The following is a 41,634-nucleotide window of genomic DNA, read 5'->3' as shown; positions in this document are numbered from 1 at the left end:
ACCCTGGAGATGGTCACCGACGAGGAACGCGACTACATGTGGGCCGAGTACGCCAAGGACCCCCGCATGCGCGCCAACATCGGCATCCGCCGCCGCCTCGCCCCCCTGCTCGACAACGACCGCAACCAGATCGAGCTCTTCACCGCCCTGCTGCTGTCCCTGCCCGGCTCCCCGATCCTCTACTACGGCGACGAGATCGGCATGGGCGACAACATCTGGCTCGGCGACCGCGACGCCGTCCGCACCCCGATGCAGTGGACACCTGATCGCAACGCAGGTTTTTCCTCGTGTGACCCCGGCCGGCTGTTCCTGCCGACCATCATGGACCCGGTCTACGGGTACCAGGTCACCAACGTGGAGGCGTCGATGGCGTCGCCGTCCTCGCTGCTGCACTGGACCCGCCGCATGATCGAGATCCGCAAGCAGAACCTCGCCTTCGGCCTCGGCTCCTACCGGGAGCTGCCGTCGTCGAACCCGGCCGTGATCGCGTTCCTGCGCGAGTACGAGGACGACCTCGTGCTGTGCGTGAACAACTTCTCCCGGTTCGCGCAGCCGACGGAGCTGGACCTGAGCGCGTTCAGCGGACGCCACCCGGTCGAGCTGTTCGGCGGGGTGCGCTTCCCGGCCATCGGTGAGCTGCCGTACCTGCTGACCCTCGCCGGGCACGGCTTCTACTGGTTCCGGCTGCGCAAGGACGCCGCGTAGGGCGTGAGCCCGACCCCGGGTGGGGCGGTTTCTCCCGCCCCTCCCGGGGCACGCATCAGTAACACCCCGACCACCCCCGGGGAAAGGACGCGACGTATGTCGGAAGCCGTCACCCGTACCGTCACCAGCAGTCCCGGCCTCCTGGCGTCCCTGGATCCACTGCTGCGCGAGTGGCTGCCGCGGCAGCGCTGGTTCGCGGGGAAGGGACGTCCGGTCACCGGGTTCTCGCTGGTCGCCGCCACCGAGCTGCTGCCCACAGGCGGCAAGCTGGGCCTGTACCACCTGCTGGTGCGCGCGCACCAGCCGTCCACGCCGGGCGGGGAATCCCACGCCGGCGACTGCTACCAGTTGCTCATAGGCATGCGCGAGGCGCTGCCGCCCCGGCTGGCGCCCGCGCTGATCGGACACGTGGAGGAGGGCCCGCTCGCCGGTCACACGGTGTACGAGGCCCTGTACGACCCCCGGCCCGCCGAACTGCTCCTGGAGGCGCTGCGCACCCAGGCCAGGATCGGCGGGCTTCGCTTCGAGCGGGACCCCGCCCAGGAGATCCGCGGCGGGCTGGTGCCCCGCATCATGACCGCCGAGCAGTCCAACTCGTCCGTCGTCTATGGAGATACGTTTATTCTGAAGCTGCTGCGCCGCGTCGTGCCCGGCGTCAACCCCGATCTGGAGCTGCCGCTGGCGCTGGCCCACGAGGGCTGCCCGCGGGTGCCGGCGCCGGTGGCGTGGCTGCGGGCCGAGCTGAGCGGTGAGCCGTACGTCCTCGGTGTGCTGCAGCCCTTCCTGCAGGGCGCGGCGGACGGCTGGGAACTGGCGCTGCGCGAGCTGGCCAAGGGCGAGGACTTCGGCGCCGAGGCACGCGCCCTCGGACGCGCCACCGCCGAGGTGCACACCGCGCTGGCCCGGGCCCTGCCGACCGTCACCATGGCCCACCACCAGGTGCAGTCGATGGCCGACGGGATGACGGAGCGCCTGGACGCGGCCGCGCAGGCGGTGCCCGCGCTGCGGCCGTACGTACCCGGGCTGCGCTCGGCGTTCACGGCACTGGCCGACCTGGCCGCCGAGGGGCACACCTGGACCGCGCAGCGCGTCCACGGCGACCTGCACCTCGGGCAGTGCCTGCGCTCGCCGGCCGGCCAGTGGTGGCTGATCGACTTCGAGGGGGAACCGTCGAAGCCGCTGTCCGAGCGGCGGCTGCCGCATCCGCCACTGCGGGACATCGCGGGGATGCTGCGCTCCTTCGACTACGCGGCGCTCTCGGCGGACCCGCCCGCGCCGGAGTGGGCCGAGACGTGCCGGGCCGCGTACTGCTCCGGGTACGCGGAGGTCAGCGGCCGCGATCCGCGCACCGACCCGGTGCTGCTGCGGGCCTATGAGACGGACAAGGCGATCTACGAGGTCGTCTACGAGGCCCGGCACCGCCCGGACTGGCTCTCCGTACCGATGGCGGCGATCGAGCACTACGCCGCGTCCGACACCATCTGACCCTATTTGACTCGATCTGACCGACCGACCTGACTTCGCCCAGGAGGCTCCGCCCGTGACCCCGCGCCCCCCGTCCAGCGGTCCGGATCCGAAGAAGACGGCCGAGGAGACAGCCGCCGCGGAGACGAGCACCGCGAAGAGGACAGCCAAGAAGACCCCGGCCGGGAAGAGCCCGGCCGAGAAGAGCGCCGTACGCAAGACCGCCGAGAAGGCGGCGAAGAGTGTGAAGAAGGCCGCGGAGAAAGCGGTCGCTCCCGCCGCCGCACCGGCGGCAGCGAAGACCGCGGCGAAGAAGACGGCGGCCAAGAAGGCCGTGACCAAGAAGGCCGTGGCGAAGAAGACGGTGACCAAGAGGGCCACCGCGCAGACGGCCGCCGCGGCGACCGCCCCCGCCAAGAAGGCCGTGGCCAAGAAGACTGTGGCCAAGAAGGCCGTGGCGAAGGCGGCGACCGCCGGGCCGTCGGCCGGGCAGACCGCTGCCGCGGCGGGCGCGGCGGAGCAGGCCGCCGCCCGGAAGACCACCGCCACCGCGAAGAAGACCGCCCCCAGGAAGAGCGCGCCCCGGAAGCCCGCCGAACCGGCGGCCCGCCCGGCCCCCGTGACGGCGCCCGCCCCGGCCGCCGCGCAGGAGGCCCCCGCCGAGGTTCCCGTCGAGGCCCCCGTAGAGGCCCATGTAGAGGCCCCCGTAGAGGTCGCCGTCTCCCCCGCTGTCGGGGCGGCGGACCGTCGGCGGCTGCTCGACGGCTCGCACCACTCCCCGCACTCCGTGCTCGGCGCCCACCCGGTGCCGAGCGGGGTGGCGTTCCGCGCGTTCCGCCCGTACGCCCGGTCGGTCACCGTCGTCGCCGGGGACCTGCGGGTGGAGCTGCACGACGACGGCGACGGCTTCTTCTCCGGCGCGCTGCCCCTGTCCGAGGTCCCGGTCTACCGGCTCCTCGTGGCGTACGAAGGCACCGTGCAGGACACGGCGGACGCCTACGGCTTCCTGCCCACGCTCGGCGATCTCGACCTGCACCTGATCGGCGAGGGACGCCACGAGGAGCTGTGGAAGGCGCTCGGCGCGCACCCCATGACCCACCAGGGCGTGACCGGCACCCGCTTCGCGGTGTGGGCGCCGAACGCGCTCGGCGTGCGGGTGGCCGGCACCTTCAACTTCTGGGACGGCACGGGCCACGCGATGCGCGCGCTGGGCTCGTCCGGCGTCTGGGAGCTGTTCGTGCCCGGCGTCGGCGAGGGCGAGCTGTACAAGTTCGAGATCACCCGGCCGGACGGCTCGAAGACGCTGCGCGCCGACCCGCTGGCCCGCCGCACGGAGGTCCCGCCCGCCACCTCCTCGATCGTCACCGCCTCGCACCACGTGTGGCAGGACGCCGAATGGCTGGCGCGCCGCGCCGAACTGCCCGCGCACAAAGCGCCGTTTTCCGTGTACGAGGTCCACCTGCCGTCCTGGCGGCCGGGCCTGACCTACCGTCAGCTGGCCGAACAACTGCCGCGTTACGTAAAGGATCTGGGGTTCACGCACGTAGAGCTGATGCCGGTCGCCGAGCATCCCTTCGGCGGTTCCTGGGGCTACCAGGTCACCGGCTTCTACGCGCCCACCGCCCGCCTGGGCACCCCCGACGACTTCAAGTACCTGGTGGACGCGCTGCACCGGGCCGGTGTCGGCGTCCTGATGGACTGGGTGCCGGCGCACTTCCCGCGGGACGCCTGGGCGCTGGCCGAGTTCGACGGCCGTCCGCTGTACGAGCACCAGGACCCGCTGCGCGCCGCGCACCCCGACTGGGGCACCCTGGAGTTCGACTACGGGCGCAACGAGGTGCGCAACTTCCTGGTCGCCAACGCCGTCTACTGGTGCGAGGAGTTCCACATCGACGGCCTGCGGGTGGACGCGGTCGCCTCCATGCTCTACCTCGACTACTCGCGCGAGCCGGGCCAGTGGACGCCGAACGTGTACGGCGGGCGGGAGAACCTGGACGCGGTGGCGTTCCTGCAGGAGATGAACGCCACCGTGTACCGGCGGGTGCCGGGCGTGGTGACCGTCGCGGAGGAGTCGACGGCGTGGGACGGCGTCACGCGGGCCACCCACCACAAGGGGCCGGGCGGCTTCGGCGGGCTCGGTTTCGGCCTGAAATGGAACATGGGCTGGATGCACGACTCGCTGGACTACATGAGCCACGACCCGGTCCACCGCAAGTACCACCACGGCGAGATGACCTTCTCGATGGTGTACGCCTACAGCGAGAACTACGTGCTGCCCATCTCCCACGACGAGGTGGTCCACGGCAAGGGCTCGCTGGTGTCGAAGATGCCCGGCGACTGGTGGCAGCAGCGCGCCAACCTGCGCGCCTACCTGGGCTTCATGTGGTCCCATCCGGGCAAGCAACTGCTGTTCATGGGGCAGGAGTTCGCCCAGGGCGCCGAGTGGTCCGAGACGCACGGCCCGGACTGGTGGCTGCTCGACCCGGGCTACGGCGCCGAGGCCGACCACCGGGGCGTGCGCGACCTGGTCCGCGACCTCAACACCGTCTACCGGCACACGCCCGCGCTGTGGCAGTGCGACACCGAGCCCGACGGCTTCCAGTGGATCGCCGGGGACGCCGCCGAGGACAACGTCTTCGCGTTCCTGCGGCTGGACGCCGACGGCAGCCCGCTGCTCGCGGTCTCCAACTTCGCCCCCGTCGTCCGGACCGGGTACCGCCTCGGCGTCCCGGACGACGTCCCCGCCTGGCACGAGGTCCTCAACACCGACGCGACGAAGTACGGCGGCGGCGACGTCACCAACCCGGACGTCGTCAAACCGGAACCCCAGGGCGCGCACGGCCGCCCGGCGAGTGTCCGGCTGACGCTGCCGCCGCTGGCGACGGTCTGGCTGCGCCCGGCGTAGGCATACGGCGCCCGACGAAGGCCTGCCCGGGCCCGTCCGGGTCCGGGCAGGCCTCCCGGGCCCGGGGCGCCTGCCCCACGTCGGCCTGCCGGGGGCGCCTGCCCGCCGCCCGTCGGCCTCGCCCGCGCCCGTCGGCGGCCCGCCCGGCCGGCCGTCGGCGCCGGCGGTGGCTGCCGCTCCTCGGCCGCGCCGGGGCGGCGCGCAGGCAGACGGCCGGACCGGCGCCTGCCGTCGGCAGGCGGCAGGCGGCAGGCGGCAGGCGGCAGGCGGCAGGCTCAGGGCGCCGCGTCGGCCAGTGACTTCGGCAGCTTTCCGGTGTGCAGCACGCCCAGGCGCTGGGTGGCCCGGGTCAGCGCCACGTACAGGTCGCTCGTGGAGTACCGGCCGGGCTCGACCACCAGCACCGTGTCGAACTCCAGCCCCTTCGCCTGCCGCGGGTCCAGGAGCACGACCGGCCGCGTCAGATCCGGCTGGGCGCCCGCGGTCACCCCGTCCAGCCCGGCGGCCAGCCTGCGGTGCAGTTCGCGCGGGGCGACGACCGCCAGCCGGCCCTCGGCCGGGGCGAGTTCCCGGACCGCCTCGGCCACGGCGCCGGGCAGGTCGCCGGTGGCGCGGATCCAGGGCCGTACGCCCGTGGACCGCACGGAGCTCGGCGGGTCGAAGTCCGGGTCCTCGGCCCGCACGACGGCCGCCGCCAGCTCCATGATCTCGGCGGGCGTCCGGTAGTTGACGCCCAGACGGGTGTGCGCCCAGCGGTCCTCGACGTACGGCTCGAGGATCTTCGCCCAGGAGCCGACGCCGGCCGCCTCCGCGGTCTGCGCCGGGTCGCCCACCAGGGTCATCGAGCGGGTGGGGCAGCGCCGCATCAGCATCCGCCACGCCATGGGCGACAGCTCCTGCGCCTCGTCGACGATGATGTGCCCGAACGCCCAGGTGCGGTCGGCCGCCGCGCGCTCGGCGGCGCTGCGGTGGTCGTCCTCCTCGTGCCGCTCGGCGAACCGTTCGGCGTCGATGATGTCGTGCGCGGACAGCACCTCGCTGTCCTCGTCCTCCTTGTCGTCGAACTCGTAGGTGCGGGAGGCGTAGGAGACGTCGAGGACGCCCTGCGCGTAGGCGATCTGCGTCCGGCGCTCGTGGTCCGCGCGCGCCCGGGCCGTGCGGTCGTCCTCGCCGAGGAGTTCGGCCGCCTCGTCCAGCAGCGGGACGTCCGCCACGGTCCATGCCCGGGTCACCGGGCGCCGGACGGCGGCCGCGTCCTCGTCGGGGAGGTATCCGACGGGGTCGGCGAGGAAGTCCGCGACCAGCCGCTCGGGCGTCAGCCGTGGCCAGAGCTGGTCGATGGCGGCCCAGACCTCGGGGTTCTCGGCGAGTTCCTCCCGGATCTGGGTGATGTCGCTCGGGTCGAGGAGGTTCGTGCCGTCGTAGGGGTCGGTGCCGATGCGCTCGGCGACCATGTCGGTGAGCGTGTTGAGGATGTGCCCCTCGAAGGTCTCACGGGCGACGTTGTGCGGCAGCCCGGTGGCGCGGGTGCGCTCCCGCGCCACCCGCACCAGGTCGTCGTCGAGCATCAGGACCTCGCGGTCGTGCTCGATCGCGATCACCGGTTCGGGCAGCGCCTGCCAGTCGCGCACGACCTCGGCGAGCACGTCCGCCATCGCGGCGCGCCCCTTGACCGCGGCCGCCTCGCGGGTGTCGGCCGCCGTCGCCTTCACCCCGGGGAACAGCTCGCCCACCGTCGACAGCAGCACGCCGGTCTCGCCGAGGGAGGGCAGCACCTCGCCGATGTAGCCGAGGAAGGCCGGGTTCGGGCCGACGATGAGCACCGCGCGCTTGGCCAGCAGTTCCCGGTGCTCGTACAGGAGGTAGGCCGCGCGGTGCAGCGCGACCGCGGTCTTGCCGGTGCCGGGGCCGCCCTCGACGACCAGCACCCCGCGGTGCGGGGCACGGATGATCCGGTCCTGCTCGGCCTGGATGGTCCGCACGATGTCGCCCATCCGGCCGGTGCGCGCGGAGTTGAGCGCGGCCAGCAGCACGGCGTCGCCGGACGGGTCCTCGTGGCCGGTGCGCGTCTCGTCGCCGAGGTCGAGGATCTCGTCGTGCAGGGCGGTCACCGTGCGGCCGCTGGTGGTGATGTGCCGGCGCCTGCGCAGGCCCATCGGGGTGTGGCCGGTGGCCAGGTAGAAGGGGCGGGCGACCTCGGCCCGCCAGTCGATGAGGATCGGGGTGCGGTCGGCGTCGTCCGTGCGCAGGCCGACGCGGCCGATGTGGTGGCTGGTGCCCGAGGCGAGGTCGATGCGGCCGAAGCAGAGCGAGCCGTCGACCGCGTTCAGCGCGGCGAGCAGCCCGGAACGCTCGGCGACCAGGATGTCCCGCTCGAGCCGGGCCTGCATGGGCGTGCTGCCCTGGGCGAGCGCGTCGGTGACGGCGTTCTCGGTGTCGCCGCGCAGGGCGTCGACGCGCGCGTACACGCCGTCGATGAATTCCTGTTCACGCCTCAATTCACCGTCATGAAAGTCGGTGTTTGACAATTCCGCTCCCGCCCGGATATACTGTGCTCACTGAACCTCTTTGCGACCGGATTCATGAAGTCGCGAATCATTGAATATACGCAAGAAAATCCCCCGAGCGCAATTGCTCGGGGGATTTTTCGTGGCGTCGTCCGGGCCGGCCGCACGGTCACGGCACGCCGGGCCCAGCACCTCGCTCACAGCACGTCGGACAGTTCCTCCAGCAGCCGCCGCTTGGGCCGGGCGCCGACCATCGCCTTCACCGGCTCGCCGTCCCGGAAGACCATGAAGGTCGGCATCGACAGCACCTTGTACGCGTTCGTCGTCTCCGGACTGGTGTCCACGTCCAGCTGGACCACCTTCAGCCGCTCGCCCTCCTCGGCCGCGAGGGCGGTGAGCACCGGGCCCATCTGCCGGCACGGCGGGCACCAGTCGGCGGTGAACTCCACCAGCACCGGCAGTTCCGCCCCGATCACCTCCGCCGCGAAGTCCGCGTCCGTCACCTCGGTCACTCCGGCCGCCCTGATCACAGTTCTGTCCCTCCCAGTTCGCACAATGGTGGTGGTTCGCCTTCGGCCATCGCCAGCCGCATGCCGATCTTCGCTCGGACTGCCTGCAACTCCCCGATCAAGGCGTCGAGTTCGTCCAGCTTGCGCCGGTAGACCTCGATCGAGGCGGGACAGGTGTCGCCCTCCGGGTGCCCCGCCCGCAGGCACTCCACGAAGGGCCGCGTCTCCTCCAGGTCGAACCCGAAGTCCTGGAGGGTCCTGATCTGCCTGAGCAGCCTCAGATCGCTCTCGTCGTACGTCCGGTACCCGTTGTCGCCGCGCCGCGCGGTCAGCAGCCCGCGCGACTCGTAGTACCGCAGCGTCCGGGTCGTGGTCCCGGCCCGCGCGGCCAGCTCGCCGATTCGCATGGATACGACCGTACGGCTTGACGCCGACGTCAAGGCAACACCGGCCGCCCGGCCTGCGCCGCCGGCCGGGCCGGTGTGCCCCGTCTCACCCGCGCAGCCCGCGCCGTGTCACCGCTTGTGCGCGGCGGCCGGGTGGAGCGTCGGCGGTTCGCATCCCAGCCAGCACTGCGCCCTCGACCACAGCGGCTCCTCGGCCCGCCGGAACCACGCCCGGGCCGCCTCGGGGCGCCCGGTGCACAGCAGGAGCAGCGCCGCGATCGGTGCGCGGACCTCCTCGCCCTCCCCGCGCGTCCACTCGGTGTCGGTGGCGACGAGCCGGGCCTGCGGCAGCGGCCAGGGGCGGGACGGGAAGCGCATGGTCCACACGCGTTCGGCCGCGTCCCGGGCCGCCTCCGGCGGCATCTCCCGCTCCCGGCCGAGGGCCAGCGCGATGTCCTGGCCGTGGACCAGGAGGTCGAGCAGCGTCTCGTGCGGGGTGGTGCCCGGCGCCGTGCGGCGGGAGCCGACGGCGGAGCGCAGATCAGCGACGATCTCGTCGGCGCGCCGGCCCTCGCGGACCGGCACGTCGTGGATCATGCGGTGCGGGCGTCCGTGCGCGGGCACCGGCTCGCGCAGGACGTCCCGCCCGCGGCTGCGCGGCCCGACGGCGAGGTGCGCGGCGACGTCCCGCACCCGCCGGTCGCCGCACAGGGTGGGCGCCTCCCACTCCTCGGGGCTCAGTCCCTCCAGCAGATCGGCCAGGCTCGCCCGCTCCCGGTCGACGTAGCGCCAGAGCTCATCCCTGTCCAGGACCGTGGCCATGGGGATCACCACCCAGTCGACCCGCAAGTTTCACTGACCAAGGTAGTCAGGGAACCTCACCGACACCAAGATGCCGGAAAGCTCCCGGAAAAGTACGGAAGGGGTGTTGACGACGGGTGCGGCGAGTGCTCTTCCGGCCGTCACGCGAGACGCTCGCCCTCATGAGAGAGCGAGATCACCGGCCTGCCAGCACCCCCGCGGATTCCTCCACCTCCAGCAGAGAGGCGCTCCGCCGTTCCCGGTCGAAGGCGGCGCGGCCGCCGCGCAGGCCGAACAGGCGCTTGGTGAGGGCGATGTAGAGGACGGCGAGGATGTTGAGGACCAGGGTGGTGATCTTCACCCAGCTCACGTGCCCGGTGAGTTCGTAGATCTCCAGCGGCAGGAAGGCGGCGGTGGCGACCACCGTCAGATACTCCGCCCAGCGCTTGGCGTACCAGAGGCCGACCGCCTCGACCAGTTCGACCAGCGCGTACGCCAGCAGCAGCCCGGCCACCAGCAGAAGGGTGTCGTGCCGGTAGCCGAAGGTCTTCTGGACGGTGCCGACGACGGGCGAGTGGTCCAGGTCGTAGTGGAAGTGCCGGAAGACCGGCCGGAAGACGTCGAGGTACTCGTCGAAGAGCCGGCGCACCGCGTGCTGGCTGTTGCTGAACCGCCACACGGCCACCGCGACCAGCACGATGAACACGCCGCGCACCGCCCGTTCCAGCGCCAGGAACCGCAGCACGAACAGGTCCCGCAGCACCTTGCCGCGCGGCACCAGCGGGGCGTCGCCGGCGGGCCCCGAGCCGTGCGGCTCGCCGAGCACGAAGTCGCCGCAGCGCAGGCAGCGCCACACCTCGCCGAGCGCGGTCTCGGCGTGCAGCCGCACCCGCAGGCGGGGGTCGTCCGGCGCGTAGGTGACGTGTCCCTTGCGCGCACACGTCCGCCGGTCCCAGTCGATCGCCATCCCGCGTGCCTCCACAGATACGTGCCGCGCCGGTACTTCGCCGGCGCGGCACGCTAGTGGACGACGGTAAGAGATCGGTGAGGATCAGCGGCTCCCGCTGGACTCCCGCACCCTTTCGCTCCTCTCGCCGTTGCCCTCGGCACCGGCGGTCCCCTCGGCTTCGGCGGTCCCCTCGGCTTCGGCGGTCCCCTCGGCTTCGGCGGTCCCCGCGGCCTTGACGGTCCCCTCGGCCACGGCCGTCCCCTCGGCCTTCCGTCCGCGCGGCAGCAGCACCGCCACGAGCACCGTGCCGATGCCGAGGATCACCGCCCCGGTGAGGCTGGTGCGGGCGACCGCGTCGGCGAAGGCGGAGCCGACCGCGTCCGCCATCTGCCGGGCGCCCTCGGCGAGTTGCCCGGCCTCGGCCTTCAGGTGGGCGGCCTGCTGCGGGTCGGTCGCCTGCTGGGCCTGCGCGGCGGCCTGCTTCGCCTTCTCGCCGATGCCGCGCGCCACCGCGTACCCGGCGCCGACCGAGTCCTGCGCGGTGGCCAGACCGGAGGCCGGCAGCCGGCTGCCGGCGGTGGCGTCGGCGAGGCTGTCCGAGTACGACGTCGCCAGCAGCGAGCCGAGGATCGCGATGCCGAGCGAGCCGCCGAGCTCCAGCGAGGTGTCGTTCACCGCGCCGCCGACGCCCAGGTCGGACTCCGGGAACACCCCCATGATCGCGTCCGTGCAGGGCGAGAGCGCGAGCCCGATGGCCAGGCCCATGACGACGAGGGGGACGACGAGATCGCCGTACGACGACCCGCCGTCGACCCGGGTGAGCAGCGCGAGGGCCGTCGTGCCGCCGACCATCCCCGCGGTGACCGTCCACTTCATGCCGACCCGCGGGGTGAGCAGGCCGGTCAGGCCCGCGCCGACGAACACGGCGCCGGCCAGCGGCAGCATGCGCAGGCCGGTCTGCAGGGCGTCGTAGCCGAGGACGAACTGCAGGTACTGGGTGAGGTAGTAGAAGGCGCCGAAGACGGCCAGGAAGAACAGCGCCACGGCGAGGTTGGCGCCGGCGAAGGAGCGGTGCGCGAAGCGGCGTACGTCGATCAGCGGGCGCGGGTGGCGCAGCTCCCACAGTACGAAGGCGACCAGGCCGGCGCCCGCGACGACCGCGGCCGCGACCGCCTTGACGCCCCAGCCGAAGTGCGGACCCTCGATGATCATGTAGACCAGCGAGCCGATCCACAGCACGGACAGCAGGCCGCCGACGTGGTCGATGCGCTCGTGGTGGGCGGCCCTGGACGGCGGCACGAGGACGAAGGACGCGACGAGGGCGACGACGGCCACCGGGACGTTGATCAGGAACGTCGAGGACCAGCCGTGGCGCTCCAGCAGCGCACCGGCGACGACCGGGCCGGCCGCGATCGCCAGGCCGGCGGTGGCGGTCCACGCGGTGATCGCCTTGGCCCGCTCGGCACGCGGGAAGGTCGCGGCGAGCAGGGAGAGCGTGGCGGGCATGATCAGCGCGGCGCCGACCCCCATCACGGCACGCGCGGTGATGACCGTCGCGGCGCTGTCGGCGAGGTAGCCGAAGACGGCCCCGGCCCCGAACACCGTGAGCCCGGCGACGAGCGCGCCGCGGCGGCTGTACTTGTCGCCGATCGCGCCGAGCAGCAGCATCAGCGCGGCGTACGGCACGGTGTAGCCGTCGATCACCCACTGGAGGTCGGCGCTGGACAGACCCAGGTCCTGGGTCATGTCGGGCGCCGCGACCGTGAGGGCGGTGTTGGCCATCACGATGATCAGCAGGCTCAGGCAGAGCACCAGGAGCGCCCACCAGCGCCGGGCGTAGGGGCGGTCCATCCTTTCGACCGGTTCGTTCATGACGAGTCGCATGGGCGGGGGTGCCTTCCTCGGACGACAGGACTTCGACACGACTTGCACAGCCGTGTGCACTTGCACAACGATGTGCAATGTACGCCGCTTGCACATCGCTGTGCAAATGAGGGAGGTGAAACCCATGTCGGCGAAGTCCGTGCCGGGGCCCATGGCGAAGCCCACGCGAGGGAAGGACCGGTCCGACCGGGCGCGCCAGGCACAATGGCGGTCATGACCACGGGTAACACCAGCCGCGCCGACGCGAACCGCCGCCGCATCCTCGACGTCGCCCTCGCCGAGCTGCTGCGCGACCCCGACGCGTCCATGGACCAGATCGCGCGCGCCGCGGGCGTCGTACGACGGACGGTGTACGGGCACTTCCCGAACCGTGAGGCGCTGGTCGACACCATCATCGACGGGGCCGTGGAGGCGGTGGCCGCCGCGCAGGAGGCCGCCCGCGCGGGCGTGCGCGACCCCGCCGAGGCGGTGGCGCGTTCGGTCCTCGCGATCTGGGAGATCGCCGACCGCTACCGGCTGCTGGTGGCCCTGGCCCAGCGCACGGTCACCGTGCGGAGCATCCGCGAGCGCCTCGCGCCCGTCCGGGAGAGCGCCGTGGAACTGCTCCAGCACGGCCTGGACGCAGGGGTGTTCAGCTCCCCGCTGCCCGCGCCGGCGCTCGCCTTCGTGCACGAGCAGATCCTGTTCGCGCTGATGGAGGCGGTGAACGAGGACCTGCTGGAATCGCCGAAGGCGGGCCGCTCCGCCGCGGTCACCGTGCTGACCGCGGCGGGCGTGCCCGCCGGGGAGGCCACCGGACTGGTGGCGAAACTGAGCGATTGACGCAAGGGACCGAGGCAAGAGACCGGGCGGCTGAGCGACGGGGGGAACACCCAGCCGCCCGGAGTGCGGGGACCTACGCCCGGACGAGTTCCTTCTCGCTGCCCTGCTCGGGCACCTCGGGGCGCTCGGCCTGGTCCTCGTCGAGCAGCGTCGTCTCGTCGAAGGGCAGTTCGCCGGCGAGGACCCGCCGGACCCGGTCCTTGTCGATCTCCTTGGTCCAGGTGCCGATGAGGACGGTGGCGACGGAGTTGCCCGCGAAGTTCGTCAGGGCGCGGGCCTCGCTCATGAACCGGTCGATGCCGACGATCAGGCCGACGCCGTCCACCAGCGCGGGCTTGTGCGACTGCAGACCGCCGGCCAGGGTCGCCAGCCCGGCGCCGCTGACGCCGGCCGCGCCCTTGGACGCCAGCAGCAGGAAGAGCAGCAGCGGGATCTGCTCGCCGAGGGACATCGGGGTGCCCAGGGCGTCGGCGATGTAGAGCGACGCCATGGTCATGTAGATCATCGTGCCGTCGAGGTTGAACGAGTAGCCGGTCGGGACGGTGATGCCGACCACGGCCTTGCTGACGCCCAGGTGCTCCATCTTCGCGATGAGCCGCGGCAGCGCGGACTCGGAGGAGGAGGTGGACAGGATCAGCAGGAACTCCCGCGCCAGGTACTTGAACAGGGTGAGGATGTTCAGCCCGGCGAGCACCCGCAGCAGCACGCCGAGGACGAGGAAGACGAACAGCACGCAGGTGACGTAGAAGCCGAGCATCAGCACCGCGAGGCTCTTGAGGGCGTCGACGCCGGACGAGCCGACGACCGCGGCGATGGCTCCGAACGCGCCGACCGGGGCGGCCCACATCACCATGGCGAGGATGCGGAAGACCAGCCGCTGGATGTGCTCCACACCGCGCAGCACCGGCTGCCCGGCCGGGCCCATGGCCTGCAGCGCGAACCCGGCGAGCAGCGCCACCAGCAGCGTCTGCAGCACCTGGCCCTCGGTGAACGCGGACACGAAGGTCACCGGGATGATCGACAGCACGAAGTCGACCGGCGGCAGCGCGTCGGCGGAGACCTGGTCGTGCCCGGTCGCCTTGACCGCCTCGGTCAGGTGCAGCCCGTCGCCGGGGTGCAGGACGTTGCCGACCAGCAGGCCGATGCTCAGCGCGACCAGCGACATCACCAGGAAGTAGCCGAGCGCTATGCCGCCGACGGCGCCGACCTTGGCGGCCTTGCGGACCGAGCCGATGCCGAGCACGATCGTGCAGAAGATGATCGGCGAGATCATCATCTTGATCAGGTTCACGAAGCCCGTGCCGAGCGGCTTCAGCTCGACACCCGCGTCGGGCCAGATGAGTCCCACGGCGATCCCGAGCGCCACCGCGACGATCACCGCGATGTACAGGTAATGGGTGCGGTCCCGCTTCGCGGCGGGTGCGGCAGGTGCCGTATCGGGGGTACTGGCGGCCACGGCTGCCCTCCTTGACGTCTTCGTCGGTCACACCGGCGTGCGGCTCACGTCCGGGGGTTGTGGGGGATTGCCGTGACTATCTCCCGGCCTGTGGCGCCGGTCACCCTTGCGTTCATTTAGTTCACGCTCGGCGTGCGGGGCACACTGGCGGCATGCGCCTTCCCGTTCCGAGACCCCGCAGCCTGGCGGGGCAGCTCTTCGCCATGCAGGCCGTGCTGATAGCGGTCGTGGTCGCCGGGTACGCGCTGTTCACCTACATCAGCGACCAGCGGCAGGCGGAGGAGGCGGCCGGCCGGCAGGCCATGGCGGTGACCCGCGCGGTGGCGGACTCCCCGTCGGTCAGGGCGGCGATCCGCACCTCCGACCCCAGCGCCCGCCTCCAGCCGTACGCGCTGCGGGTGATGCGCGACTCGGACGTCGACTTCGTCACGATCATGGACCCGCGGGGGATCCGCTGGACGCACCCCCGCGCGGACCAGATCGGCAAGCACTTCCGCGGCACCATCGACCGGGCGCTGGAGGGCGAGTCCTTCACCGAGACCTACACGGGCACGCTCGGCCCGTCGGTGCGGGCCGTCACCCCGGTCGTCGGCGACGACCACCGGATCGTCGGCCTGGTCAGCGCGGGCATCAAGGTGGACGCGATCAGCAAGCGGGCGCAGGACCAGGTGTCGGCGCTGCTCGGCGTCGCGGCGGGCGCCCTCGCCCTCGGCGCGGTCGGCACGTACGTCGTCAACGCCCGGCTGCGCCGTCACACTCACGGCATGAACGCGACCGAGCTGAGCCGCATGCACGACTACCATCAGGCCGCCCTGCACGCCGTGCGGGAGGGACTGCTGATGCTGGACGGGCAGTACCGGGTGGCGCTGATCAACGACGGCGGGCGGGAGTTGCTGGGGGTGGGGCCCGACGTGGTGGGCAGGTCGGTGGCCGAACTCGGGCTGCCGGCGCCGCTGACCGGGGCGCTGCTGGCCTCCGAACCCCGGGTGGACGAGGTGCACCTGACGGCCGCGCGGGTCCTGGTGGTGAACACCTCGCCGGTGTCCGGTGGAGAGCGCCGGGGCACCGTGGTCACCCTGCGGGACGTCACCGAACTGCAGTCCCTGATGGGCGAGTTGGACTCCGAACGGGGCTTCACACAGGCGCTGCGCTCGCAGGCGCACGAGGCGGCGAACCGGCTGCACACGGTGGTGTCGCTGATCGAGCTCGGCCGGGCGGACGAGGCGGTCGAGTTCGCGACGGCGGAGCTTGAACTCGCCCAGGCGCTCACCGACCAGGTGGTCGCGGCGGTCGGCGAACCGGTGCTCGCGGCGCTGCTGCTGGGCAAGACGGCGCAGGCGAACGAGCGGGGCGTGGAGCTGGTGGTGTCGCCGGACAGCCGCCTGGACGACGGTCTGCTGCCGGAGAGCCTGCCGGCCCGGGACCTGGTGACCATCCTGGGCAACCTGGTCGACAACGCCGTGGACGCGGCGCAGGGCGGCCCGCGGGCCCGGGTGACGGTGACGGCGTACACGGACGGGGACGAGCTGGTGCTGCGGGTGTCCGACACGGGCCGCGGGGTGGAACCGGACCACGCGGAGCTGGTGTTCCGGCGCGGGTTCTCCACCAAGCCGGCCGGACCGGGCGGGCGCGGCCTGGGGCTGGCGCTCGTCCGGCAGGCCGTGCTCCGGCACGCGGGCGCTCTGACCGTGGCGGAGGCGGACGGGGGCGGGGCCGAGTTCGAGGTGCGGCTGCCGCTGAGCGAGCAGGGCGCCGGCGCCGTGGTCACCGGGAGCGGCGCATGACGGACGACCGGCCCATCCGCGTCCTGGTGGTGGAGGACGACCCGGTGGCCGCCGACGCGCACGTCATGTACGTCGGCCGGGTGCCGGGCTTCGTGGCCGTCGGCATGGCGCGCACGGGCGCGGAGGCGCGCCGCGTCCTGGACCGCACGCCCGTCGACCTGCTGCTGCTGGACCTGCACCTGCCCGACGTGCACGGCCTGCAACTGGCCCGCTCGCTGCGGGCGGCCGGGCATCACGCGGACGTCATAGCGGTGACGTCGGCGCGGGACCTGGCGGTGGTGCGGGAGGGGGTGTCGCTGGGCGTGGTGCAGTACGTACTGAAGCCGTTCACCTTCGCCACCCTGCGGGACCGGCTGGTGCGGTACGCCGAGTTCCACGCGGCGGTGGGCGAGGCGAGCGGGCAGGACGAGGTCGACCGGGCGCTGGCCACGCTGCGCGCCCCCTCTCCGGCGGCCCTGCCGAAGGGCCTGAGCGCCCCGACGCTGGAACGCGTGACGGTGACCCTGCGCGACCACACCGAGGGCCTCACGGCCGCCCAGGTGGCGGAGACGGTGGGCATCTCCCGCATCACCGCCCGCCGCTACCTGGAACACCTGGTGGACACAGGCAGAGCAGCCCGAAACCCCCAGTACGGAACAGTAGGACGCCCGGAACTCCGCTACCGGTGGGTAAAGACCCCGTAGCCGCAGGCCACCGCCGAACGCCCATGGCCTGCCCGTCCGAGGCGACACGGTCAAGGACTGAGCGGCGGGGCGGGGCCGACGCGACGGGTCGGGGGTGCGGCGGGGCCCGCCAGACCGCCCAGGGCCGGAAGGCCGCCAGGCCGCAGGCCGCAGGCCGCCAGGCCGGAAGGCCGGAAGGCCGCCAGGCCGGAAGGCCGCCAGGCCGGAAGGCCGGAAGGCCGCCAGGCCGGAAGGCCGCAGGCCGCCAGGCCGGAAAGCCGCAGGCCGCCAGGCCGGGCGGCGGCCTCGGCGGCCGGTAGCTCGCGGCCCTCGCCTACGGTAGGTGCCTCGGCGTCCAGGGCGGCCGCTCGATGCCCGTGGCGGTGGCCGGCTGGGGCTTCGGCGCGGTGGCTGCCGGCGTGCTGATCGCCCACGCGCTCGCCGCCGACGCAGGTTCGGCCGACGCCTGTCTCACGTTCGCCCGGCTGAGGGCCGGACGCGCCGCCAGGCCGGGAGGGTGCCGCCTGGGTCGCAGGGGCCCGGGCGTGCCGAGGGCCGGGGCGTTGTGGGGGTCGCGGGAGACGCAGGGGTTTGGATCGCGCCGGTGGTTACCCTTCCGTAGGGGCGTCGGGGGCAGGCGTGCTGCCGGGGTGGGGGTAGGAGGCTCGGCGCCCGGCAGCGTACGGCATATGCCGGTTCACCTTGCCCTTCGCCGGATGCCCGACGCGCGTGCCTCACGCGGGCGCCGCCCCGTCGCCCCGTCGGGTCAGACACGTGTTCGCCGGTCGGCCGTCTCCGTGGCCGGAACCGTAGGTTCCTACGATCTGTGATCCTGGCCGAACAGAACGTAGTCATCGCGGGTCCAGGGCCCTACGTTGTGGGCCGTGCGCCAACCACCCCCCGCTCAGCCGAACCGGCCCGCCTCCCCGAATCCGCCCTTCGACGCCCCCGCCGCCCGCCGTCTGCGCGCCGCCCTGAACATGGGGCCCGAGCACGTCGCCTTCGGGCTGCGCGCCTCGTACGGACTGCCCTATGTCACCCCGGACCTCGTGATCGCCTGGGAGCAGGAGCTGTCCGCCCCGACCGTCCCCGAACTCACCGCTCTGGCCGGAGTTCTGTGGTGTTCGCCGGACGAACTCCTCGGCAGACCCCGCACGTTGCGCGAGCACCGCATCGCCCGCGGCCTCGCCCCGGAGGACGTCGCCCACCGCGTCGGCCTCGAACTCCTCGCCTATCTGCACATGGAGGAGCACGACTGCTGGCGCGGCAGCGAGCGCCAGTCGGCCGCCCTCGCCGACCTGCTCGGCCTCTCGCTGCCGGACTTCATCTCCGTCACGGGACGCGACGAGAAACTCGCCCAACTGCTGCGCAGCGCAGTGACCGCCCGCTGGCAGGCGTACGTCCGCCCGGTGGGCAGGACGGTGCCCCTGGACCGGCGCCTGCTCGCGGACGCCCTGCAGGAGTTGCACCAGGACTACCGGCAACGGACCGACGGCCCGGAGTTCCTGCACCGGATCGTCGACCACTTCTGGGCCGCCGTCCAGGACAACACCGCCTGAGCCGGCCGGAACCGGTGAGGAACCCGGACCCGGCGGAGCCACGAAGCCACGAAGTTACGTAGGCCGCGCCGGGGCCGGAACAACCAGGGCCCGGAACACCGGTGTCCGGAACACCGGGTCCGGAAGGCCCGGAGCGGTCTAGAAGACCGACTCCGCCTCGTCCATCCGGTCCTTCGGCACGGTCTTCAGCTCGGTGACCGCCTCCGCCAGCGGCACCATCACGATGTCGTTGCCGCGCAGCGCGGTCATCCGGCCGAACTCGCCGCGGTGCGCGGCCTCGACGGCGTGCCAGCCGAAGCGGGTGGCGAGGACGCGGTCGTAGGCGGTCGGCACGCCGCCGCGCTGGACGTGGCCGAGGATGACCGGCTTGGCCTCCTTGCCGAGGCGGCGCTCCAACTCGTAGGCCAGGGCCGTACCTATGCCCTGGAAGCGCTCGTGGCCGAACTTGTCGATCTCGCCCTTGCCGTAGTCCATGCTGCCCTCGGCGGGGTGGGCGCCCTCGGCCACGCAGATGACGGCGAACTTCTTGCCCCGCGAGAAGCGCTCCTCGACCATCTTCACCAGGTCGGCCGGGTCGAAGGCCCGCTCGGGCAGGCAGATGCCGTGCGCGCCGGCGGCCATGCCGGACTCGAGGGCGATCCAGCCGGCGTGCCGGCCCATCACCTCGACGACCATCACCCGCTGGTGCGACTCGGCGGTCGTCTTCAGGCGGTCCATCGCCTCCGTGGCGACCCCGACGGCGGTGTCGAAGCCGAAGGTGCGGTCGGTGGAGGAGATGTCGTTGTCGATCGTCTTGGGGACGCCGACCACCGGCAGCCCCGCGTCCGACAGCATGCGCGCCGCCGTCAGGGTGCCCTCGCCGCCGATCGGGATCAGCGCGTCGATGCCGAACTCGCGGACGATGTCGGAGGCGTTCTCGCATGCCTCGCGCAGGCGGTCACGCTCCAGCCGGGAGGAGCCGAGGATGGTGCCGCCGCGGGCCAGGATGCCGCTGACCGCGTTGAGGTCGAGGCCGCGGTAGCGGCCGTCCAGCAGGCCCGCGTAGCCGTCCACGAAGCCGATGACCTCGTCGCCGTAGGCCGTCACCGCTCGGTGCACGACCGACCGGATCACGGCGTTCAGGCCAGGACAGTCGCCGCCTGCGGTGAGAACTCCGATGCGCATCGTGCTGTGTCTCCTGCTCGCTTCTGGTTGCCGATGAGCCGGATTGCTGGTTCCGGTGAGCCAGTTCGATTGTTCCATGCCGCACAAGGCCACAGTGCTTCTGTCCGGTCCCTCCCGGACGGAAGCCGTGTGGGCCATTGGTCCCGATCTTGCCGCGGAACGGTGCTCCGGCCAGGGGCGGAGGTACTGTCAAGAGGGCTGCGCTCACCCCGGTGGGCGATTTCCGCACCGCGCGTGCGCACCCCGCCTCCCGCCCGGCGACACCAAGGCCCCGGGGCCCCGAGACCCGAGACCCCGGAAAACCCGGAAAAGACCGAAACCCCGAGAGACGAACGGAGAGCACGCGTGACGCGCAGCGTGTACGTGACCGGTATCGACCGCGGCGACGGCCGCCAGGTCGTGGAGCTGGGCGTGATGGAGCTCCTGACCCGGCAGGTCGACCGGGTCGGCGTGTTCCGCCCGCTCGTCCACCACAGCCCCGACCGCCTCTTCGAGCTGCTGCGTGCCCGGTACCGGCTGGTCCAGGACCCGGCCACGGTCTATGGCATGGACTACCAGGAGGCGTCCGCGCTGCAGGCCGAACAGGGCACCGACGAGCTGGTGTCGACCCTGGTCGACCGGTTCCACCGGGTCGCGCGCGACTACGACGTCGTCCTCGTCCTCGGCACCGACTTCGCCGACACCCAGCTGCCGGACGAGCTCTCGCTGAACGCCCGCCTCGCCAACGAGTTCGGCGCGTCGGTGATCCCGGTGGTGGGCGGCCGCAGGCAGACCGCCGAGTCGGTGCGCGCCGAGACGCGCAACGCCTACCGGGCGTACCACGGGCTGGGCTGCGACGTCCTCGCCATGGTCGTCAACCGGGTCGACCGCCAGGACCGTGAGGTGATCGCCGAGCGGCTGGAGGCCCGGCTGCCGGTGCCCTGCTACGTCCTGCCCGACGAGCCGGCCCTCTCCGCGCCGACCGTCGCGCAGATCGCCCAGGCGCTGGACGCCAGGATCGTGCTGGGCGACGACTCCGGGCTCGCCCGGGACGCCCTCGACTTCGTCTTCGGCGGCGCGATGCTGCCGAAGTTCCTCGACGCCCTGACGCCCGGCTGCCTGGTGGTCACCCCGGGCGACCGCGCCGACCTGGTGGTCGGCTCGTTCGCCGCGCACAGCGCCGGCACCCCGCCGATCGCCGGTGTGCTGCTGACCCTGGGCGAGGCCCCCGGCGAGGACGTCCTCACCCTGGCCTCCCGGCTGGCCCCGGGCACCCCGGTGCTCTCGGTGCCCGGCATGAGCTTCCCGACCGCCGAGCAGCTGTTCGCCCTGGAGGGCAAGCTGAACGCGGCGACCCCGCGCAAGGCGGAGATGGCGCTCGGCGTCTTCGAGCGCTACGTGGACACCGCCGCCCTGCTCGGGCGGGTGTCCGCGCCCACCACCGACCGCGTCACGCCCATGATGTTCGAGCACAAGCTGCTGGAGCAGGCCCGCTCCGACCGGCGCCGCGTCGTACTGCCCGAGGGGACCGAGGAGCGCGTCCTGCACGCCGCCGAGGTGCTGCTGCGCCGCGGGGTGTGCGACCTCGTGCTGCTCGGCCCGGTCGAGCAGATCCGCAAGAAGGCCGCCGACATCGGCATCGACCTGGGCGAGGCGCAGCTGATCGACCCGGCCACCTCCGAGCTGCGGGACGCCTTCGCCGAGAAGTACGCGAAGCTGCGCGCCCACAAGGGCGTCACGGTGGAGCTGGCGTACGACGTCGTCTCGGACGCCAACTACTTCGGCACGCTGATGGTCGAGCAGGGGCTCGCCGACGGCATGGTGTCCGGCTCGGTGCACTCCACGGCCGCCACCATCCGGCCCGCGTTCGAGATCATCAAGACCAAGCCGGACACCAAGATCGTCAGCTCGGTCTTCTTCATGTGCCTCACCGACAAGGTGCTGGTCTACGGCGACTGCGCGGTGAACCCCGACCCGGACGCGGCGCAGCTCGCCGACATCGCCGTCCAGTCGGCGGCCACCGCCGAGCAGTTCGGGGTGGAACCGCGGATCGCGATGCTGTCGTACTCCACCGGCACCTCCGGCTTCGGCGCCGACGTCGACAAGGTGCGCGAGGCGACGGAACTGGTGCGTTCGCGGCGGCCGGACCTGAAGATCGAGGGGCCCATCCAGTACGACGCCGCCGTCGAGCCGACGGTCGCGGCGACGAAGCTGCCGGAGTCCGAGGTGGCCGGGCAGGCGAGCGTGCTGATCTTCCCCGACCTCAACACCGGCAACAACACCTACAAGGCCGTGCAGCGCTCGGCCGGGGCGATCGCGGTCGGACCTGTGCTGCAGGGGCTGCGCAAGCCGGTCAACGACCTGTCCCGGGGCGCGCTCGTCCAGGACATCGTGAACACGGTCGCCATCACGGCGATCCAGGCCCAGTCCCCGACCGAGAAGGTTCCCGCCCCGTGACCTCCCACCCGTCGCCCAGCGCCGCCCTGCCCGACGATCCGCGCCCGGCGCCCCCCGCCCGCGTGCTCGTCCTCAACTCCGGCTCCTCCTCGGTGAAGTACCAGCTTCTCGACATGCGCGAGAGCTGCCGGCTGGCGGTGGGTCTCGTCGAGCGCATCGGCGAGCAGACCTCGCGGCTGCGGCACACGCCGTCGGCCACCGGCGTGACCCGGGAACACAACGGGCCCATCGCCGACCACGACGCCGCCCTGAAGGCCGTCGCCGACGAACTGGCCAGGGACGGGCTCGGACTCGACTCGCCCGAACTCGCCGCCATCGGGCACCGGGTGGTGCACGGCGGCATGCACTTCACCGAGCCGACCGTGATCGACGACACCGTGCTCGACGAGATCGAGCGGCTGATCCCGGTGGCCCCGCTGCACAACCCGGCCAACCTCACCGGCATCCGCACCGCGCGGGCGCTGCGCCCCGACCTGCCCCAGGTCGCCGTCTTCGACACCTCGTTCCACACCACGATGCCGGAGTCGGCCGCCCGGTACGCGATCGACGTGGCCACGGCCGACGCCCACCGCATCCGGCGCTACGGGTTTCACGGGACCTCGCACGCCTACGTGTCCCGGGCGACGGCGAAGCTGCTGGGCAGGGCGCCCGAGGACGTCAACCTGATCGTGCTGCACCTGGGCAACGGCGCGTCCGCGTCGGCCGTGCGGGCCGGGAAGTGCGTGGACACCTCCATGGGACTGACGCCTTTGGAGGGCCTGGTGATGGGTACGCGGTCCGGGGACATGGACCCGGCCGTCATCTTCCATTTGATGCGCGTAGGGGGAATGTCCACCGACGAGATCGACACTCTTCTCAACAAGAGGAGCGGACTGATCGGGCTGTGCGGTGACAACGACATGCGGGAGATCCGGCGCCGTATCGGTGAAGGTGACGAACAGGCGCGGCTGGCCTTCGACATCTACATTCACCGTTTGAAGAAGTACATTGGCGCCTATTACGCCGTGCTCGGACGGGTGGACGCGGTCGCCTTCACCGCCGGAGTCGGCGAGAACGCGGCATCGGTGCGGGAGGCCGCCGTGGCGGGCCTGGAGGAGCTGGGCCTGGCGGTCGACGCCGCGCTGAACACGGCGCCCGGCACCGGACCGCGGCTGATCTCGCCCGCGGACGCGCGGGTGGCCGTCGCCGTGGTGCCGACGGACGAGGAACTGGAGATCGCGACGCAGACCTACGCACTGGTCGGAAAGAACCGCTAGACAACAGCCGAGGAATACACGCCGGTAACACGCCTGAGCGCGGCCCCGCCCATTTGTATCTTCCGCCAGACGGAATATTCCGCGGCGAAACAAACCGATAGGATCGCCCCATGCGCCGTTCGAAAATCGTCTGTACTCTCGGCCCCGCGGTCGACTCCCACGAGATGCTGGTCTCCATGATCGAGGCCGGCATGAACGTGGCCCGGTTCAACTTCAGCCACGGCACCCACGCCGAGCACCAGGGGCGGTACGACCGCGTCCGGGCCGCGGCCAAGGAGACCGGCCGGGCCATCGGCGTCCTCGCCGACCTGCAGGGTCCGAAGATCCGCCTGGAGACCTTCGCCGAGGGCCCGGTGGAGCTCGAGCGGGGTGACGAGTTCGTCATCACCACCGAGGACGTCCCCGGCGACAAGAGCATCTGCGGCACGACCTACAAGGGCCTGCCCGGCGACGTCGCGCGCGGCGACCAGATCCTGATCAACGACGGCAACGTCGAGCTGAAGGTGCTGGACGTCGAGGGCCCGCGGGTGCGGACGGTCGTCGTCGAGGGCGGCGTGGTCTCCGACCACAAGGGCATCAACCTGCCCGGCGCGGCGGTGAACGTGCCGGCGCTGAGCGAGAAGGACGTCGAGGACCTCCGGTTCGCGCTGCGCATGGGCTGCGACATGGTCGCCCTGTCCTTCGTGCGGGACGCCAAGGACGTCGCCGACGTCCACAAGGTCATGGACGAGGAGGGCCGCCGCGTCCCCGTCATCGCCAAGGTGGAGAAGCCGCAGGCGGTGGAGAACATGGAGGACGTCGTCGCGGCGTTCGACGCCGTGATGGTGGCCCGCGGCGACCTGGCCGTCGAGTACCCGCTCGAGAAGGTCCCCATGGTGCAGAAGCGCCTGATCGAGCTGTGCCGGCGCAACGCCAAGCCGGTGATCGTGGCGACCCAGATGATGGAGTCGATGATCACCAACTCCCGTCCGACCCGCGCCGAGGCGTCCGACGTGGCCAACGCGATCCTGGACGGGGCCGACGCGGTCATGCTGTCCGCCGAGTCGAGCGTGGGCGCGTACCCGGTCGAGACCGTCAAGACGATGTCGAAGATCGTCACGGCGGCCGAGCAGGAGCTGCTCAGCAAGGGCCTGCAGCCGCTGGTGCCGGGCAAGAAGCCGCGCACGCAGGGCGGTTCGGTCGCGCGCGCCGCGTGCGAGATCGCGGACTTCCTGGGCGGCAAGACCCTGATCGCCTTCACCAAGTCCGGTGACACCGCCCGCCGGCTGTGCCGCTACCGCGCCACCCAGCCGATCCTCGCCTTCACCACCGACGAGGGCACCCGCAACCAGCTCACGCTCAGCTGGGGCGTGGAGTCGCACGTCGTGCCGTTCGTCAACAGCACCGACGAGATGGTCGACCTGGTCGACCAGGAGGTCATGAAGCTGGGCCGGTACAACGACGGCGACATCATGATCATCACCGCCGGCTCGCCGCCCGGCGTCCCCGGCACCACCAACATGGTCCGCGTCCACCACCTCGGCGGCGGCGAGAACGACTGACGCCGCGCGCGGACCGCCCGCGCGCACCCGTACGACCGGAGCCGTACGACCGGACCTGTACGACACCGAGGGCGCCCCCTGGGACCAGGGGGCGCCCTCGGCTTGTGCGGCTCCCGAACGGGTTCGTGGCGGCGGTCAGCCGGTGCCGTCGGTGGTGTACAGGTGCATCCCGGGCACGTGCAGGGTGCCGCCGAACTGGGCGGCCTGCACGACCTTGACGTTGGTGAAGTAGATCAGCGGGATGTTCAGCGGCGGCGGGTTGTCCGGGCTGAACGTGATCGGGATCAGGCCGAACAGGTTGCCGGAGATGCTTTCGGTGTACATCACCGTGTCGCCGTCGCGGATCGTGGACGTCGTGCCCTTGCCGGCCTGGACGTGGTAGGTCTTGCCGGACTGCTGGTCCTTGACCGTCTGGTGCAGGTCGCCGATGTCGGTGCCGCCGGAGATGACGTACTTCAGCGCCTTCTTCTTGGTGCCGTTGGCCGTCTTCACCTCGACGATGCCCTGGTAGTCGGCGCCCTTCAGCAGCAGGGAGCTGGCGTTGAGGTACCAGGGGTCGTCCGCCACCGGCACCTTGTTGTCGACGCCGCTGACGTCGTCCGTGGCGGCCGGGCAGTCCCCGGCGGACGTACTCGGGCTGGGCGAGGCGCTGGCGGAGGGCGTGGCGGACGCGGTCGGAGCCGGCGTGGCGGTGGCGTCCTGGGCCGCCGCGGTCGCCGTGTCGGTCACGTCCTTCACCGTGTCGCCGGCCGTACCGGCCGTACCGCTGTCCGAGGACTTCGACGTCGGCTTCGACGACGCCGAGGACGACGAGGAGGAGTCCGCGGTCGCGCTCGGCGACGCCGACGCGGTCGGCGTCGGGTCGGCGGTGGCCGTGTCGCCGCCGCCGGTGAAGATGTCGCCGATCGTGTCGCCGATGGTGTCGAGCAGGTTGCCGCTCTCGGACGCGGTCGGGGTCGGCGTGGCGGTGGCGTCGGAGCCCGAACCCGACGTACCGGTGGACGGCGTGGGCGTGGGTGTGGCCTGGTCGCCGGAGCCCGAACCCGACGAGGAGTCCGTGCCCGTGTCCGAACCCGTGCCGGTGTCCGAGGAGTTCTCCGACGTGCCGGCGGTGGACGACGGCGTGGGCGTCGCGGTGTCGGTGCTGCTCGCGGAGGCGGACGGCGACGGCGAGGCCGACGCGCCCGAGTCCGTCAGGGCGGTCACGCAGTCCTTGTACTCGTCGGCGGTCAGGCTCTTCGCCGTCGGCGACGGCGAGGAGCCGTTGCTGTCGGCGAGGGCGAGGGTCGACGTGAACCCCATCCCCATCAGCACCGCGGTCGGCATCGCCACCGTGGCTATCGCCTTGCCGGCCGGCATGTGGAACCTGGTGAACAGCGGCTTCTTGGGTGCCGCGTGACGCGGCCCGGTTCTCGCACGGGACGCGTCCACGTCAGTCCCGTGGGCCACCTCGTCAGCCGGCACTGTGCCTCCCGTTCGCCCCGTTGGCCGGGCTCGTTCCTGACAGATCGTTCGGCTCGCTCGTCTCGGCCGGCGCCTCGGACGGCGTCTCGGCCGGCACCGCGGTCGGCGCCTGGGCGGGCTCGGGCGCCGTGGCGTCCGGGCCGGCCGTCACAGGGGCGCCGCCCGTGCCCGCCATGTCCTTGTGGACCGGCTCCTCTGCGGACGGATCACCCGGCACCCACGCCACGGCCATGGCCCCGCCGACCATCGCGAGCAGGAAGCCCATGAGGAAGCCGCCGAGGTTGGACACCGGGATGGAGACCAGGGCCAGCAGGATCGCCGCGACGCCCGCGAAGGTGCGCACGTGCTTCTGGAACCAGAGGCTGACACCCAGGACGACGAGCAGCACGCCGATGATCAGGGAGCCGGCACCCCCGGTGGTGGCCATCGCCAACGTCAGGTGACCGACCTGGAGATGCGCGTACGGGAAGTACATGATCGGAAAGCCGGCGAGCAGGACGAACAACCCGGCCCAGAACGGCCGCGTGCCCCGCCAGGCGCGGAACTGCAGCCTCCGGCGGCTGATCTGGCCGGGTGCGGCAGGAGTCTCGGCGCTCATGGAAAACAGCTCCCTGGTGCGGCGTTGCTGTGGTGTTGGTGCGGTGGTGATGCGTGGTGGTGCGGTGGTGCCGAGTTGGGCAATACGTGAAGAAAGCGGGAAGAGAGGGGACGGGCGGGGGCGCCATAGGCTCCCCCGCCCGTCATCGAGTGCTTAGTAGCACTCCTTGACACCCGTCGACACCGACATCTTCAGGCCGCTGAGCTTGAAGGTTCCGGCGGTGGTGGCCCACGCCGTCTGCTTCACGTTGCTCAGCTCGGCCTTCTCGGCCTGCTGGGCGAATCCGTACGGGTTCGCCTGCTCGCCGCCGCCCTTCATGCCGGGACCCTTGGTGGCGTCCTTGGCGGCCACACCGATGTCGATGTTCGTGAACGTCGCGTCGGCGCTCAGTTCGTCGAGGTCGATGTAGAGGTTGTCCGCCTCGACCGGCGTGGCGCCGCCGCCCGCCTTCAGGATGAGGCTGACGTTGCCCAGAATCGGGATGTCCGGGGTGACCACGGACTGGCACAGGCCCTTGATGGTCGCGGACTTGAACGCCGAGACCGCAACCGGGTGGACCGTCTTCTTGCCGTCGAGGGTGTACCCCGCGTCAAGCGCGCCGTACTGCGAGAAGCCGTTGCCCACCAGAGAGTCTGCGGTCACCTTGAACTGCTGACCGGACACGCTGAAGGACGCGGCGAGGGCGCCCTGCGCGAGGGCGACGCCTATCGCGGCCGTTGCGGCGACGCTGGGCACCATGACCACAGCGAACCGCTTCCATCTGGTCCCGCCACGCACCTGGGACTCCATATTTCCTCCTTCTCGGACGTACATCTCCTGACCCTGACTGCCTCCAGACGGCGGCTCAGCCGGGCAGGGATGGGAGAAGTGCTACGTCCTCGGGAAGGAGAGCGCCCGCGCTCGGCGGCGCGAGAAACGCGCCCGAATCACCGGCGATCACCCCCGAGCGACAACCACTGGTCGCGCCTGACACGCATCACGCACAACCTTGCCGGACAGGCTTCGCCGGGTGGGCGAAGACCCCCCTGTCCGAGAACCGGCGTCCGTGACGCCGGCTCTGCTCGGTGGGGACCCTGGAACTCCCGCGACCCGACCGGCTGTCGGGGTACGGGAACGGACCGAGCGTGGCCGATCGTGGTGCATTCTCGCCGCCCGCACAAGGGGGTTCGTTACTGGCTAGTAACGGCCGGATAACCGAAGAACGGCTCGGAGGTCTCGGACGGCGACGCAGGGTGCCGTCGAGCCGGGGGACAAAACTATTGATCACTGGACGAAATCCGACAGACAGACGCCCGTAACTTACTGGCAGTAACAGCGGCCGCGATTACCAAGATTTGGTAAAGCGCGGCCGCACTGCGACGCCGTCGACAGATCTTTCACTCGGGCATCACGGGCCCGGGCGTTTAACGACTGGTCAGAACGGGGCCTGTACCCCGCTCAGAACAGGACGCACACCCCGTTCAGGACAGAATCCGCACCCCGCTCAGAACAGGGCGCGCGCCAGCGCCCGGCGCGCGGCGGCCACCCGCGGGTCCTCCGCCCCCACCACCTCGAACAGCTCCAGCAGCCGCAGACGTACGGCGTCCCGGTCGTCGCCCGCCGTGCGCCGCACGGTGTCGATGAGCCGCCCGAAGGCGTCCTCGACGTGTCCGCCCACCAGGTCCAGGTCGGCGGCGGTGATCTGCGCCTGCACGTCGGCCGGCTTCTCGGCCGCCTCCCGGCGGGCCCGCTGCGGGTCCACACCCTGCACCCGCTGCAGCAACTCGGCCTGTGCGAGGCCGAGTTTGGCCTCCGGGTCGGCCGGGTCGGCGCTGAGCACGTTGCGGTACGCCTGGATGGCGCCGCCCAGGTCGCCGGCGTCCAGGGCCCGCACGGCGGCGTCGAGCAGCGCGTCGTGGGGACTCGCGGGCTTCTCGGGGGCCGCCGCGCCGCCCGGCTCGGCGTCCGGGTCGACGACAAGGCCGGTCAGGCCGAAGCGCTGCTCGGCGACCTGCACCAGCTGGTCCAGGGTCTGCCGGATCTGCGCCTCGCCCGCGGCGCCCTGGAAGAGAGGCAGCGCCTGGCCGGCGACCACCGCGAACACCGCCGGGATCCCCTGGACCCCGAACTGCTGCATCAGCATCTGGTTCGCGTCGACATCGATCTTGGCGAGCAGGAACCGGCCGTTGTATTCGACGGCGAGCCGCTCCAGGACCGGGCTCAGCTGCTTGCAGGGCTGACACCACTCGGCCCAGAAGTCGATGACGACGGGCACCTCGGCGGACCGCTGGAGGACGTCGAGTTCGAAGGACGCCTCGTCGACGTCGATCACGAGGTCGACCGGCGAGACCGCGCCTCCCCCGCCCTGCCGTGCCGCTTCGGCGCGCGCCTGCTCCGCCTTCGCCTTGGCCTCCTGGGCCGCCTTCACCGCGGCGAGGTCGACGACTCCGCTCATGGACATGTTCCGTGGCTGCATGCGTCTATCCTCCCCCGTGAGTGCGCGTGTTGTGAAAAGCGGCGGCAAGCCGGTCCGCCGTGTGCGTTCGGCGCCGGGTCCCCACCCTCGCCAGTGGTCGTCACTCGAACTTTCGCTACGACCCGTAGCGTAATAGCACGGGGTGCCCGAGCGAAACCGGATTCCGGTGATCTCCCTCACGGCATCACGGCATCCGCCGGTTATGGTCAGGGCATGCAGAGCCGCACACCCGCCCCGCGCGCCGCGGGACGTCCGCGCAGCGCCGCCGCGGACGCGGCGATCCTGGCCGCCACGCGGCAGGCGCTGGTGGAACTCGGCTGGTCGAAACTCACCCTCCAGGATGTCGCGACGCGCGCCGGAGTGGCGAAGACGACCCTCTACCGCCGCTGGGCGGGCAAGAACGAGCTCGTGGTCGACGCGGTGGCGGAACTCTTCGACGAGCTCGAACTCCCCGACCGCGGCACCCTGGCCGCCGACATCGAGGGCGTGGTGCTGCAGTTCGCCGCCATCCTGGCCCGCCCGGAGGCCAGGAGCGGCCTGATGGCGGTGGTCGCCGAGTCGACGCGGGACGCGGCCCTGCGCGAGCGCATCCGTCAGTCCATCGTGGAGCGGCAGAAGCGCCTGGTGGTGGAGGGCCGCACGCGGGCGCAGGAGCGCGGCGAGCTTCCGGCGCCGGCGGACCCGGAGGAGGCCGCCCGCACCGCGGACCTGATCTTCGACGTGGTGGCGGGTGCGGTGGTCCACCGCACCCTGGTGAGCGCGGAACCGGCGGACGAGCAGTGGGCGCGCGGCCTCACCAGGGTGCTGCTGCTCGGTCTCGCCGGAACCGCGTGAGCGGGCGGATCGGTTCCGCCCGCTCCGTCAGAAACCGGCGGGCTCGGTGTAGACGCCCCACTCGTCACGCAGCACACCGCAGACCTCGCCGAGCGTCGCCTCCGCCCGTACGGCGTCCAGCATCGGCTCGATCATGTTGGCGCCCTCGCGCGCGGCGGTGAGCATCGCCTCCAGCGCGGAGCGCACGGCGCCCTCGTCCCGGGCGGCCTTGCGGTCGGCCAGCACCCGGACCTGCTCCCGCTCCACCTCGTGGCTGACCCGCAGGATCTCCAGATCGCCGGTGACGGAACCGGTGTGGACGTTGACGCCCACGACCTTCTTCTCGCCCTTCTCCAGGGCCTGCTGGTAGCGGAAGGCGGACTCGGCGATCTCGCCGGTGAACCAGCCGTCCTCGATGCCGCGCAGGATCCCGGAGGTGATGGGCCCGATCGGGTGCTGCCCGTCCGGGTGCGCCCGCAGGCCCCGTTCCTTGATCTGCTCGAAGATCTTCTCGGCGTCGGCCTCGATGCGGTCGGTGAGCTGCTCGACGTACCAGGAGCCGCCCAGCGGGTCGGCGACGTTGGCGACGCCGGTCTCCTCCATGAGCACCTGCTGGGTGCGCAGGGCGATCTCCGCGGCCTGCTCGCTGGGCAGCGCCAGGGTCTCGTCCAAGGCGTTGGTGTGCAGCGAGTTGGTCCCGCCGAGCACCGCCGCGAGCGCCTCGACGGCCGTGCGCACCACGTTGTTGTACGGCTGCTGCGCGGTCAGCGAGACGCCGGCGGTCTGCGTGTGGAAGCGCAGCCACTGGGCCTTCTCGGAGGTCGCGCCGTACACGTCCCGCATCCAGCGCGCCCAGATGCGCCGGGCCGCGCGGAACTTGGCGATCTCCTCGAAGAAGTCGACGTGCGCGTCGAAGAAGAAGGAGAGGCCGGGGGCGAAGACGTCGACGTCCAGACCGCGGGACAGGCCCAGCTCCACGTACCCGAAGCCGTCCGCGAGGGTGTACGCCAGCTCCTGCGCCGCCGTGGAGCCGGCCTCGCGGATGTGGTACCCGGAGACGGACAGCGGCTTGTAGGCGGGGATGCCGGCCGCGCAGTACTCCATGAGGTCGCCGATCAGGCGCAGGTGCGGCTCGGGCTGGAAGAGCCACTCCTTCTGCGCGATGTACTCCTTGAAGATGTCGGTCTGCAGCGTGCCGTTGAGGACCGACGGGTCGACGCCCTGGCGCTCGGCGGCGACCAGGTACATGCAGAAGACCGGGACGGCCGGTCCGCTGATGGTCATGGAGGTGGTGACGTCGCCGAGCGGGATGTCCTTGAACAGCACCTCCATGTCGGCCGCCGAGTCGATGGCCACGCCGCAGTGGCCGACCTCGCCCAGCGAGCGCGGGTCGTCGGAGTCGCGGCCCATCAGTGTCGGCATGTCGAAGGCGACGGAGAGGCCGCCGCCGCCGTTGCCGAGGATCATCTTGTAGCGCTCGTTGGTCTGCTCGGCGTTGCCGAACCCGGCGAACTGGCGGATCGTCCAGGTCCGGCCCCGGTAGCCGGTCGGGTACAGCCCGCGCGTGAAGGGGTACTCCCCCGGCCAGCCGATGCGCTCGAATCCGTCGTAGGCGTCCCCCGGGCGTGGCCCGTACACCGGCTCCACGGGGTCCCCGGAGAGCGTGGTGAAGTCTGCGTCGCGCTTGCGTGCGGCGTCGTACCGGGCCTGCCAGCGTCGGCGGCCCTCCTCGATGGCGTCAGCGTCCATACCCTCGAATTTACTAGGACGTCCAAGTAAATGTCGATGGGGGACCGCCGTACGCACTCGTACGGCGGTACGGTCAGGCCTTGGCGACCGCGGGGGTCTCCCCGGCGAGCTGTGACTCCAGCTCGTGGCTGATCTTGCGCTCCACGAAGAAGGCCGCCGTCGGGATGGTCCCGGCGAGCAGGACCCAGAGCTGCTTGCCGACCGGCCACTTCGCCTTGGAGCCCAGGTCGAAGGCGAAGACCAGGTAGACGACGTAGAGCCAGCCGTGCGCGATGGCGACGACGCGGGTGAAGTCCGCGGCGCCGTTCATGTCCAGGCCGTACTTGGCGATCATGCTCAGGCACAGCAGGACCAGCAGCACGCCGGTTACGTAGGCCATGACGCGGTAGCGGGTCAGCACGCTCTTCTTCATGGCTTCGAGCGTAACCGGCCGATCCGGGAGATCTCGTCCCGGGCCCGGCTTGGTGTCACTCGTCGTCGAAGTCGTGCGCCGACACGCGCAGCGGGCGCAGCATCGCGAAGATCTCCTGGCACTCGTCCGCGTCGTACACGCCCAGGCCGAAGTCCATCGCCATCAGGTCGCGGGTGGCGGCGTCGACCACCTCGCGGCCCTTGTCCGTGATGACGGCGAGGGTGCCGCGGCCGTCGTTGGGGTTGGGCCTGCGGTCCACCAGGCCGGACTTCACCAGCCGGTCCACGGTGTTCGTCACGGAGGTGGGGTGCACCATCAGGCGCTCGCCGATCTTGGACATCGGCAGCTCGCCGGCCTTGGAGAAGGTGAGCAGCACCAGGGCCTCGTACCGTGCGAAGGTCAGTCCGTAGGGCTTGACCACCGCGTCGACCTCGGCGAGCAGGATCTGGTGCGCTCGCATGATCGAGGTGATGGCCGCCATGGACGGCACGTTTCCCCAGCGCTGCTTCCAGAGTTCGTCGGCGCGGGCGATGGGATCGAACGGGAGACTGAGCGGCTTCGGCACGGCATCAGACCTTACCGGCCGGTCATATGCTGGTCAGCCCTGTCTCGCCTTTCGGTCCGGAGCGGGTCGCTTCGCGGGCGGGGTGTGCGGCGGGCGGTGGGGGGTCGGGGTCGTGGCGGTGCGGTGAGCCCGCCGCGGGTGGGGCCCCTCTGCCCGCTGCCACGGTCCAGGGCGTGGGGACCGGGTAAGCGGCGGGCTCCACCGCACCGCCACGACCCGCTCCCGCGCGTACTCGGCCGCGGGTGCGTCGCCATCGCGCGGGGGCTCCCCGCGCGCACTCGGGTGCGGGGTGCGTCCCCACAGCCGCACGAGGGCTCCCGCGCGTGCTCGGGTGCGGGGTGCGTCCCCACAGCCGCACGAGGGCTCCCGCGCATACTCGGCCGCGGGGGCGTCCCCACAGCCGCACGAGGGCTCCTGCGCATACTCGGCCGCGGGTGCGTCCCCATCGCACGAGGGCTCCCGCGCGTGCTCGGGTGCGGGGGTGTCAGCGGGTTTTGGTGCGGCGTAGGTGGTGTCTCACGGCTCGTTGGGCGACGGGGCCGAGTTCGTCCAGGGCCGCCACCAGGGAGCCCAGTTGGTCCAGTGCGTCGAGGGCTGCGGTTGCGCCGGGCATGTCGACCCGTTCGTAGAGTTCGATGCCGACGAAGGACGCCGCCACGGCGCGGGCCAGGCCCGCGGGGTCGGTGAACTCGCCGAAGGGGGTGTCCGCGAGGACCCGGGTGAGGACCTGGTCGATCTCGGTGATCCACAGGTCCAGGCCCGCCGCCGTGGCGGGGCCGAGGGTGGCGTGGGTCTGGGCGCCTGCCAGCAGCTGGCCCAGGAGTGCCACGTGGCCGCCGGCGCGTTCCTCCTCGTGGATCCGCCGGCCCACGGCGAGGAGTTCGGACAGCGAGGTGACCGAGGAGAGGCGGGCGCGGTAGCGGGAGACGGAGCGTTCCGCCCCGTAGCGGCAGGCCGCGGCGAGGAGTTCGTCCACCGAGCCGAAGTGGTAGAAGACCAGGGCCTGGTTGACCCCGGCCGCCGCCGCGATCGTACGGGCCGACGTCTTGGCGATGCCCTGCTCGGTCAGCGTGCGCAGCGCGCCCTCGAGGAGTCTGGTCTTCGTTTCGTGCGACTTGGCCGTCTCGGGACTCATGCGCGCCGCTCTTCGCGGACCGGGCGCAGGTCGGGGCGTGGGCGGGCAGGGGTGTAGGAGGCGGTGAAGGAGCCCTCGTAGCCGAACAGCGGGCCGAAGTGGCGGTTGACCACGCGGACGCTGATGCGGAAGCGGCCGGCGGAGTCGTCGTAAGACTCGCGGACCTCGGCCGTCGCGCCGAGCAGTTCGGGGACGCGCACGTCCACCGGGCCCTCCCGGAACCGGTGCTCGCCGGAGCGGATGAGGAGTGAGCCGTCGGGCTCGGCGCGGAGGTGGAGGTCGCTGGCGAGGTGCTGGTGGGTGCCCAGGTAGTCGAGGATGCGGTCGCCCTTGGGGCTCAGCACCATCTGGGCGTCGAAGCGGTGGGGACGGCCCAGGTCGAAGGTGCGTACGAAGGTCACCGTCTCACGGCCGTAGCGGTCGGTGTAGGGAACGTTCTCGATCACGAACGGCACCCGGCGGCCCGCCCGGGGAACCAGGATGTTGCGGGTGGCCCCCAGGGCGAGGAACGGCTTCACGAACGCCCCTCCGTGCCAGACGCGGTCCATCACGCCCCGGCCGGTGCACGCCTCGCCGCTCGCCAGGCCGACCGAGAAGCGGCGCCGCAGCTGGGGGTGGAGGCGGTCGAAGTCGGGGCCCATGACCGTGCGGAAGATCGAGGTCGTCATCGGTGGTCCTCCAGGGTGCGCAGCAGTCGCGGGGCATGCGTGTGGGTGGGCGGGGTGCGCAGGCAGCGGCGGGCGGCCGGTGTCGTGGGCAGCGGGGGCGCCAGGAGGGCCAGGGAGAGGGCGACCAGCGACAGCACGGGGGTCGCGAAGGACAGCAGGGGGGAGAAGGGGGTGGCGGGTGGCAGGAGGTGGCCGTAGTCGAAGAGGGTGAGGGACACGGCGGCCGTGGTGGTGCGGAGGAGGAGTTCGGCCAGCCAGTTGGCGCGGGCGCGTTCCGGGGTGATGTCCCGCTCCAGCCACAGGCGCAGCCGGTCGAAGGACCAGGCCGTCGCCCAGCCCATGAGCGGGCGCAGCAGCAGCCGGTCGGCGAGGGCGCCCAGGACGCCCCAGCGGGGGCGGTAGTCGTAGCCGGTGAGGAAGCGGACGCCGTCGCCGTCGGGGATGTAGCGCCAGTAGCCACTGCCCTCGGCGAGGAGGGAGAGGGGGTGCGGGGAGGCGAAGCGGAGGGCGGAGGTGCGGGTGCCGTCCGGGCGCCGGCGCTCGCCCGCCGAGACTCCGGTGCCGGCGATCTTCAGGAAGGGCAGCACGCGTGTGGCGTAACGGAAGCGCTGCGGCTCGCCCTCGGCGGGCGGGAGCATGGTGATCTCGGTGAAGCGCAGGTCCCAGCGCCCGTGCTGCGCCGGGTCCTGGGTGCGCGTCCAGAGATCGTCGAGATCGGCGCGGATCCGCGCCTCTATGTAGAGCCCCACGTCGTCCCCCGGCCCGGTGATTTTTGAGCGGTCGCTCAAGTGGTGCTCAAGGTACAGGGTTTTGAGCGGTCGCTCAAAGAGGGGGGACGAGAAAACCCCGGCTCGGGTGAGCCGGGGTCTGTGACTAGCGGGCGAGGTGGCGTTCCACCGTCTCGACCTTGGAGGTCAGGCCGTCGGTCACGCCGGGGCGGATGTCCGCCTTCAGGACCAGGGAGACGCGCGGCGCCCGCGCCTCGACCGCGGCGACGGCGCGCCGGACGACGTCCATGACCTCGTCCCACTCGCCCTCGATCGAGGTGAACATGGCGTCCGTGCGGTTGGGCAGGCCCGACTCGCGGACCACGCGGACGGCGTCGGCGACGTACTCCCCCACGTCCTCGCCGACGCCCAGCGGCGTCACGGAGAAGGCGACGATCATGCGTTCACGACCCCTTCCTTGCGGGCGCGGGAGGCGATGACCGCGTCCTCGGCCGCCCGCTTGAGCTTGCGCTCGGCGAAGAAGCCGCCGGTCGGCAGGACGGAGAGGACGAAGTAGAGCGCAGCGGTCTTCAGGTCCCACTTGGCGCGGTTCCAGGCGTCCGCCCAGAAGATCACGTAGAGGACGAACAGGACGCCGTGCACCATGCCCATCACCGGCACCGCGTTGAAGTCCGTGGTCCGCTTCAGGACCGAGCAGACCAGCAGCAGGATGAAGGAGACCGCCTCGGGCGCGGAGACGAGGCGGAGGCGGCGGAGGGCGGAGGCGGTCTTGAGGTCCACGGGGCACCTTCGGTGGTCGGGGAGTGACGGCAGGTTTGTGAATGCAAGCACAAACGCTCAGCCATTGTGGCAAACGACGGGGCGAACGGGGGCCGGGGGGTCGGCCGGCGGCGGGCCCTAGGGGGTTCTTCAGGGACTTTCTCCCCCTGTGGGCTCTGTGCGCCGGGGGCGGGCGGCGGTTAACGTCGCTGCGTGGCGATGTTCCGACTTCAAGGCAGCAAGGTGCTCGCCGTCGACATGACCGGAGACGCCGTCAAGGCGAAGAACGGCTCCATGGTCGCGTACGACGGGCAGATGGCCTTCAAGAAACTGAGCGGGGGCGGTGAGGGCATCCGGGGCATGGTGACCCGGCGGCTCACCGGCGAGCAGATGACGTTGATGGAGGTGAGGGGGCAGGGGACCTGCTGGTTCGCCGACCGGGCGAGCGAGATCAACCTGGTCGCGCTCCGGGGGGACACCCTGTACGTGGAGTCGAGCAACCTGCTCGCCACCGACGGGGGGCTGCGCACCGGGACGACCTTCACCGGGCTGCGCGGGGCCTCGCAGGGCAACGGGCTGTTCACCACGACGATCGAGGGGCACGGGCAGGCGGCGATCATGTCGGACGGTCCGGCGGTCGTGCTGCGGGTCAGCGCGCAGTACCCGCTGAACGTCGACCCCGGCGCCTACATCGCGCACCAGGGCAACCTGCGGCAGTCGTTCCAGTCCGGTGTGACGTTCCGCACCCTCATGGGTGAGGGCGGCGGCGAGGCCTTCCAGATCCGGTTCGAGGGGGACGGCCTGGTGTACGTGCAGCCGAGCGAGCGGAACACGATCGCGGGGGATGTGTGACATGGCTCTGCGTGAGATCAACTCCAAGATGGTCGAGGCGACCGTCCTGCCGGGTCAGCGGCTGTTCAGCCAGCGCGGCGCCATGCTCGCCTACAAGGGCGAGGTGTCGTTCACGCCCAACATGCAGGGCGGCCAGGGCGGGCTGATGTCGATGATCGGGCGGCGGGTCGCGGGCGAGGCCACCCCGCTGATGACGGTGGAGGGCAGCGGCACCGTGTTCTTCGGTCACGGCGGCCACCACGTCCAGGTCATCACCCTCGCCGGCGACACGCTGTACGTGGAGGCGGACCGGCTGCTCGCCTTCGAGGGCACGCTCGAGCAGGGCACGATGTTCATGGGCGCGCAGGGCGGCGTGATGGGCATGGTGCGCGGCCAGGTCACCGGCCAGGGCCTGTTCACCACCACCCTGAAGGGCCACGGCGCGGTGGCCGTGATGGCCCACGGAGGCGTGTTCGAGGTCCCGATCACCCCGCAGCGGCCGGTCCACGTCGACCCGCAGGCGTACGTCGCCCACCACGGTGACGTGCGCAACAAGCTGTCCACGGCACTGGGCTGGCGGGACATGGTGGGCCGCGGCTCCGGCGAGGCCTTCCAGCTGGAGCTGAGCGGCAGCGGTTCGGTGTACGTGCAGGCCTCGGAGGAGAAGCTGTGACGACCTACCCGGGGGCCGGTCCCACGGTCCACGACCCGATGACGCTGCCGGCCGACGACAACGTGAACAGTTACACCTTCTGCGTGGAGCTCAAGGGGAGCCAGTGGTTCCTGCAGAAGGGGAAGATGATCGCCTACTACGGGTCGATCGAGTTCGACGGCATCGGGCACGGCCGGCTCGACCGGCTCGACCGGCTCGTCCGCACCTCGTTCCATTCGCCTTTGCACGCCGCCGACTGGGTCGGGGCGCAGGGCTCGGGCAAGATGCTCCTCGCCGACCGGGCCTTCGACGTCAATTCCTATGACCTCGACAACGGCAATCTGACCATTCGCTCGGGCAACCTGCTCGCTTTTCAGCCAAGCCTGTCACTCAAGCAGTCGATCGTGCCCGGGTTCGTGACCCTCATCGGAACCGGAAAGTTCGTGGCCGCCTCCAACGGCCCGGTGGTGTTCATGGAGCCCCCGATCCGGGTGGACCCGCAAGCGCTTGTGGGCTGGGCCGACTGCCCCTCCCCGTGCCACCACTACGACCATGGGTACATGACCGGCGTGATGGGCGGTCTACGTGCACTGACGGGGCTCGGCGGGGCCTCCGGGGAGGAGCACCAGTTCGAGTTCGTGGGGGCCGGCACGGTGCTGCTGCAGTCCACCGAGGTCCTGATGGCCGAACAGCCCACCGGGGCGACTCCCCAGCAGGCCGGAGTGCCCGGTGGAGGGGGGCTCTTCACAGGGTCCCCACAGCAGGGCGGCACACCGCGCCTTCCCGGACAGCTGGGCGACCTCCAGCGCCGCTTCGGGCTGTGAGCGGTAGTCTGCGGAGTGTGACATCGAACGCGTGCGCACAGTCACACCACCCTCACTAGTTCACCTTTCAACCTTTTAGGTAGACTTCATTCATGGAGACCGAGACGGCCACGCGCTGGCTGACCGATGCGGAGCAGTGCGCCTGGCGCACCCACCTGGAGGTCAACAGGCTGTTGACGTACCAGCTCGAAAAGGACCTGCAGCCGTTCGGCCTGACGATGAACGACTACGAGATCCTCGTGAACCTCTCCGAGTCGGAGGATGTGCGGATGCGCATGAGCGATCTCGCGTCCGCCACCCTCCAGTCCAAGAGCCGCCTCTCCCACCAGATCACCCGGATGGAGAACGCGGACCTGGTCCGGCGTGAGCACTGCGAGTCCGACCGCCGCGGGCTGTACGCCGTCCTCACCGAGCACGGCATGGAGACCATGCAGAAGGTGGCGCCCCACCATGTGGCGTCCGTGCGCAGGCACTTCATCGACCTGCTGTCCCCCGAGGCCCTGACGGAACTCGACAAGGCGCTCAAGCCGATCGCGGAACACCTGCGCGGTCAGCGGGGACGCCCCTAGCCGACGGGGACACGACAGCGGTCCTCGATCCGCGGCCGTACCGGACGGGCTCGTCCCGCCGGTGCGGCCGCAGCGGTTGTGGGGCCGGGCGACGGGAGCGGGCCGCCCGACAGGGGGACATCAGGGGATGGCCCGCCATCCGTGCCGCCGTATCGTCATGCTGTCTCCCCGGCTCCAGGTCCCACGCGGAAGGCGGTCGTGGCATGGACAGCGTGCACGTGATCAGCGGCACCACCCGCCTGTACGCGGTGCTCGGCGACCCGGTGACGCAGGTGCGGGCGCCGGCCCTGCTCAATCCGCTCTTCGTGCGGCTGGGGCGGGACGCGGTGCTGGTGCCGGTCGACGTGGCGCCGGCGCGGCTGGAGGACGCCGTCCGGGGGCTGTCCGCCGTTCGCAACCTGGACGGGCTGCTGGTGACCGTCCCGCACAAGACGGCCTGCCGGGTGCTGGCGGACCGGGTCTCCGAGGCCGCGGCGCTCAGCGGCTCGGTCAACGCGCTGCGCCGCCTGCCGGAGGGCGGCTGGGAGGGCGCGAACTTCGACGGCGAGGGCTTCGTGCGCGGGCTGCGCGCCGCCGGCCACGAGCCGCGCGGCGCGACGGTGTGCCTGGCGGGCGCCGGGGGCGCCGGCTCGGCGATAGCGGTGGCGCTGCTGCAGGCGGGCGCCCGGGTCACCCTGTGGGACGCGGACCCGGACCGCGCGGCCGCCCTGGCCGCCCGGCTCGCCCCGCACTTCCCCGGCCGTCTCGCCGCCGCCCCCGGGCATGTCGACGCGGACCTCGCCGTCAACGCCACCCCGATGGGACTGCGTCCCGGCGACCCGCTGCCCTTCGACCCGGCCGGCCTGCGGCCCGGCACCCTGGTGGCCGACATCATCATGTCGCCGCGGTGCACGGCCCTGCTGCGGACGGCCCGGGAGGCGGGGCTGCCGGTGCACTACGGAGAGCCGATGCTCGCCGAACAGATCGCCCTCTACCAGGAGTTCTTCGAGCTGGGCTGAGGCCGCCCGGGCAGATGGGCACCCGGTTACCGCGCAGTGGCCGGGCGTGCCCCGTGTCCTGCCTACTGTCCTGGACATGCCTCCACTCATACAGACCACCGCCGCCGCGAGCAGCGCCGCGCTGCCCCCTGCCGTGGCCGAACGGGTGGCCGACGCTCTCGCCCGACCCGCGGCCCAGCAGCCCGAGTACCCCGATCCCACCCGAGTCGGCGAGGTGCGCGCCACCCTGGAGCGGCTGCCCTCGCTCGTCCTGCCCGGCGAAGTCGACCGGCTGCGCCGGCGGCTCGCCGAGGTCGCCCACGGGCGCGCGTTCCTGCTGCACGGCGGGGACTGCGCGGAGACGTTCGAGGGCAACACCGGGGAGCACGTCCGCGCGAACGTCCGCACCCTGCTGCAGATGGCCGTCGTCCTGACGTACGGGGCGAGCCTGCCCGTCGTGAAGGTCGCGCGGATCGCCGGACAGTTCGCCAAGCCCCGCTCGAAGCCCTCCGACGAGCTGAACCTGCCGGTCTACCGTGGCGACATCGTCAACTCCGCCGAGCCCGTCCCCGCGGCCCGGGTGGCGGATCCCGGCCGCATGGTGGAGGCGTACGCCCACTCCGCCGCCGCCCTCAACCACGTGCGCGCGATGACCGACTCCGGCCTGGCCGACCTGGACCGGGTGCAGGGCTGGAACCAGGACTTCGTCCGGCTGTCGCCCGCCGGACAGAGCTTCAGCGCCCTCGCCTCCGAGATCGACAGCGGCCTGCGCTTCATGAAGGCGTGCGGCGCCGACCACCGGGCCCTGCACACCACCGAGGTGTACGCGTCCCACGAGGCGCTGCTGCTCGACTACGAGCGGGCCCTGCTGCGCCATGTCGCCGAGGAGGACACCGGCCGTACGGCGTTGTACGGCCTGTCCGGGCACTTCCTGTGGATCGGGGAACGCACCCGTGACCTGGACGGCGCGCACATCGCCCTCGCCGCGCAGCTGGCCAACCCGATCGGGCTGAAGATCGGGCCGGGCACGTCTCCCGAGCAGGCGGTCGAGTACGTCCGCCGGCTCGACCCGGACCGGGTGCCCGGGCGGCTGACGCTCATCTCGCGGATGGGCCGGGAGCGGATCCGCGAGGTGCTGCCGCCGATCGTGGAGCGGGTCACCGCGCTCGGCCACCGGGTGGTGTGGCAGTGCGACCCGATGCACGGCAACACCAAGGAGACCGAGAGCGGCTACAAGTCCCGGCACTTCGACGACATCCTCGACGAGGTGCGCGGCTTCTTCGAGGTGCACCGGGCGCTCGGCACCCATCCGGGCGGGCTGCACGTGGAGCTGACCGGCGACCCGGTCACCGAATGCCTGGGCGGCGCCTGCGAACTCGACGACACCGCCCTCGTGGCCCGCTACGAGACCCTCTGCGATCCCCGGCTCAACCCCGAGCAGTCCGCGGAACTCGCCTTCCTCGTGGCCGAGTTGATGCGCATACGCGGATGAGGAGCGCCGCTCGCCGGCCCGCGGCGGGACGCCCGTGGGGGGGGGGGGGGGGGGGGGGGGGGGGGGGGGGGGGGGGGGGGAGGCCCCCCCCCCCCCCCCCCGCCCGGCCGCGCCCCGCCCCTGAGCGGTCGTACCGGCCGCTCGGGCCCGGCC

At 71.8% G+C, this 41,634-nt stretch carries 37 protein-coding genes; 17 read left to right on the top strand and 20 right to left on the bottom strand.

Annotation, left to right across the window (positions count from 1 at the left end; genetic code table 11):
* The 3 genes from ACZ5GT_RS36865 to glgB all read left to right on the top strand — a co-directional run.
* Window positions 1-705: alpha-glucosidase C-terminal domain-containing protein (locus tag ACZ5GT_RS36865; RefSeq protein WP_469035277.1), on the top strand; the 705-nt coding region annotated here is incomplete at its 5' end.
* Window positions 706-801: 96 nt separating this feature from the next.
* Window positions 802-2,190, top strand: coding sequence for a maltokinase N-terminal cap-like domain-containing protein (locus ACZ5GT_RS36860; RefSeq protein WP_469035273.1), 1,389 nt, complete (start codon window positions 802-804; stop codon window positions 2,188-2,190).
* Window positions 2,191-2,245: 55 nt separating this feature from the next.
* Window positions 2,246-5,074: a 1,4-alpha-glucan branching enzyme gene (glgB, locus tag ACZ5GT_RS36855; protein ID WP_469035270.1), complete on the top strand. Its 2,829-nt coding sequence runs from the start codon at window positions 2,246-2,248 to the stop codon at window positions 5,072-5,074.
* A 275-nt stretch (window positions 5,075-5,349) separates the two neighbouring features.
* Here glgB and ACZ5GT_RS36850 read toward each other — a convergent pair whose 3' ends face one another.
* The 6 genes from ACZ5GT_RS36850 to ACZ5GT_RS36825 form a co-directional block, all read right to left on the bottom strand.
* A complete protein-coding gene (locus ACZ5GT_RS36850) occupies window positions 5,350-7,572 on the bottom strand; it encodes a HelD family protein (RefSeq protein ID WP_469035267.1) in 2,223 nt (740 codons plus the stop codon).
* Between the two features lie 206 nt (window positions 7,573-7,778).
* Window positions 7,779-8,093 (bottom strand): thioredoxin family protein, encoded by a 315-nt coding sequence (locus ACZ5GT_RS36845; protein WP_469035265.1) that lies wholly within the window; start codon window positions 8,091-8,093, stop codon window positions 7,779-7,781.
* Between the two features lie 14 nt (window positions 8,094-8,107).
* A complete protein-coding gene (locus ACZ5GT_RS36840) occupies window positions 8,108-8,497 on the bottom strand; it encodes a MerR family transcriptional regulator (RefSeq protein WP_469035263.1) in 390 nt (129 codons plus the stop codon).
* Window positions 8,498-8,605: 108 nt separating this feature from the next.
* Window positions 8,606-9,298, bottom strand: coding sequence for a maleylpyruvate isomerase family mycothiol-dependent enzyme (locus ACZ5GT_RS36835; protein ID WP_469035261.1), 693 nt, complete (start codon window positions 9,296-9,298; stop codon window positions 8,606-8,608).
* 175 nt (window positions 9,299-9,473) lie between these two features.
* On the bottom strand, window positions 9,474-10,244 hold the full coding sequence (locus ACZ5GT_RS36830) for a DUF2127 domain-containing protein (protein WP_469035260.1): 771 nt from the start codon (window positions 10,242-10,244) through the stop codon (window positions 9,474-9,476).
* A gap of 84 nt (window positions 10,245-10,328) precedes the next feature.
* Window positions 10,329-12,110, bottom strand: a complete 1,782-nt coding sequence (locus ACZ5GT_RS36825; RefSeq protein ID WP_469035258.1) for an MFS transporter — start codon at window positions 12,108-12,110, stop codon at window positions 10,329-10,331.
* A gap of 204 nt (window positions 12,111-12,314) precedes the next feature.
* Between ACZ5GT_RS36825 and ACZ5GT_RS36820 the strand changes: the two genes are divergently transcribed.
* Window positions 12,315-12,932 carry a TetR/AcrR family transcriptional regulator gene (locus ACZ5GT_RS36820; protein WP_469035256.1) on the top strand — a complete coding sequence of 206 codons (618 nt, stop codon included), beginning with the start codon at window positions 12,315-12,317 and terminating at the stop codon, window positions 12,930-12,932.
* A 73-nt stretch (window positions 12,933-13,005) separates the two neighbouring features.
* Here the strand turns inward: ACZ5GT_RS36820 and ACZ5GT_RS36815 are convergent, their stop codons facing one another.
* The gene (locus ACZ5GT_RS36815) at window positions 13,006-14,388 is read right to left on the bottom strand and encodes a cation:dicarboxylate symporter family transporter (RefSeq protein WP_469035253.1); all 1,383 of its coding nucleotides are present in this window, start codon (window positions 14,386-14,388) and stop codon (window positions 13,006-13,008) included.
* A 152-nt stretch (window positions 14,389-14,540) separates the two neighbouring features.
* Here ACZ5GT_RS36815 and ACZ5GT_RS36810 point away from each other — a divergent pair, with 152 nt between their 5' ends.
* The 3 genes from ACZ5GT_RS36810 to ACZ5GT_RS36800 all read left to right on the top strand — a co-directional run bounded on the left by ACZ5GT_RS36810 (window position 14,541) and on the right by ACZ5GT_RS36800 (window position 18,393).
* Window positions 14,541-16,172 (top strand): sensor histidine kinase, encoded by a 1,632-nt coding sequence (locus tag ACZ5GT_RS36810; protein ID WP_469035250.1) that lies wholly within the window; start codon window positions 14,541-14,543, stop codon window positions 16,170-16,172.
* Window positions 16,169-16,855, top strand: coding sequence for a response regulator (locus ACZ5GT_RS36805; RefSeq protein WP_469035247.1), 687 nt, complete (start codon window positions 16,169-16,171; stop codon window positions 16,853-16,855). Before ACZ5GT_RS36810 ends, ACZ5GT_RS36805 begins: the two co-directional genes overlap by 4 nt.
* A gap of 854 nt (window positions 16,856-17,709) precedes the next feature.
* On the top strand, window positions 17,710-18,393 hold the full coding sequence (locus ACZ5GT_RS36800; RefSeq protein WP_469035244.1) for an XRE family transcriptional regulator: 684 nt from the start codon (window positions 17,710-17,712) through the stop codon (window positions 18,391-18,393).
* Window positions 18,394-18,531: 138 nt separating this feature from the next.
* Here the strand turns inward: ACZ5GT_RS36800 and ACZ5GT_RS36795 are convergent, their stop codons facing one another.
* On the bottom strand, window positions 18,532-19,557 hold the full coding sequence (locus ACZ5GT_RS36795; protein ID WP_469035242.1) for an ATP-dependent 6-phosphofructokinase: 1,026 nt from the start codon (window positions 19,555-19,557) through the stop codon (window positions 18,532-18,534).
* A 345-nt stretch (window positions 19,558-19,902) separates the two neighbouring features.
* Here ACZ5GT_RS36795 and pta point away from each other — a divergent pair, with 345 nt between their 5' ends.
* The 3 genes from pta (at window position 19,903) to pyk (ending at window position 24,790) form a co-directional block, all read left to right on the top strand.
* Window positions 19,903-21,993, top strand: a complete 2,091-nt coding sequence (pta, locus tag ACZ5GT_RS36790) for a phosphate acetyltransferase (protein WP_469035240.1) — start codon at window positions 19,903-19,905, stop codon at window positions 21,991-21,993.
* 26 nt (window positions 21,994-22,019) lie between these two features.
* Window positions 22,020-23,249 (top strand): acetate kinase, encoded by a 1,230-nt coding sequence (locus ACZ5GT_RS36785; protein WP_469035284.1) that lies wholly within the window; start codon window positions 22,020-22,022, stop codon window positions 23,247-23,249.
* A gap of 110 nt (window positions 23,250-23,359) precedes the next feature.
* The gene (gene pyk / locus ACZ5GT_RS36780) at window positions 23,360-24,790 is read left to right on the top strand and encodes a pyruvate kinase (RefSeq protein ID WP_469035238.1); all 1,431 of its coding nucleotides are present in this window, start codon (window positions 23,360-23,362) and stop codon (window positions 24,788-24,790) included.
* A 135-nt stretch (window positions 24,791-24,925) separates the two neighbouring features.
* Here pyk and ACZ5GT_RS36775 read toward each other — a convergent pair whose 3' ends face one another.
* The 4 genes from ACZ5GT_RS36775 to ACZ5GT_RS36760 all read right to left on the bottom strand — a co-directional run bounded on the left by ACZ5GT_RS36775 (window position 24,926) and on the right by ACZ5GT_RS36760 (window position 29,307).
* Window positions 24,926-26,254 carry a hypothetical protein gene (locus ACZ5GT_RS36775; protein WP_469035236.1) on the bottom strand — a complete coding sequence of 443 codons (1,329 nt, stop codon included), beginning with the start codon at window positions 26,252-26,254 and terminating at the stop codon, window positions 24,926-24,928.
* Window positions 26,244-26,852 (bottom strand): DUF6114 domain-containing protein, encoded by a 609-nt coding sequence (locus tag ACZ5GT_RS36770; RefSeq protein ID WP_469035234.1) that lies wholly within the window; start codon window positions 26,850-26,852, stop codon window positions 26,244-26,246. The genes ACZ5GT_RS36775 and ACZ5GT_RS36770 overlap by 11 nt, the downstream gene beginning before the upstream one ends.
* Window positions 26,853-27,005: 153 nt before the next feature.
* On the bottom strand, window positions 27,006-27,641 hold the full coding sequence (locus tag ACZ5GT_RS36765) for a DUF6230 family protein (protein ID WP_469035232.1): 636 nt from the start codon (window positions 27,639-27,641) through the stop codon (window positions 27,006-27,008).
* A 694-nt stretch (window positions 27,642-28,335) separates the two neighbouring features.
* Window positions 28,336-29,307, bottom strand: coding sequence for a tetratricopeptide repeat protein (locus tag ACZ5GT_RS36760; RefSeq protein ID WP_469035230.1), 972 nt, complete (start codon window positions 29,305-29,307; stop codon window positions 28,336-28,338).
* 213 nt (window positions 29,308-29,520) lie between these two features.
* Between ACZ5GT_RS36760 and ACZ5GT_RS36755 the strand changes: the two genes are divergently transcribed.
* Complete coding sequence (locus ACZ5GT_RS36755) at window positions 29,521-30,141, top strand: TetR/AcrR family transcriptional regulator (protein ID WP_469035228.1); 621 nt, start codon at window positions 29,521-29,523, stop codon at window positions 30,139-30,141.
* Window positions 30,142-30,168: 27 nt separating this feature from the next.
* Here ACZ5GT_RS36755 and ACZ5GT_RS36750 read toward each other — a convergent pair whose 3' ends face one another.
* The 8 genes from ACZ5GT_RS36750 to ACZ5GT_RS36715 all read right to left on the bottom strand — a co-directional run bounded on the left by ACZ5GT_RS36750 (window position 30,169) and on the right by ACZ5GT_RS36715 (window position 36,157).
* A complete protein-coding gene (locus ACZ5GT_RS36750; RefSeq protein WP_469035226.1) occupies window positions 30,169-31,869 on the bottom strand; it encodes an acyl-CoA mutase large subunit family protein in 1,701 nt (566 codons plus the stop codon).
* Window positions 31,870-31,942: 73 nt separating this feature from the next.
* On the bottom strand, window positions 31,943-32,281 hold the full coding sequence (locus ACZ5GT_RS36745) for a DUF3817 domain-containing protein (protein ID WP_469035224.1): 339 nt from the start codon (window positions 32,279-32,281) through the stop codon (window positions 31,943-31,945).
* A 55-nt stretch (window positions 32,282-32,336) separates the two neighbouring features.
* On the bottom strand, window positions 32,337-32,846 hold the full coding sequence (locus ACZ5GT_RS36740; RefSeq protein WP_324784776.1) for a MarR family winged helix-turn-helix transcriptional regulator: 510 nt from the start codon (window positions 32,844-32,846) through the stop codon (window positions 32,337-32,339).
* A gap of 484 nt (window positions 32,847-33,330) precedes the next feature.
* On the bottom strand, window positions 33,331-33,981 hold the full coding sequence (locus ACZ5GT_RS36735) for a TetR/AcrR family transcriptional regulator (protein WP_469035222.1): 651 nt from the start codon (window positions 33,979-33,981) through the stop codon (window positions 33,331-33,333).
* Window positions 33,978-34,649, bottom strand: coding sequence for a DUF4166 domain-containing protein (locus ACZ5GT_RS36730; RefSeq protein WP_469035220.1), 672 nt, complete (start codon window positions 34,647-34,649; stop codon window positions 33,978-33,980). The genes ACZ5GT_RS36735 and ACZ5GT_RS36730 overlap by 4 nt, the downstream gene beginning before the upstream one ends.
* A complete protein-coding gene (locus tag ACZ5GT_RS36725) occupies window positions 34,646-35,398 on the bottom strand; it encodes a hypothetical protein (RefSeq protein ID WP_469035282.1) in 753 nt (250 codons plus the stop codon). The genes ACZ5GT_RS36730 and ACZ5GT_RS36725 overlap by 4 nt, the downstream gene beginning before the upstream one ends.
* A 124-nt stretch (window positions 35,399-35,522) precedes the next feature.
* A complete protein-coding gene (locus ACZ5GT_RS36720; RefSeq protein WP_189986363.1) occupies window positions 35,523-35,816 on the bottom strand; it encodes an MTH1187 family thiamine-binding protein in 294 nt (97 codons plus the stop codon).
* Window positions 35,813-36,157: a DUF3817 domain-containing protein gene (locus ACZ5GT_RS36715; protein ID WP_469035215.1), complete on the bottom strand. Its 345-nt coding sequence runs from the start codon at window positions 36,155-36,157 to the stop codon at window positions 35,813-35,815. Before ACZ5GT_RS36715 ends, ACZ5GT_RS36720 begins: the two co-directional genes overlap by 4 nt.
* Window positions 36,158-36,355: 198 nt before the next feature.
* On the opposite strand from ACZ5GT_RS36715, the gene ACZ5GT_RS36710 reads away from it, so the two are divergent.
* The 6 genes from ACZ5GT_RS36710 to ACZ5GT_RS36685 all read left to right on the top strand — a co-directional run bounded on the left by ACZ5GT_RS36710 (window position 36,356) and on the right by ACZ5GT_RS36685 (window position 41,481).
* Complete coding sequence (locus tag ACZ5GT_RS36710; protein WP_469035279.1) at window positions 36,356-36,988, top strand: AIM24 family protein; 633 nt, start codon at window positions 36,356-36,358, stop codon at window positions 36,986-36,988.
* A 1-nt stretch (window position 36,989) separates the two neighbouring features.
* Window positions 36,990-37,640: an AIM24 family protein gene (locus ACZ5GT_RS36705; RefSeq protein WP_469035213.1), complete on the top strand. Its 651-nt coding sequence runs from the start codon at window positions 36,990-36,992 to the stop codon at window positions 37,638-37,640.
* On the top strand, window positions 37,637-38,443 hold the full coding sequence (locus tag ACZ5GT_RS36700; RefSeq protein ID WP_469035211.1) for an AIM24 family protein: 807 nt from the start codon (window positions 37,637-37,639) through the stop codon (window positions 38,441-38,443). The genes ACZ5GT_RS36705 and ACZ5GT_RS36700 overlap by 4 nt, the downstream gene beginning before the upstream one ends.
* A gap of 92 nt (window positions 38,444-38,535) precedes the next feature.
* On the top strand, window positions 38,536-39,012 hold the full coding sequence (locus ACZ5GT_RS36695) for a MarR family winged helix-turn-helix transcriptional regulator (protein ID WP_469035209.1): 477 nt from the start codon (window positions 38,536-38,538) through the stop codon (window positions 39,010-39,012).
* A 203-nt stretch (window positions 39,013-39,215) separates the two neighbouring features.
* Complete coding sequence (locus ACZ5GT_RS36690; RefSeq protein ID WP_469035207.1) at window positions 39,216-40,010, top strand: shikimate dehydrogenase family protein; 795 nt, start codon at window positions 39,216-39,218, stop codon at window positions 40,008-40,010.
* 76 nt (window positions 40,011-40,086) lie between these two features.
* Entirely contained in the window at window positions 40,087-41,481 is a 1,395-nt protein-coding gene (locus tag ACZ5GT_RS36685) for a class II 3-deoxy-7-phosphoheptulonate synthase (protein ID WP_469035205.1), read from the top strand.
* Window positions 41,482-41,634 lie beyond the last annotated feature (153 nt).

Source organism: Streptomyces sp. NPDC031340 (assembly GCF_055569945.1).
This window is presented reverse-complemented; position numbering and strand designations above follow the sequence as displayed.

Excerpts from the sequence above, each read along its gene's own strand:
- ACZ5GT_RS36810 (WP_469035250.1), top strand. The coding sequence starts at position 14,541 with ATGCGCCTTCCCGTTCCGAGACCCCGCAGCCTGGCGGGGCAGCTCTTC.
- ACZ5GT_RS36695 (WP_469035209.1), top strand. The coding sequence starts at position 38,536 with ATGGAGACCGAGACGGCCACGCGCTGGCTGACCGATGCGGAGCAGTGC.
- ACZ5GT_RS36735 (WP_469035222.1), bottom strand. The coding sequence starts at position 33,981 with ATGAGTCCCGAGACGGCCAAGTCGCACGAAACGAAGACCAGACTCCTC.
- ACZ5GT_RS36690 (WP_469035207.1), top strand. The coding sequence starts at position 39,216 with ATGGACAGCGTGCACGTGATCAGCGGCACCACCCGCCTGTACGCGGTG.
- ACZ5GT_RS36710 (WP_469035279.1), top strand. The coding sequence starts at position 36,356 with ATGTTCCGACTTCAAGGCAGCAAGGTGCTCGCCGTCGACATGACCGGA.
- ACZ5GT_RS36805 (WP_469035247.1), top strand. The coding sequence starts at position 16,169 with ATGACGGACGACCGGCCCATCCGCGTCCTGGTGGTGGAGGACGACCCG.
- pyk (WP_469035238.1), top strand. The coding sequence starts at position 23,360 with ATGCGCCGTTCGAAAATCGTCTGTACTCTCGGCCCCGCGGTCGACTCC.
- ACZ5GT_RS36705 (WP_469035213.1), top strand. The coding sequence starts at position 36,990 with ATGGCTCTGCGTGAGATCAACTCCAAGATGGTCGAGGCGACCGTCCTG.
- ACZ5GT_RS36730 (WP_469035220.1), bottom strand. The coding sequence starts at position 34,649 with ATGACGACCTCGATCTTCCGCACGGTCATGGGCCCCGACTTCGACCGC.
- ACZ5GT_RS36720 (WP_189986363.1), bottom strand. The coding sequence starts at position 35,816 with ATGATCGTCGCCTTCTCCGTGACGCCGCTGGGCGTCGGCGAGGACGTG.
- ACZ5GT_RS36750 (WP_469035226.1), bottom strand. The coding sequence starts at position 31,869 with ATGGACGCTGACGCCATCGAGGAGGGCCGCCGACGCTGGCAGGCCCGG.
- ACZ5GT_RS36795 (WP_469035242.1), bottom strand. The coding sequence starts at position 19,557 with ATGCGCATCGGAGTTCTCACCGCAGGCGGCGACTGTCCTGGCCTGAAC.
- ACZ5GT_RS36685 (WP_469035205.1), top strand. The coding sequence starts at position 40,087 with ATGCCTCCACTCATACAGACCACCGCCGCCGCGAGCAGCGCCGCGCTG.
- ACZ5GT_RS36745 (WP_469035224.1), bottom strand. The coding sequence starts at position 32,281 with ATGAAGAAGAGCGTGCTGACCCGCTACCGCGTCATGGCCTACGTAACC.
- ACZ5GT_RS36820 (WP_469035256.1), top strand. The coding sequence starts at position 12,315 with ATGGCGGTCATGACCACGGGTAACACCAGCCGCGCCGACGCGAACCGC.
- ACZ5GT_RS36760 (WP_469035230.1), bottom strand. The coding sequence starts at position 29,307 with ATGCAGCCACGGAACATGTCCATGAGCGGAGTCGTCGACCTCGCCGCG.
- ACZ5GT_RS36825 (WP_469035258.1), bottom strand. The coding sequence starts at position 12,110 with ATGCGACTCGTCATGAACGAACCGGTCGAAAGGATGGACCGCCCCTAC.
- ACZ5GT_RS36830 (WP_469035260.1), bottom strand. The coding sequence starts at position 10,244 with ATGGCGATCGACTGGGACCGGCGGACGTGTGCGCGCAAGGGACACGTC.
- ACZ5GT_RS36765 (WP_469035232.1), bottom strand. The coding sequence starts at position 27,641 with ATGGAGTCCCAGGTGCGTGGCGGGACCAGATGGAAGCGGTTCGCTGTG.
- ACZ5GT_RS36835 (WP_469035261.1), bottom strand. The coding sequence starts at position 9,298 with ATGGCCACGGTCCTGGACAGGGATGAGCTCTGGCGCTACGTCGACCGG.
- ACZ5GT_RS36770 (WP_469035234.1), bottom strand. The coding sequence starts at position 26,852 with ATGAGCGCCGAGACTCCTGCCGCACCCGGCCAGATCAGCCGCCGGAGG.
- ACZ5GT_RS36860 (WP_469035273.1), top strand. The coding sequence starts at position 802 with ATGTCGGAAGCCGTCACCCGTACCGTCACCAGCAGTCCCGGCCTCCTG.
- ACZ5GT_RS36755 (WP_469035228.1), top strand. The coding sequence starts at position 29,521 with ATGCAGAGCCGCACACCCGCCCCGCGCGCCGCGGGACGTCCGCGCAGC.
- ACZ5GT_RS36840 (WP_469035263.1), bottom strand. The coding sequence starts at position 8,497 with ATGCGAATCGGCGAGCTGGCCGCGCGGGCCGGGACCACGACCCGGACG.